The following is a 57,671-nucleotide window of genomic DNA, read 5'->3' as shown; positions in this document are numbered from 1 at the left end:
TTCTTAAGGGTATTCAAGACGCTGCGACTTTCGCACCTCTTCATAACCCAGCTCACCTTATCGGTATCGAAGCGGCTCAACAGAACTTCCCTGGTCTACAAAACGTTGCTGTATTTGACACTGCGTTCCACCAAACAATGCCTTCTGAGTCTTACCTATACGCTCTACCGTACAACCTGTACAAAGAGCACGGCATCCGTCGTTACGGCATGCACGGTACTTCTCACCTGTTCATTACTCGTGAAGTTGCTGGTCTATTAAACAAGCCAGTTGAAGAAGTTAACATCATCAACTGTCACCTAGGCAACGGCGCATCGGTATGTGCAATCAAGAACGGTCAATCTGTAGATACTTCTATGGGTCTTACTCCTCTTGAAGGTCTAGTAATGGGTACTCGTTGTGGTGACCTTGATCCTGCGATCATCTTCCACCTGCACGACGCTCTTGGTTACTCTGTTGAAGAAATCAACAACATGCTAACTAAAGAGTCTGGCCTAGCTGGTCTAACTGAAGTGACTTCTGACTGTCGTTTCGTTGAAGACAACTACGGTGAGAAAGAAGAAGCAACTCGTGCAATGGACGTGTTCTGTCACCGTCTAGCTAAGTACGTTGCTGGTTACACTGCAACTCTAGAAGGCCGTCTAGACGCAATCACTTTCACTGGCGGCATCGGCGAGAACTCTGGCCCAATCCGTGAAATGGTTCTTAACCGCCTAGGCATCTTCGGCATCGAAGTTGACAGCGAAGCTAACCTTAAAGCACGTTTCGGCGGCGAAGGTACTATCACTACAGCTAACAGCCGTATCCCTGCAATGGTTATCTCTACTAATGAAGAGCTAGTAATTGCTGAAGACACTGCGAAACTAGCAGGTCTTTAATTGATTTTCCTGACTAGCTTCACTCGAAGCTAGTCAGTTTTTCATATCAAGAAAATGGGGCTCAACTTCTATTCCTACCCCAATTTAAATATCGGTGGGAATAGCAGTTGAGCTTTTTTTATTTCCAATAGTCAAAGGTGTTCGTCAATGTCCCGTACTATTATGCTTATCCCTACAAGCGCTGGTGTTGGTCTTACTAGTGTTAGCATGGGTGTTCTTCGCGCTATGGAGCGTAAGGGCGTAAGTGTTTCTTTCTACAAGCCAATCGCTCAACCTCGCAGCGGTGGTAACCAACCTGATTTAACGTCTACTATCATCAGTGCAAACAGCGACATTAAGATTGGTGAGCCAATCGCAATGACTAAAGCTGAAGCTTTGATCGGTAGCGAAAAAATGGACGAGCTTCTAGAGTCTGTTGTTGAGCAATACAACAAGATCAACAAAGATGCAGAAGTAACGCTTATCGAAGGTCTAGTACCTACTCGTAAGCACCCATTTGCTAACCAAGTGAACGCGGAAATCGCTAAAACACTAGGCGCAGAGATCGTATTCGTTGCGACTCCAGGTACGTACAACCCTATTCAGCTTAAAGAGCACATCGAAGTAGCATGTTCTAACTTCGGCGGCACTAAAAACAAGAACATCTCAGGCGTTATTATTAACAAACTGAATGCACCTGTTGATGAAGCTGGCCGTACTCGCCCTGACCTTTCTGAAATCTTCGATGATGCAGATAGCGCTCAACAAGCGAACCTTGAAGTAATGCAAATCTTCAATTCTAGCCCTATCCGTGTTCTTGGCTGTGTGCCATGGAGCATCGACCTAATCGCAACTCGCGCGGTTGATATGGCTAAGCACCTTAACGCTGAAATCGTTAACGAAGGTGAAATCTCAACTCGTCGTATTAAGAGCATCACTTTCTGTGCACGTTCTCTACCGCACATGATTGAGCACTTCAAACCAGGTTCACTGCTAGTAACTTCTGCAGACCGTCCTGACGTTATCGTTGCTGCGGCTCTTGCTGCGAAAAACGGTGTTGAGATTGGCGCAATCCTACTGACTGGCGGTTACGACATTCCAGAAAGCATTGCTAACCTTTGTGCGCCAGCATTCGCTTCAGGTCTACCGATCTTCAAGGCTCAAGGTAACACTTGGCAGACGTCTCTAAACCTACAGAGCTTCAACCTAGAAGTTCCTGCAGACGATAAAGAGCGTATCGAGTTCGTTAACGATCACGTTGCAAGCCACATTGATGGCCCTTGGATTGATTCTCTATCTGAAGGTACTCAAGGCATTCGTCGTCTAAGCCCACCAGCATTCCGTTACCAGTTAACTGAATTTGCTCGTAAAGCGGCTAAGCGTATCGTTCTTCCTGAAGGCGATGAGCCACGTACTGTTAAAGCAGCTTCTATCTGTGCTGAACGCGGTATCGCAACTTGTGTGCTTCTTGGTAACCCAGACGAAATCCGTCGCGTTGCTGCACAACAAGGTGTTGAGCTAGGCGCTGGCGTTGAGATCATCGATTCTGCATCAGTTCGCGAAAACTACGTAGCTCGTCTAGTAGAACTTCGTGGCGCTAAAGGTATGACTGAAGTTGTCGCTCGTGAGAAGCTAGACGATTCAGTATTCCTAGGTACTATGATGCTTGAAGCGGGTGAAGTTGACGGCCTAGTTTCTGGTGCTGTTCACACAACGGCGAACACAATCGTTCCTCCGTTCCAGATCATCAAGACAGCACCTGATGCTTCTATCGTATCTTCAATCTTCTTCATGCTTCTGCCTGATCAAGTTCTTGTATACGGTGACTGTGCGATCAACCCAGATCCAACAGCTGAACAGCTTGCTGAAATCGCTATCCAATCTGCAGATTCTGCTGCGGCATTTGGTATCGACCCACGCGTTGCTATGATCTCTTACTCTACTGGTGAATCTGGTAAAGGTGCAGACGTAGATAAAGTACGCGAAGCAACCAAACTTGCTCAAGCGAAACGTCCTGATCTTGTGATCGACGGTCCTCTTCAGTACGACGCAGCAATCATGGAAAACGTAGCCGCTTCTAAAGCGCCTAACTCTCCAGTTGCAGGTAAAGCGACAGTATTCGTATTCCCAGACCTAAACACGGGTAACACGACTTACAAAGCTGTACAGCGTTCAGCAGACCTAGTGTCTATCGGTCCAATGCTTCAAGGTATGCGCAAGCCAGTAAATGACTTGTCTCGTGGCGCTCTAGTAGACGATATCGTTTACACAGTAGCTCTAACGGCTATCCAAGCAGACCAAGCAGCTCAAGCTGAAGAAAAAGTAATTAACTAATTTTTCTTTTGTAGAAGCAAAAAACCCTAGATTCTTATCTAGGGTTTTTTTATGTCTACCGTTTAAGGTTATTTGATGCTCTTAAGATGAATCTAGCCTCGCCCATGGGTTGATTCTAAATCTAGCGCAGGTCCTTTCGGCACAACTTGGGTTGGGTTGATACCTGTGTGGCTGTAATAGTAGTGACGTTTGATGTGATAGAAATCGGTCGTCTCTTTAATGCCTTCGATCTGGTACAGCTCTTTTAAGTAGCCCTGAATATGGACGTAGTCTGAAATTCGCTGCTTGTTACACTTAAAGTGGCCTACATACACCGCATCGAATCTAACCAAAGTGGTAAACAATCTCCAATCTGCTTCTGTGATGTCATTACCCGCTAGATAACGATGTTCACTAAGATGTGCATCTACTTTGTCTAACGCCTCAAATAACGCGTCATACGCTTCTTCATAAGCTTCTTGAGTGGTTGCAAAGCCAGTGCGATAAACACCGTTATTGATGCTTGGATAGATGTAGTCATTCCACTCATCAATCTTCTTCGACAATTCCCACGGATAGTAGTCATCCGTATTGCCTGTTAACTCATTAAATTCTGAGTTGAACATGCGGATAATTTCAGAGGACTCGTTACTCACGATGGTGTTGGTTTTCTTATCCCAAAGCACTGGAACTGTTACTCGGCCTGAGTAGTCAGGTTTGGCTTGAGTATAGATTTGGTGCATACGAGTATGACCAAACAGAGGTTCAGGTAAACCCATTTGCCAACCTTCGCTCATCATATCGGGGCAAACCACTGTCACGTCAATATGATCGGTTAAATCTTTCAGCTCTCGGAAGATAAGAGTTCGGTGCGCCCAAGGACAAGCTAACGATACGTATAGATGGTAACGACCACTTTCTGGTTCAAACTGCGCGCCGGCTTTGTTTTCGATCCAACTACGAAAGCCCGCATCTTCACGAACGAACTTACCACCGCTTTCTTTGGTGTCGTACCACACATCGTGCCAAATACCTTCAACTAACTTGCCCATATCCAAACCTCTATCATCTAAACTTTTCTCTAGTATAAGAAAAACCTAATTTTTCAAAACTAGAAGAAGTTGGCTTAGTTGTTCGAATTATTTGAAGAAGGTTATTCATGAGAAATTTGGGGCACAAAAAAAGCGCAACTCATAAAAAAGTTGCGCTTAAGCCTGTCACAGGCTGAACCGTATCAAACGGGTTCTAGACTTGTACGTGCAAGCAAGATACTGCGTGTACGTCATCGCCTTGAATAGTTGGCTTGGTTTGCGCGCAGGCCTCGGTTGCTTCAGGGCAACGAGTACGGAACACACAACCTGATGGTGGATTAATTGGTGATGGGAGATCACCCTCCAGCATCTGAATGGTTTTACTGCGCTCTAAGCGTGGGTCTGGAATCGGAACTGCAGACATCAATGCTTTGGTATATGGGTGTTTAGGATCTGAGAACAAGGCATCTGATTCACCTAGCTCAACAGCATTACCTAAGTACATCACCAATACACGGTCAGAAATGTGTTTCACAACCGACAAATCGTGCGCGATGAATACCAAAGACAAACCTAACTCTTTCTGTAGTTCCATAAGAAGGTTTACTACTTGAGCTTGGATAGATACATCCAGAGCAGAAACCGGCTCATCACAGATGATCATCTTAGGCTTCAAGATAAGTGCACGTGCGATACCGATACGTTGACACTGGCCACCAGAAAATTCATGTGGGTAACGGTTGATTACGTTGGGTAGTAGACCAACCTTTGCCATCATCTCTTTAACTCTGTCCTTCACTTCCTGTTTAGAAAGCTCTGGATAGAAAGTTTGTAGAGGCTCAGCAATGATGTCTCCAACTGACATACGCGGGTTAAGCGATGCTAGCGGGTCTTGGAAGATCATCTGAATCTCTTTACGAGTCTCACGACGCTTCACTTCCTGCATTTTAGTCAGGTCTTGACCTAACCACATAACTTCGCCTTCAGTTGCCTCAACTAAGCCAATAATTGCGCGTGCAAATGTTGACTTACCACAGCCAGACTCACCTACTACACCCAGAGTCTCACCTTCGTAAAGGTGAACATCCACACCATCAACCGCTTTAAGGTTTGATGGTTTCGCCCAAGGCCAAGCAGACTTAGCCGCAATGCTAAAGTGAACCTTAAGGTTTTTAATATCTAATAGTAATTCTTTACTCATTTTGTCCAAGTCTCCCAATCAGAAAAACAAGCACGCTGGCGATCTTTCGCAAATGGTTGCAAAATTGGTGCTTCTTGCTTACAACGGTCCATTACACGGTGACAACGGTCTTGGTAAGGACAACCGGTTGGTAGGCGAAGTAAGTTAGGTGGGTTACCTGGAATCGTCGGCAGAATTTCACCTTCGGTATCCAAACGAGGAATTGCTTTAAGCAGGCCTTCCGCATAAGGGTGGCTAGGCTCATAGAAGATTTCATCTACGGTGCCGTATTCCATGGTACGGCCAGCGTACATCACTAGAACTTTGTCACAAGAACCGGCAACTACACCCAAATCATGGGTGATCATGATGATTGCTGTATTGAACTCATCTTTAAGCTCGTTCAGCAATTCCATGATTTGCGCTTGAATGGTTACATCCAAAGCCGTTGTTGGTTCATCAGCAATCAGTAGTTTTGGACGACATAGCAAAGCCATTGCAATCATCACACGTTGACGCATACCGCCAGAAAACTCGTGTGGATACATGGTAATACGTTTACGTGCCTCAGGGATTTTCACCGCTTCCAGCATACGTACTGATTCTTCGAACGCTTCCGCTTTGCCCATGCCTTTATGCAGCATAAGCACTTCCATCAGCTGATCACATACTTTCATGTAAGGATTCAGTGATGTCATTGGATCTTGGAAGATCATCGCGATCTGTTCAGCGCGGACTTTGTTCAGTGCTTTCTCAGGCAGGTTAAGAATTTCATTGCCTTCAAACTTTGCACTACCTGAGATGATACCGTTCTTAGCCAGCAGTCCCATCAGTGCAAATACCGTTTGAGATTTACCCGAACCCGACTCACCAACAATACCCAGCGTTTCGCCTTGGTTGAGTGAGAAGTTCAGGTCGTTTACTGCGGTTACCGTACCATCTTGCGTGGTAAATTCGACGCGCAGATCTTTGACATCTAATAAGCTCATTATTGCTTCCTTAATCTTTTATAGCTTTTAATTGCTATTTCTTTATCTGTCTTTTGGATCAAGCGCGTCGCGCAGACCATCACCTACGTAGTTAAAGCAGAACAGTGTAACTACCATGAATGCCGCTGGGAATGCCAGTTGCCAAATAGCAACTTCCATTGTTTGCGAGCCTTCTTGTAACAGCGCGCCCCAACTTGTCATAGGCTCTTGAACACCAAGACCAAGGAAAGATAAGAATGATTCAGTAAGGATCATGCTTGGAATAAGTAGCGTTGAGTAAACCGCAACAATACCCAATACGTTCGGTACGATATGACGTGTAATGATCTTCCATTTACTGACACCACATACGTGAGCAGCCTCAATGAACTCTTTACTACGTAAACTCAACGTTTGGCCACGTACAATACGCGCCATATCGAGCCAAGCAATCGCACCGATAGCAACGAAGATAAGTACGATATTACGACCAAAGAATGTCACCAGTACGATCACGAGGAACATGAAAGGAACCGCGTATAAGATCTCAAGGATACGCATCATCACTCGGTCAGTACGACCGCCAATGAAACCTGAAGCCGCACCGTAAAGCGTACCTATCAGTACGGCTACGAATGCGCCCATCACACCAACCATAAGAGAAATACGGCCACCAATCATCGTACGAACATATAGGTCACGACCTAAACTGTCGGTACCAAACCAGTGATCAGCACTTGGGCCTACGTGCATTGCGTACCAGTCAGTATCATCGTAAGCATGCTGTGCCAACATAGGTAAGAAGATTACCGATAGCACCATAACAATTAGAATGAACAGACTGATCATTGCGGCTTTGTTGCGCATAAAACGAATACGCGCATCCTGCCACAAGCTACGACCTTCAATTTCCAAACTCTCAGAGAATTTTTCGATCGCTTCTAAGTTTTCTTTTTTCTTCAACATAACCATGCGTCCCTGCTAGTAGCGAATTTTCGGGTCAATAAGCGCTAGTAAAATATCAACGATTGCGTTGAACAAGATGAATAGGAAACCAATCAAAATGGTTACACCCATTACTAACGAATAATCACGGTTAAACGCGGCATTAACAAACAGCTTACCAATACCCGGTAGGCCGAAGATGGTTTCAACAACAACTGAACCTGTAATGATACCTACAAACGCAGGCCCCATGTATGAAACAACAGGTAGCATTGCTGGCTTAAGCGCATGTTTAAGAACGATATAACGGTAACTTAGACCTTTAGCTCGAGCTGTACGGATAAAGTTACTGTTTAGGGTTTCAATCATGCTACCGCGAGTGATACGAGCAAAGGTTGCTACGTATAAAAGAGACATCGCGATAACGGGTAGGACGATGTACATGTACGTACCACCGTGCCAACCACCTGCTGGAAATATATGCCAGTGTAGAGAGAATAGGTAGATAAGCGCTGGAGCCAACACGAAGGATGGCATCACCACCCCGAGCATGGCGGTCGACATTATGGTGTAGTCGATCCAGGTGTTGTGCTTCAAGGCGGCAATGGTTCCGACCGTTACCCCCATCAATAATGTGAAGATAAAGGCAACAAAACCTACCTTCGCAGATACTGGAAGCGCAACAGCAATCAGCTCATTTACTGTATAATCTTGGTATTTAAAAGATGGACCAAAGTCACCCTGAAGGATGTTGGTCAAGTACGTGGTGTACTGTTCAAATACAGGTTTATCTAAGCCGTATTTAGCTTCGATGTTAGCCATAACTTCTGGCGGTAATGGACGTTCGCTTGAAAACGGGTTACCCGGAGCGAAACGCATGAGAAAGAAAGATATAGTGATCAACACCAACATGGTTGGAATCGCTTCAAATATCCTTTTCATAATGAATTTAAGCATAAACTCACTCTTTCAGTCTGTGACAATTAAAATTAGAAAGACGCTACATGCGCGCTCTGCGCATGTAGTGTCTGTATCGTTATAGTTATATTAACTTTTTAGAATCGAAGCTTATTATTGAGCTTTGATGTATAAGTCTTTCGAGAAGATCTTATCTTCCGCGTTGTTGATAGGGAAACCACCAACGTGCGGATTTAGTAGACGTGATTTCACGTATTGGTAGATAGGTGCGATAGGCATGTCTTTAGCCATTAACGCCTCAGCTTCTAGGTAAAGTGCTTCACGCTCTTCTGCTGATGTAGAGTTAAGTGCTTTATCAATGATTTGGTCGTACTCAGCACTATCGTAGTGAACACCACCGGTAGTGTTGTTACTCTTCATTAGCGTTAGGAATGACGACGCTTCGTTGTAGTCACCACACCAACCAGCACGTGCTACTTCGAAGTCACCAGAATCTTTAGAAGATAGGTAAGTTTTCCACTCTTGGTTTTCAAGCGTTACTTTAAGACCCAGTGTTTTCTTCCACATAGAACCCAGCGCTACAGCAATCTTCTTATGGTTTTCAGACGTGTTGTAAAGTAGGTTGAAGTTTAGTGGGTTGTCTTTGCCGTAACCCGCTTCTTCAAGAAGGCGTGCAGCTTCTTCATTACGTTCTTTTTGAGACATCTTGCCGTAAGCAGGAAGTTCAGGGTTAAAGCCAGCTGTGATTTCAGGCGTTAGGAAGTAAGCTGGTTTTTGACCTTGTGCTAGGATTGCGTCACTTACGATATTACGGTCAATTGCGTAAGAGATAGCCTTACGTACACGAACATCATCAAATGGTGCTTTCTTAGTGTTAAAGATGTAGTAGTAAGTACATAGGTTACCCGCTACAGATACATCTTCCGCATACTCTTTCTTAAGGCGCTTGAAGTGCTCAGTTGGAAGTTCGTTTGTAAAGTCGATTTCACCAGATAAGAAACGGTTCATTTCCGCAACTTGGTTTTCGATTGGTAGGAACGTTACTTTATTAAGAACCGTCTTATCGTTATTCCAGTATTGGTCGTTACGCTTTAGAACTAAACGCTCGTTCACAACCCATTTATCAACAGAGAATGCACCGTTACCAACGAAGTGGTCAGGCTTAGTCCATTGGTCACCGAATTTTTCAACAGTCGCCTGATGTACTGGCTTCATTGTTGTGTGGCCCATCATCATTACGAAATATGGTACCGCTGTATCTAGTTCAACAACAAGCGTGTTTGCATCTACAGCTTTAACACCTAGCTCACTCTTGTCTTTCTTACCCGCTACGATGTCTTTCGCATTCACCATCTTGGTATATTCCATGTACCAAGCATATGGAGAAGCAGTGGCAGGATCGACTGCACGTTGCCAGCTGTAAACGAAATCTTCAGCTGTTACAGGATCGCCGTTAGACCATTTTGCATCTTTACGTAGGTGGAAAGTGAATGTTTTGTTGTCCGTCGTTTCCCAGCTTTCGGCTACACCTGGGATTGTATTACCTTCGCCATCTTGGTTCACTAGACCTTCTAGAAGATCACGAATTACGTGAGATTCTGGTACACCTTGAGATTTGTGTGGGTCGATAGTCGCAACTTCAGTACCATTACCGCGAACAAGTTCCTGAACTTTTGCTAGTTCTGTGCCTGCTGGAACTTCAGCAGCGATAGAAAGAGTAGAAGTGGCAGCCACTGCCAAACCAGCACCTAGAAGAAGGGCCTGAGTGATTTTATTCTTGTACATTTAATAAACTCCAAGTTTTACGTATTGCATCCATGACTTCTTTGCTAAGTTCACTGAACGGCAGTGATTTAGATTTATTTAGCTCAAAGTTTAAGCATAAAAATCTAAAACCTTACAAAGATTGAGGCACACACTATCAACCATTGAAGTAATTTGCCATAAACAAGTCGCAAAAAATCGGATAATTCTCCGAATTACTCAAGGTCACAGTGTAAATCTCTAATAAAAACCTAATGAATAGTGAATTACACATAGGGATTTATTAAAAAACAGCCTTTAGTGTTGATGTATCTGAATTGATACTTTTATTTAGCATCTTATGCTAGAACACTGTCGGCAAATTAACATTAATGCCACATGAAATCTAATTGCACATCACATATCCCCTAAATAGACTGCACTATTTGTGAGGATTATCACTTTATACAAAACAGCATAAAGCACTGCACCAAAACAGATTTGGAAATGCACCAAGACAGACTAAATCACGCGTTGAATTCATATGCAACTTGACTGCTTAACCATTTATTAAAGAACCTTTTATTTATAAATCACTTTGTAGCACGCACAAAAAAACCGACGTCAAACGTCGGCTTTCTTACTATCTACGTCCCAATCTGAAATACGCTTTCACGTTAAGACCGAAACACGCTATGGAATGGATTACTTCTTCCAACGCTCCGCTGCTTTCGCGTCGGAGTCTCGAGAGTCAACCCAACGAGTCGCCTCAGTAGTACGTTCTTTTTTCCAAAACGGCGCTTTGGTTTTCAGAAAGTCCATAACAAACTCACACGCTTCGAAGGCAGCGCCACGATGTGCACTGGATACACCAACGTAAACAATCTGGTCTCCGATATCTAGGTCACCAACACGGTGAATCACTCGCATCTTCTGAATAGGCCAGCGCGCTTCAGCTTGATCACAGATCTCGCTCAACGACTTCTCTGTCATACCCGGATAATGCTCCAGAGACAAACCAATAACGTTGTCGCCAAGGTTCATGTCGCGAACTTTACCAACAAACGTCACAACCGCTCCCGCAGCCGTACCTTGAGCTAGATAATCGTATTCGCCACCCACAGAAAAGTCTTCAGCAGTAACCAATACTCTTGGATCAATAACTCGAGAGTCATTCATGGTTAACCTCCAGTAACTGGTGGGAAGAAAGCCACTTCGTCGCCGTCTTTCACTTCAGTCGTCAAAGGTACAATTGATTGGTTGAGTGCTGCCAGCAGCTTGCCCTCTTCCAATGCTATATCCCATTTGCCTTCATTTGTTACTAGGTGGCTGCGAATCGCTTCAATAGTATTGTATTGCGCATCGATCTCTAGGCTATCAACACCAACAAGTTCACGAGTTTGTGCAAAGAAAAGTACCGTAATCATGATTCCACCTTAAAGTGACCTGATTTACCACCCGTCTTCTCTAACAGGCGTACGTTCTCGATAACAATGTCTTTCTGAACAGCTTTACACATATCGTAAATTGTTAGCGCGGCAACAGAAGCGGCCGTTAGCGCTTCCATTTCTACGCCTGTCTTACCTGCAAGCTTACATACCGATTCGATACGAACCTTGTTTTCGGACTCAATGGCTTCAAGTTGTACTTCTACTTTAGTCAGTAGCAAAGGGTGACACAGTGGAATCAAGTCCCACGTCTTCTTCGCTGCTTGGATACCAGCAATACGTGCCGTTGCGAAAACATCACCTTTATGGTGGCTGCCAGAAACAATCAGCTCTAGCGTTTCTGCTGACATTTGAACGAAAGCTTCTGCTCTCGCCTCACGTACTGTCTCTGCTTTAGCCGATACATCGACCATGTTTGCTTCGCCAGACGCGTTAATGTGTGTAAATTGGCTCATGCTCAAACCACCTTATACAGAAAGGTGTGGCATGAAGTTACAAGGGCGGTGACTCGCATCCATCTGTTGCTTGATGATCTTAGTCCAACCGGTGCGACAAGCACCTGTAGAACCTGGCATCGCAAAGATAACCGTGTGGTTAGCAAAACCCGCAATCGCACGAGATTGAATCGTCGATGTACCAATCTCTTCGTAAGACACTTGGCGGAAAAGCTCACCAAAGCCTTCAACTTCTTTGTCGAAGAGTGGCTTAAGTGCTTCAGGTGTACTGTCACGAGATGTAAAGCCTGTACCGCCAGTGATCATGATCGCTTGTACGCTGTCATCAGCAATCCACTGAGATACGATAGCGCGGATCTTGTACATGTCATCGATAACGATTTGCTTATCAACCACGTTGTGGCCTGCTTCTTTAGCATGCTCAGCTAGGTAACCACCTGACGTGTCATTTTCTTCTGTACGAGTATCTGAAACGGTTAGTACTGCGATGTTTGCTGCTTGAAATTTGCTTTCTGCGTGACCCATTTGTTCACCTATATAAATTTTTCAATGATTAGACTTATTCGCCCAGCTTAAAGAAGCTGAGCGATAAAATGCTTTAGAGTATATAGCGGGTTAACCGCCGATTGACGCCAAGTTTGGAGTCATGCCGCTGTTGCCATCATGCAAGAAGTGGCTAACGGACTTGGTTTGAAGCTGAGCCTGAATTCGATCAATGAGCTCTTGCTCTTGCTGATCTTCTTGAATCAGATCTCTCAGTTCAACACCGTGGTCGCCAAACAGACATAGGTGAAGTTTACCGGTCGCAGAAACACGCAGTCGGTTACAACTCTCACAGAAGTCTTTCTCGTAAGGCATGATCAAACCAATTTCACCCTTGTAGTCTGGGTGGACAAACACTTGTGCTGGGCCATCGTTAACAGCTTTGACTTTTAACAGCCAACCGTTAGCAATAAGCTGATTGCGAATCGCAACGCCAGATACATGATGTTTATCGAACAACTCGTCCATCTCGCCGGTTTTCATCAGCTCGATAAAACGTAATTGAATAGGTTTGTCTTTGATCCAATTAAGGAAGGCTGGTAATTCCTGACTGTTGAGGTCTTTCATCAATACGACGTTGACTTTGACTTGTTCAAAGCCAACCTCAAACGCTTTATCAATGCCTCGCATAACCTCTGTAAACTTATTCTCACCAGTGATCTGATGGAACATGCGCGAATCTAAGCTATCCACGCTCACGTTTATATGGGTTAAACCAGCATCGCGCCATTGCCCTACTTGTTTTTCCATGCGGTAGCCATTCGTTGTCGTGGCTACTTTTTCGATGCCTGGAGTAGAAGCAACAGTATGTATGATTTCAGGAAAGTCTTTACGCAGGCTCGGCTCTCCGCCAGTAATGCGGATCTTAGAGGTACCACAATCTGCAAACGCTTTAACAATACGTTTGATCTCGGGAACACTTAAAAAAGACGAGTTTTTTTGCCCTGACGGTTTATAACCATCTGGCAAGCAGTAAGTACATTTAAAGTTACAGACGTCTGTAACCGACAAGCGCAAGTAATAAAACTTGCGATGGAATCTATCTTCGAATTGTTGCGCCACGGAACACCTTTCCAAACACGGGAGGCATAATCATTTCCAATTAAGCCCTTGTGACAACATGTCACTGGCTCTTGATGCGTATCGGTACAGCAAATACCACTGTGCGACTTAGCATGCGAGAGCTCGGAGTTATGGCAACTGCACATTATATTCACACGCGCAGTAGCTGAGTAATAAAATACTTAATATTTGTACGTGAATCTAGCTCTGATGACAAAAAACGGGTCACATCGGCAAAAAAAACGTATCAAACCCTCAAAATAACTCTTGTTGAGTATCTGACGAGAAGCATTTAACCTAAATTATAGTTGGTAATAATCTAACAAGAACAAAAAATGAATATTTACTCTTCAAAGAAAGTCGTAGCAATCGGTGGGGGCCATGGCTTAGGTCGCATGCTAGCTGCATTAAAAGACTTTGGTAACAACGCAACTGGCATTGTTGCAACGACAGATAATGGTGGTTCCACCGGAAGAATTCGAGACTGCCAAGGTGGTATTGCTTGGGGAGATACTCGTAACTGTATCAACCAATTAATCACAGAACCTTCGATCAGTTCGATGATGTTTGAATATCGCTTTCGCGGTCAAGGTGAACTCGATGGTCACAACTTAGGTAACCTAATGCTAACGGCGTTAGACAACCTTTCCGTTCGCCCATTGGAAGCAATTAACCTAATTCGAAATATGCTCAAGGTCGATGTCAATATCGTCCCAATGACCGAGCACCCTTCTGATCTAACGGCTCTATCAATGGACGGTCGTTGGGTAACTGGCGAAACTAACGTTGATGACATGACAGAAAAGCTGCGCATGATGGACTTATCTCCAGAAGTACCGGCAACCAAAGAAGCTGTTGCTGCCGTTGAGCAAGCAGACTGCATTGTCCTTGGACCAGGAAGCTTTTTAACCAGTGTGATGCCCCCGCTGCTACTGCCAGAAATTGGCAAAGCAATCGCGGAAAATACCAAGGCAAAAGTTATCTTTGTTGAAAACCTTTCGCCAGAACACGGCCCTGCAGGAAAAATGACGCTTCAAGAACAATTGGAGTGGTGTGAACGTACCTGTAAGGCAAGAAAGATAGACATTGTACTAGGCAATGAACCACACCCTGAATTAGAAGGGCAATGGAATTGTGTGACCACTGATCTTGCATCTCCAAATCGAGATTGGCGACACGACCGTTTAAAACTCCAACAAGCGATTAGAGATCAGTTGGTTTAATTTGGCTGCCTGAATCTAATTTCCAGCCTCCAAACAATACAAAACAAAACAAAACAAAAAAGGAGCATCATGCTCCTTTTTTAGTCTCTTTAATAACTAGCCGCTTTAGAGATCCGTCATCAACTGCTGATATTCAGTGTACGTTGATAACAGAAGCTCTTGCATATCTTGGAAATCAATCTCGGTTACAGGCAATGCTTGCTTCACTTTTGCGTCTAAGCTAATCGCAAAACTACACAAAGAATCTGCGCCAAAACTCGCAGCGCTACTCTTAAGTGCATGGCTTATATCAGCCAAGTACTTAGATGTATCCGATGCTTTATTTATCTCTAGATGTTCGTAATAGCCTTTCAACTCACCTAAGAAGATTTCCAGCAAAACTGGTACATTCTCTTGCCCTATTTCACCGGCAAGTTCATCAACTTTTTGCTGATTTAATACTTTCATCATTATGATTTTCTTATTGTTTGGTGATTACTGCTTCGCATTCCACGTTTGCAACTTACGGTATATCGTCGATGGACTGACATCTAAGAAACCGGCCGCGCGGGGAATGTTGCCGTCACACGCTTTTATGGCCTGTTCGATAGCCGTCTTCTCAGTGATCCACAATGGGAAAATATCTTTTACCGTGATGTCTTCGTTCTGCTTCTCTTTCAAGCGCAGGCTGTTTTCAATCGGTTGGTTCAATGGTGGTGGAAGCATGTTGAGAGTAATCTCTTTGCCGTTATTCAATACCACCACGTTCCGTAATACGTTTTGTAACTGACGAACGTTACCCGGCCACTCATATTGATTAAAGCGATCAAGCACTTCCTGAGCAAAACGCACAAACGCCTTACCTTCCTCAACCGACATGTAGCCTAGTAACGAGTACGCAATCTCGATGACATCTTCACCGCGCTCGCGCAATGGCGGCAGGTGCAATGGAATCACGTATAAACGATAGTATAAATCTTCTCTAAAGCGACCTTCTTGTACTTCTTTCCAAGGGTCACGGTTGGTTGCACATACGAAACGAACATCGACACTCTTCATCTTCGAAGAGCCGACTTTTTGAAAAGTACCGGTTTGGATAAAGCGCAGCAGCTTAGTTTGCAGCTCTAAGTCCATTTCGCACAGCTCATCAAGGAACAGTGTTCCACCATCAGCAAGCTCAGCAGCACCTTGGCGATCGGTCGCAGCACCGGTAAAGGCACCTTTAACGTGACCAAACAGCTCACTTTCAATCAGATCTTTAGGGATAGCCGCACAGTTAATTGCGATGAAAGGCTTGTCACCACGCTTGCTCGCCGCATGAATAGCTTCTGCACATACCTCTTTACCCGTACCACTCTCACCCGTGATGAAAATACTGGCTTTACTCGATGCGGCAGAGTCGATAGTTCGGTAAACCTGCTGCATGGTTTGGCTGCTACCAATGAAACCTTGATAGTTTTGGTTTCCCGGGTGTTCCGAGCTGTTTTTAAGTTTGGTGGCTTTGCGGATCGCGTTGTTCACCGTAATACGGAGTCGGTCGGCTTCACACGGTTTGATAAGGAAATCTTGAGAACCATGACGCATAGCTTCTACGGCGGTATCGATAGAGCCGTGAGCCGTCATGAAGATAACCGGAACTTCAGGGTACTTTTGTTTTACAGCAAATAGCACGTCCATACCCGTCATGTCAGGCAGACGTAGATCTAATAAAATAAGGTCTGGGATTCGATGATTCAAACTCTCGATTGCATCGCGGCCAGTGCCGACAATGTTGATATCAATTTCGAGCGGTGTAAGATACGAGCGATATAAAGCTGCTACCGAAGCGGTATCCTCAACCATCAACAAATACTTCGATTTGTTATCTAGCGTTTTTGATTGCATATCCTAGCCATTTATAATTTGCATTTCTTATTATAGTCGCATTCCGCTTTGCATTATGCAAATTAGCCACAATATTTGTAGTGTGTTTTTTTACTTACTTCAAATAATCAATGTTTTATCTACCTGGCACGAACGATGCAAAGGTGTAAATGACCTTCGGGTCACCTAGCCAACTGACGTTGTTAGTGGACCGAGTGTTCACAAACGTAAGCCAGTAGAATATTTACTACTGGCTGTTTTTTTGCCTGAAGCACTCTCAATTTTTGTCTTGAGGGGATCAACTTCTCGAGTGAAAAGTGAGATTAGCTGTTGGTAATAAACTGCTTTCTTAGCTGCTCAATTTCATCACGCTTCTGTGCTGCCAATTCAAATTCTAGGTTCTGAGCATGCTGATACATCGCAGCTTCAAGCTTGCTGATCTCTTTATCAAGCTGTTGCGGTGTAAGTACAGCATAACTTTCAGAAGGCTCTGCAACCTTAGATAGAGGAACTTGCTTCGATTGGCGCTGCTGCTTCGACTTGGTTAGATCACCTAGCTCCATAATGTCTTTGATATTACGTTTCAACGCTTGCGGCGTGATGCCTTGCTCTTCATTGTAGGCTTGCTGCTTCTCACGACGACGATCGGTTTCATCAATCGCTTTTCTCATCGACTTAGTAATTGAATCACCATAAAGGATCGCTCGACCTTCCAAGTTACGCGCTGCACGACCAATGGTTTGGATCAGAGAACGCTCAGAACGCAAGAAGCCCTCTTTATCTGCATCAAGAATCGCCACCAGCGATACTTCAGGCATATCCAAACCTTCTCGAAGTAAGTTAATACCCACTAACACGTCAAACTCGCCCAGTCGAAGATCTCGAATGATCTCTACACGCTCAACCGTATCGATATCTGAGTGCAAGTAACGAACCTTAACACCATGCTCACTAAGGTATTCGGTTAAGTCTTCTGCCATTCGTTTAGTCAACGTAGTGACCAATACGCGCTCTTCTTTCACTGAACGGATTCTGATTTCAGATAACAAGTCATCCACCTGAGTCGCGACAGGTCTTACTTCGATGATTGGGTCTAACAGACCGGTAGGACGCACCACTTGATCAGCAATCTCACCATCTGATTTATCAATCTCATAATTACCCGGCGTGGCCGACACAAAAATGGTTTGTGGCGCGATCGATTCGAACTCTTCAAATTTCATCGGACGGTTATCCAATGCAGAAGGCAACCTAAAGCCAAACTCAACCAAAGTCTCTTTACGAGAGCGGTCACCTTTATACATGGCGCCAATTTGCGGCACAGTTACGTGTGACTCATCGATGATCAGCAAACCATCATCAGGCAGGTAATCAAATAACGTTGGAGGCGCTTCCCCTTCCGCACGGCCGCTCAAGTATCGTGAATAGTTTTCGATACCGGAACAGAAACCCAACTCCGTCATCATCTCGATATCAAACTGAGTTCTTTGAGAAATACGCTGTTCTTCTAACAGTTTGTTGTTGTCTTTTAGGTATTGAGCCCTATCGCGCAACTCATCCTTAATTTTCTCAATCGCCTCAAGGATCTTCTCTCTTGGGGTTACATAGTGAGTTTTTGGATAAACGGTAAAACGCGGTAAGTCTCTTTGTTTCACCGCACCAGTCAGAGGATCAAAAATACTAATGCAGTCCACTTCGTCATCGAACATTTCAATTCGAACCGCATCTTGGTCAGATTCAGCGGGAAAGATATCAATAACTTCACCACGAACACGGAACTGCCCACGCTCAAACGCGACATCGTTTCTTGAATATTGCAGCTCAGCCAAGCGGCGTAGGATGTCTCGCTGATCCATCACCTCACCACGACTCAAATGAAGCATCATCTTCAAATAAGACTTAGGATCACCAAGACCGTAGATAGCCGATACAGATGCAACAATAATGGCATCTTTTCTTTCTAACAAAGCTTTGGTAGCTGAAAGTCTCATTTGCTCAATATGAGCATTTATCGACGCATCTTTCTCGATAAAGGTATCCGTGGTTGGAACGTAGGCTTCCGGTTGGTAATAATCGTAGTAAGAAACAAAGTACTCAACGGAGTTATTCGGAAAGAAAGATTTCATCTCGCCATAAAGTTGAGCTGCCAACGTTTTGTTAGGGGCTAACAAAATTGCAGGTCTTTGAGATTGAGAAATGACGTTGGCTAACGTAAAGGTTTTACCAGAGCCCGTAACCCCTAATAGAGTTTGATGTGCCAAACCGGAATCTAATCCATCTAATAATTTGGTTATCGCAGTCGGCTGATCTCCGGATGGGCTATAGTCCGATACCAAGTCAAAGAGTTTACTCATAGGTCGCCATTTCCATACTGTTTTTATAATCAGGTCATTGTCACTCTAGGAGGAGTGTAGTTGCAACTATTATCTAGAGAAATGCATCTTAAGATTAGATATCAGTGATAGCTTTTACTTTTAGAACTTGGTATTATCCGTGCCCTTGCAAGATCTCTTCAGCTAAATCACTCAACTTTTCATCCACTACTTTTCCCCAAAAAATCTAAAAATAGCACTTGTTTTACTGTATATTTTATAATCGTCAAAAGTTATACAATCGTGATATTTTGATACAAATCTTTTAAATACATTACCTTACCTCAGATTTTTATATTCTCAGATTTATCCCAATTATTGTTGTTAAAGTTTCACACACACACTTATCCACAATTTTGGTGGATAACTAAAGAAAGGCTAAATCCGGTAAGGCGTCCAAGAAAGTAAAGTTATTTATATTATTTTTTTCTGCTATTTTTTATTGACAGAAATTCGGACTATTATTAGAATTCGCGTCGCTAACAAGCAATTCCCCTTTAGTTCAGTTGGTAGAACGGCGGACTGTTAATCCGTATGTCGCAAGTTCAAGTCTTGCAAGGGGAGCCAAATTCAGAAAAAAGCTCAATCGAAAGATTGGGCTTTTTTCGTATATAACTGCGACTAACTTGTTCCAAGTTAATGTCACAAACCTAGCCGCCCGCGTTCAAGTCTCGACAAGGGGGCCAAATTTAAAGAAGCCGCATCACTTGATGCGGCTTTTTGCGTTTTAGCGGTTTGGGAACGTATTCGACTCGCAGCTTTCCTTCTCTTTTTGATAGTTCTGAGCACAAAAAGCCACAAATATGACCCTATTTGTAGGAAGTAAATCGAGTTCAATTCAAGAATGATCTTATGAAAGATCCAGTTTGACTACTCCTATAAACTGTCTCACGAAGTAAAAATTGGCCGTCTATACTTACGGTAACTTTAATAATCAATCGATTACCTGATGTTTTTTTCACCAAGTGTCTAAATCCCTAGTGATCCTTGGTTGTTATTAGGTAAGCAAAGCAGGATAATATCGGGATCGGAATCTCAAGAATTAATCCATTATGACCGAATACCTTTTGTTGTTGGTTGGCACAGTGCTGGTCAATAACTTTGTGCTAGTGAAGTTTTTAGGGCTATGTCCTTTCATGGGAGTCTCCAAGAAACTGGAGACTGCGATTGGCATGGGCCTCGCGACGACTTTCGTTCTGACGTTAGCGTCGGTATCTGCATACCTAGTAGAAACCTACATCCTTACCCCTCTGGGTATTGAATACCTGCGTACCATGAGCTTCATCTTGGTTATCGCGGTGGTTGTTCAATTTACGGAAATGGTCGTTCACAAAACCAGCCCTACCCTTTATCGTTTATTGGGTATCTTCCTGCCTCTTATCACCACCAACTGCGCTGTATTAGGTGTGGCACTTCTGAACATCAATGAAAACCACAACTTCATTCAGTCAATCATCTATGGTTTCGGCGCTGCGGTTGGTTTCTCGCTTGTATTGATCCTATTTGCTGCAATGCGTGAGCGTATTGCGGTTGCTGATGTTCCAATGCCATTCAAAGGCGCATCGATTGCGATGATCACAGCAGGCCTAATGTCTCTGGCATTTATGGGCTTTACTGGGTTGGTGAAATAAACATGAGCACCATCTTAATTGCAATCATTGCACTCGCCGTTTTAGCCGCCGTTTTTGGCGCTATCTTAGGCTTTGCTTCTATTCGCTTTAAAGTAGAAGCCGATCCGATCGTTGATCAAATCGACACAATTTTACCGCAAACTCAATGTGGCCAGTGTGGCTACCCCGGTTGTCGCCCATATGCAGAGGCGATCGCTAACGGAGATAAGATCAACAAATGTCCTCCCGGCGGCCAAGCTACGATTGAAAAGCTTGCAGATTTAATGGGCGTAGAAGTTGAAGACTCCGCTCATGACTTAGACAACAAAGTAAAAACCGTTGCCTTCATTCATGAAGATATGTGTATTGGCTGTACCAAATGTATTCAAGCCTGCCCTGTCGACGCCATTGTTGGTGGCACCAAGGCACTTCACACAGTAATCAAAGATGAATGTACAGGTTGTGATCTATGTGTCGCACCGTGCCCTACTGACTGTATCGAAATGATTCCAGTGGCAACAACGACTGAAAATTGGAAATGGCAGATGAACATCATTCCTGTTACTGATATCACTAACCAAGCGACTGATGCGACCGCGTCAGAGCCTAAGGCATAGGGTTAGTATGATCTCTTTAATTGAACAAATTCGCACGGGCTCAATTTGGAACTTCCCGGGCGGTGTGCACCCTGCTGAAAACAAGAAACAGTCGAATACTACTGATATCGTGCATGCAAGGCTCCCAGAAGAAATCGTTCTTCCAGTGAAACAGCACATCGGTAAGCCTGGTAACTTGTTGGTTGCTGTCGGTGATGCCGTACTCAAAGGTCAACAACTGACGGCCTTAGAGACTGGTTTTACTTTGCCAGTACATGCACCAACATCGGGTGTGATTACCGCTATCGAACCACGAACCACCGCTCACCCTTCAGGCTTGAGCGACGTGTGCGTGGTTATTAAACCTGATGGCCTCGACGCTTGGGTTGCAAAACACCCGGTTGAAGATTTTTCTACAAAGACATCCGATGAACTGCTTGATGTAATTCGCCAAGCTGGTATCTCAGGCATGGGTGGCGCAGGCTTCCCCACCGCTAAAAAGCTTCAATCAGGCTTAGGTCGTACCGACATTTTAATCGTCAACGCTGCTGAGTGTGAACCTTACATCACCTCAGATGACAAGTTGCTGCAAGAGCATGCCGAAGAAGTATTAAAAGGCATCGAAGTGGTTGAACACATTCTTCAACCAAAGCTGACGGTTATCGGCATTGAAGACAACAAACCAGATGCGATAAAAGCTCTTGAGATTGCTGCGAAAGACAAAGATATCGTCATTCGTGTTATCCCAACTAAATACCCTTCTGGTGGTGAGAAGCAACTTATCAAGATCCTCACCAACAAAGAGGTTCCAGCTGGCGGCATTCCTGCAGATATTGGTGTTTTGGTTCAGAACGTCGGCTCTCTTTATTCTATTAAGCGAGCGGTAATCGACGGTGAACCTGTGGTTAACCGCGTTGTGACATTAACCGGTAAAACCTTTAAGCAACCTCGTAACGTTTGGGCGCTACTAGGTACGCCAGTACATGAGTTACTTGAAGAGTTTGGCTACAAAGCCGATAAAAAGCTGCCGCGTTTGATTTTGGGCGGCCCGATGATGGGCTTCACCTTGCCACACGCCAATGTGCCGATCACTAAAACATCGAACTGTATTTTAGCACCAACGCGCCGTGAGATTTCACCAAGCACTTACGAAATGGAATGTATTCGTTGCAGCGCGTGTGCTGAAGCTTGCCCTGCGTCACTGCTTCCTCAACAACTGCAATGGCATGCAAAAGCCAACGAGTTGGATAAGTGTGAAGAGCTGAATATTAAAGACTGTATTGAATGCGGTGCTTGTGCATTTGTCTGCCCAAGTGAAATCCCTCTTGTTCAGTACTATCGCCAAGCAAAAGCTGAAATCAAAACTCGAAAAGATGAAGCCGCTGCTGCAGAGCGCGCCAAGATTCGTTTTGAAGAGAAGAACGCTCGTATGGAGCGTGATAAAGCCGAACGTGAAAACCGCTTTAAAAAAGCCGCAGATAACCGCCGTAAAGATATGAAAACACCTGGCGGTGATGATGCTATTGCTGCTGCGATTGCTCGTGTTAAAGCACAAAAAGCTGCTACGGATCAGGCTCCGAATGAAGAGCCAGCAGTGAAACCTGCGGTTGCTGCCGCTATTGCGAAGGCAAAAGCGAAACAAGCTGCAGCTCAAAAAGCGGAAGGCGCTGAACCAGACAATTCTGAAATGTCTAAACTGCGTGAAGAGCGCAAGCGTCAAGCTCGAGAGCGCAAGGCACAACAAGCAGCAGCTGATACTCCTGCAGAAAGCTCAGATGATGGCAAGAAAGATGCTGTTGCTGCAGCTATCGCTCGTGCTAAAGCAAAGAAAGCTCAACAAGCGGAATCAGCTTCTGAAGCTCCAGGTGAAAGTACTGGCGATGCTAAGAAAGACGCTGTCGCTGCAGCCATCGCTCGCGCTAAAGCCAAGAAAGCTCAACAAGCGGAATCAGCTGCTCAAACCGAAAGTGAAGCGCCGGTTAAAAGTTCTGGCGACGCTAAGAAAGACGCAGTCGCTGCAGCAATTGCTCGCGCTAAAGCGAAGAAAGCACAACAAGCAGAATCAGCTGCTCAAACCGAAAGTGAAGCTCCAGCTAAAAGCTCTGGCGATGCCAAGAAAGACGCAGTCGCTGCGGCCATTGCTCGTGCTAAAGCCAAGAAAGCTCAACAAGCGGAATCAGCTGCTCAAACCGAAAGTGAAGCTCCAGCTAAAAGCTCTGGCGATGCTAAGAAAGATGCCGTCGCTGCGGCCATTGCTCGCGCTAAAGCCAAAAAAGCACAACAAGCTGAATCAGCTACTCAAACCGAAAGTGAAGCTCCGGTTAAAAGTTCTGGCGATGCTAAGAAAGATGCTGTCGCTGCGGCCATTGCTCGTGCTAAAGCCAAGAAAGCACAGCAAGCTAAGCAAGACCAAACAGCAGAAACTCCTGAGCCAGTGATTGAAGTTGAAGCTGAAATTCAATCAGAGCCCGTCGATCCTAAAAAAGCTGCCGTGGCCGCTGCAATAGCTCGTGCTAAAGCAAGAAAGGCGCAGCAAGAGCAAGACAAAAAGAATAATGAGGAGAAAGAGTAGTGGCCTTCTTTATCGCCAGCTCACCGCACGCACACAATCGTAGAAGCACCCCTGATCTCATGAAATGGGTGGCTATTTGTGCATTACCAGGTCTACTAGCTCAAACCTACTTCTTTGGATGGGGTACGCTCATCCAGTTAGTATTTGCTATTGCACTTGCTGTTACCTTTGAAGCCGCTGTAATGCTGCTAAGAAAACGTCCGCCAGTGATGGCATTACGTGATTACAGTGCGGTTGTGACCGCTTGGCTACTCAGTGTCGCGATTCCCCCACACTCTCCGTGGTGGATTCTAGTAATAGGTATGTTCTTCGCTATTGTCATCGCTAAGCACCTATATGGCGGCCTTGGACAAAATCCATTTAATCCAGCGATGGTTGCTTACGTTGTTTTGCTGATCTCATTTCCAGTTCAGATGACCAGCTGGAATGCACCGGCCAGCTTAACGGCTGAAGCAACAAGCTTTGTTGACTCTTTCTTGATGATCTTTACTGGTTTCAATAATGAAGGGTTGTCTCTGCAGCAAGCTCGTTTAGGTATTGATGGCACCACAATGGCGACGCCACTCGATGCCTTCAAAACCGCATTAACAGCAGGCAACACCGCTTCTGAAGCTCTATCTCAACCTCAATTTAGCTGGTTAGCTGGCGTGGGTTGGGAATGGGTAAACCTTGCTTACCTTGTTGGTGGCCTAGTGTTGATTAAGCAACGTGTGATTCAATGGCATATTCCGGTAGCTTTCATCGGTAGCTTGACCCTATTTAGCCTAGTGTTCTTGGTGTTGACGCCAGGTGAAACCGCTTCGCCAACCATTCACCTATTGTCTGGCGCAACCATGCTTGGTGCATTCTTCATTGCAACCGATCCGGTTTCAGCCTCGACGACAGTTAAAGGTCGCTTGGTATTTGGTGCCCTGATTGGCGGGTTAGTCTTTATTATCCGCAGTTGGGGTGGCTTCCCTGATGGCGTGGCGTTTGCTGTATTGTTAGCCAACATGTGTGTTCCACTGATTGACTACTACACCAAACCTCGTACATACGGCCACTAAGGAAGCAGATACTATGCTAAATGCAATTAAGAAAAACGGTCTTGTACTTGCGATTTTTGCCTGCGCTTCGACAGGTTTGGTGGCCGTTACTCACTACCTGACCAAAGATCAGATCAAACAACAAGAACAGGCTCAGTTACTGTCTGTGCTTAACCAAGTGATCCCGCACGATCTTCATGACAACGAGCTGTTTTCAGCTTGTACTTTGGTGGAAGCTGAGGAGCTTGGAACAGAACAAGCAATGCCGGCTTATATTGCTACACTCAACGGTGAACCTAGCGCGATTGCGATCGAAGCCATTGCACCTGATGGCTACAATGGTGCAATAAAAGTAATTGTTGGGATGAAAATTGACGGTACCATTTTGGGTACACGTGTGCTTTCCCACAGGGAAACTCCGGGGTTAGGCGATAAGATAGACCTTCGAGTGAGTGATTGGATACTCTCTTTTGCAGGTAAACAAGTAACCGAGTCGAATCTTGGTCGCTGGAAAGTTCGCAAAGATGGTGGTGACTTTGACCAGTTTACTGGCGCGACCATCACACCAAGAGCTGTCGTTAAGTCCGTCAAACAGGCGGTGCAGTACGTTAACCAAAACAACCAAGCTTTGCTTGCTCAACCTCTAAATTGTGGTGGTGAATAATGAGTGACCATAAAACACTAATTAAAAATGGCATGTGGGCCAACAACCCTGCCCTAGTGCAACTTCTTGGGTTGTGTCCGCTGTTGGCTGTCTCTTCGACAGTGACGAACGCACTTGGCTTAGGTATTGCTACCTTGCTTGTATTGGTCGGTTCGAACGTTTCTGTCTCTTTGGTTCGAAACCATGTGCCAAAAGAAGTTCGTATTCCAGTATTCGTGATGATCATCGCATCACTAGTAACCTGTGTTCAACTACTGATGAATGCCTACGCATACGGGCTTTACCTATCTTTGGGTATTTTCATCCCACTGATCGTAACCAACTGTATCATCATTGGCCGAGCGGAAGCCTTCGCTTCTAAAAACGAAGTTTTACCTGCTGCTCAAGATGGTTTCTGGATGGGCCTTGGCATGACATCGGTACTGGTTGTATTGGGTGCGATGCGCGAGGTTATTGGTAACGGAACCCTATTTGATGGCGCAGACCTGCTCCTTGGTGATTGGGCTTCGGTATTGCGAATCCAGATATTTGAATTTGATAACAGCTTCTTGTTAGCTCTGCTTCCACCAGGTGCCTTTATTGGTGTTGGTTTCTTGATTGCTTTGAAAAACATCATCGACAACCAAGCTAAAGCTAGGCAGCCCAAACAAGAAAAACCAGCCATTGAACGCGCTCGCGTTACCAATGCCTGATAAGTTACAGTAGCTTGAACCCTGCTGAGTAGCTCAACCGCCCAGCAGGTAAATAGATTGACCAAGTACACATAATAATGACGCTCATAAGAGCGCGTAACCGATGATAAAGCCTGAACCATTGCGGAACTTGTTATTTTGAAACTAGTAGTTTGAAAGAACTTCGCCGGAACTCAAGCCCTAACTATTTGAAAGTAATGTCGCTATGAACAATGTAAAACGAGTAGAAATACTTGAGCGTTTAAGAGAAAACAATCCAAAGCCAGAAACTGAGCTTAACTGGAACAGCCCTTTCGAGTTGCTGATCGCCGTGCTCTTATCTGCGCAGGCAACCGATGTCAGCGTCAACAAAGCCACTGATAAGCTTTACCCCATTGCTAATACGCCACAGGCTATTTTCGACCTAGGTGTCGATGGCCTAAAAGAGTACATCAAGACCATAGGCCTGTTTAATTCGAAAGCAGAAAACACCATCAAAACGTGTCGTATGCTGCTTGACCTACACAATGGTGAAGTACCGGAAGATCGCGCTGCATTAGAAGCCCTTCCTGGCGTTGGCCGTAAGACTGCCAACGTAGTATTGAATACCGCTTTCGGTTGGCCAACCATTGCCGTTGACACTCACATCTACCGTGTATCAAACCGCACCAAGTTAGCGATGGGTAAAACGGTCGATGATGTTGAAGCTAAGCTGCTCAAAGTCATTCCAAAAGAATTCAAACTGGATGTCCACCATTGGCTCATTCTTCATGGTCGTTACACCTGTGTCGCGCGTAAACCACGCTGTGGCAGCTGTATCATTGAAGACCTATGTGAGTTCAAAGAGAAGACAGACGTCTAGGCTCATAAGCTGTTAGCCCTAAGCGAAAGAGGCTAACAAGCCTATTGGCCAAAAAGCGCCGCGTTTATCTAGCGGCATAAAACAGAATTACAAAAACGTATACATAATTAAAGCTAGGAGCAAATCATGTCAAACGGTCGTATTTTACACACCATGCTACGCGTGGGTGATCTAGACAAGTCTATCGAGTTCTACACCAATGTAATGGGCATGCAGCTATTACGTAAGAACGAAAACAAAGAGTACGAATACACGCTGGCTTTCGTTGGCTTTGGTGATGAATCTCAAGGAGCTGTGATTGAGCTGACTCACAACTGGGGCACGACTGAATACGACCTTGGCTCAGCTTTTGGTCACGTTGCTATCGGTGTTGATGACATCTACACAACGTGTGATGCAATTAAAGCAGCAGGCGGTAACGTAACGCGTGAAGCTGGTCCGGTTAAAGGCGGCTCTACACACATCGCATTCGTTAAAGATCCTGATGGCTACATGATTGAACTTATTCAGAACAAACAAGCAAGTGCTGGTCTAGAAGGTTAATTCCTAACAAACCGCTATGAAGTTTGGCTTTGAAAATAAAAGCCTAAACCAATACAAAAAGAAGCGAGCGTAGTGCTCGCTTCTTTTTTATGTTTCCATGCATGAACAATACCCTTCACCAATTATTATTAACAATCTAACTAATGGAACTTTACATGATAATGATTATCATTTAAATTAACCACCTATTGATTAGTGAGGTAATACAATGATTAGCGAATGGGAAAAACACACGTTACTTGCCGATACTGCATTGCAGCTCGACGATCCTGTACGAAGTATTCTTCACTATCAGCAAGCATTGAACTTGAGCGAAGAAATCACTGAGCGTACCGATATTCAGGCTGACGAACGCCTACTGATCTCAGTGATCTCTTGCCACAATCTCGCGCAATTCTGGCGATGGGCTGGTGATACCGAATACGAGCTCAAGTATCTTCAATTGGCTTCAGAAAAAGTGCTGACACTGATCCCGCAGTGCCCTAACACTCAATGTTCCAGCTTTATCGATTCTATTGGTTGCTGTAAGAAAGCACTGATCGATTTTATGAAACGCCATCCCAACCCTAAAATTGCTTCTATGGTAGAAAAGATCGATACCGCGACCAACTGTGAAATGATCGCTCGTTTCCGCTTGAACTAAACGAGTTACTTTTAGACAATGGCTCCAAATTTTAAAGACAAAAAAGCCCGTCATTACGACGGGCTATCTGATTTCAAAACAAGCAATTATTCTGCTCAAACCTGCGTACGACCTAAAGAGATAACAACGCGTCGGTTCTTGTCTTTACCAATTGGCGAATTGTTGTCTGCAATCGGGCGACGTTTACCATAGCCCTGAACTTGGATACGATCTTCTGGCAAGCCTAAAGATTTGAAGTACTCTCTTAACGATTCCGCTCTGCGCTCTGAAAGGTTTTGGCTAATTCCTTTGCTGTCGACAGAATCGGTGTACGTTGCCACCAGCACAAGATCGATGTCTTGGTTATAGCGAACGTAATCGGCGATCTGGCTCAGCCTTTTGCGCGACGACTTGTTCAGCTGATCACTGTTACGGTCATAGTGCAAAATAGTGAAAGAGATATCTTCAAAGCTGTAAGGCAGCAGGTTAGCAACACAGTCACTGAACACATTGTATTTTTCTTGGAATAACACCGACGACAGCGACACTTCGATTCGCTGGTCGCGGCTCTGCCACTCTTGGTAACTGAATGTCGGGTAGCGCCCTTTCTCCAACTCACTCAAGATTCCCCACGCCGTTTGACCGCCAACGTAGCCATCAAATTGTTGGAAGAACTTAATGGTTGTCATGCGATCAGCACTTTCACCCGGACGCCAAGGTGGCGGCATCGAAATCAAGCTGACATTACGCGTAGCACCCATCGGGCGACGCATTTTAAGCTCAAAGTCCAAAATGATTTTTTTACTCGCGCGAGATGTAAACTCAGCATCACCAAAATTTGGGATAGGGTGAACCAAGCGGCATTCGAGTGGCGTGTTGGCCACCATCTCCCACGTCGACTGTTGAGGAGATGCTCCGTAACGCTTTTCTTGTGCCATTACTGGTGACGACATAAGTAGCGAAAATAGCATTGAACCTGTTATGAGTTGTTTCTTCATAAAGTGGAGTATCTCTTAAGCAATTCGTTTAACAATGCAGCCAATTGCCGCATTTTTCTCTCACGTTTAAATATGCAATTATCAAGCCGCAATGGATTAGGTAATTTATGATTTATTGCCCTTCCCTAGTTTTTATCACTGCTATTATCTGCAATAATGCAGCCTTAATCACACTTATTTGGGCTAACATGACTGTAGAAAACGAAGCTCTGACCCTAAAAAAACGCTTTCGTGGCTATTTTCCAGTGGTCATCGACGTGGAAACCGCAGGGTTTAACGCTGAAACCGATGCATTATTAGAAATCTGTGCCATTACGTTAAAAATGGATGAGAACGGAGATCTGCACCCTGCATCAACGCTTCATTTTCACATTGAGCCTTTTGAAGGCGCAAATATAGAGCAGGCAGCATTAGACTTTAACGGAATTAAAGACCCATTTAGCCCATTACGTGGTGCTGTGTCGGAACAAGAAGCCCTTAAAGAAATCTACAAGCTAGTGAGAAAAGAACAAAAAGCTTCAGATTGCAGTCGCGCAATCATGGTTGCTCACAACGCTACATTCGATTTGAACTTCGTTAATGCAGCAAGTGAGCGCTGTAAGCTTAAACGCGTCCCTTTCCATCCATTTGCTACTTTTGACACTGCAGCTCTTAGTGGTCTCGCCTACGGTCAAACCGTTTTGGCTAAAGCTTGCCGCACTGCAGGGATGGAATTTGACAACAAAGAAGCACACTCTGCTTTGTATGATACGCAAAAAACCACAGAGTTATTTTGCGGCATTGTAAACAAATGGAAAGCCCTTGGTGGTTGGCCTCTTGTTGACGAAGAATAAAAAATAGAGTCGGTAAACGTTCACTCGTATTGCCTTCATAAAAAACACAACATCCCGAGAATAATATGAATCCTGTTGTAATTTCAGTTTGCATCATGCTGGTTTTAGCTTTGATGCGCGTAAACGTAGTCGTTGCTCTCACGTTCAGCGCAATTATCGGTGGCGTAGCCTCAGGTATGGGCTTGAACGACGCAGTCGCGGCTTTCGAAAGCGGATTAGGTGGCGGTGCAACTATCGCACTTAGCTACGCTATGCTTGGTACATTCGCTGTTGCTATCTCACGTTCTGGTATCACAGATCTGCTTGCTCAAAGCGTCATTAAGCGTATTCACGGTAAAGAGAACAGTGCAGCGTCTAATGGTCTAAAATATGGCATCCTAGCGTCTTTGATCCTAGTGACCATGTCTTCGCAAAACGTAATCCCTGTACATATCGCCTTTATCCCAATCTTAATCCCACCTCTATTAGGCGTATTCGCAAAAATGAACCTAGACCGTCGTCTGGTTGCGTGTGTACTTACTTTTGGTCTAATTACTCCGTATATGGTTCTACCGATCGGTTTTGGTGGCATCTTCCTAAACAACATCCTGCTAAAAAACCTTCACGACAACGGTCTTGAAAACGTAGTAGCAAGCCAAGTACCAATGGCAATGTTGTTACCAGCTGCAGGCATGATCTTTGGCCTTCTTACGGCTGTATTCTTTACTTACCGTAAGCCTCGTCAATATAAAGAAACGTCTCATACTGTTGTTTCAACCGAAGTGAAAGAGATCAACAAGAAGCACATTCTAGTGGCTGCTGCTGGTATTGTTGCTGCGCTAACGGTTCAGCTATCGACGGGCTCTATGATCATCGGTGCTTTGGCTGGTTTCATGGTATTCACCTTCGGTGGCGTAATCGCTTGGAAAGAGACACACGATGTCTTCACTAAGGGTGTTCACATGATGGCAATGATCGGTTTCATCATGATTGCAGCGGCAGGTTTTGCGGCGGTTATGAAGCAAACGGGTGGCGTTGAGTCTCTGGTTGAAGCACTTTCAACAAGCATTGGTGACAACAAACCTCTAGCGGCACTGCTTATGCTAGTCGTTGGCCTGTTGGTAACAATGGGTATCGGCTCTTCGTTCTCTACGATTCCAATCCTTGCGACTATCTACGTTCCACTAGCGGCTGCATTTGGTTTCTCACCAATGGCAACGATCGCTTTAGTAGGTACAGCTGCAGCGCTAGGTGATGCGGGCTCTCCGGCTTCTGACTCAACATTAGGTCCAACGTCTGGTCTAAATGCTGATGGTCAACACGAGCACGTTTGGGAAACCGTTGTACCGACATTCTTACACTACAACATCCCACTGATCGTATTCGGTTGGGTTGCGGCTATGGTTCTGTAATTAGGTTCTTTAGCTAAGAATCGATACGCAATAAACCGTAAGTAGTAAGCTATAAGCTAAAGAAAGACATTATAAAGACCGCCTCGTGCGGTCTTTTTTGTTCCTGGGATTCATTCCACTCTTCCTTCCTCTCAATGAACCGGCGACGCCAAACAAAAAAGGCTTACTCTGATGAGTAAGCCTTGGAAATAATTTGCATTAATACAGACAACTCTCGCAGAATTATGCAGCGGGAGCGTTGTTCACAAGCACTTCACGAATCGACTTAAGCGTCGCTTCAGTCGATTGGTAATCTAACTCAACTTCACTAAAGATACCGTTCACTTCAAGCATTAACGTCGGGTAAGAATGTACGCCCATCGCTTCTTTAAAGCCTAACTGGTCATCTAATTCACTTTCCAATAACTTACTAGAAAGATCATTTTCAAACTGTTGCACATTCATCCCTAGCTCTTCAGCTAACTGCAAATGCGTTTCTTGGCTGTGTGGCAACATCGCACGAAGATAGTAAGCGTGTTGAATTGCTTCAAGCATCGCTTCGTAATGGTCTTGAAAACCAGCAGCGATCACGGCACGACAAGCAGGGTAAGTGCTGCGAACTGGTTGGCATTCAGTCCAAAATTCGTGGTTGAACTCAGTACCCAACTTAGCTTCAATCTGCTTCCAGATAGCTTGCAGCTTACCTTTCATCTCTTCTGACATTGGATCTTCAGAATCAGGGGCCAAACCACCGACTACGTAGTTAAACTCAATACTCGCAGGTAGCTGCTGTTTTAAGAGTTCTAATGTTGGCTTATAACCCCAGCACCAACTGCACATTGGGTCATGCACATAATGAAGTTTTACGTCCATTGTTCATTCCTTATCGAGTCTTTCAAACCATTCAAACAAAAAAGGAGCCTCATTAAGGGCCCCTTCCATTCAATATTTAAGCACAAAGGCTTAAAGCTTACTCTGCGTCGTCGCCAGCTACTTTAGCAGCCGCTTCTTTAACGATTGGCTGAAGTTCGCCTTTTTGGAACATCTCAAGAATGATGTCACAACCACCGATCAGCTCACCGTCAACCCAAAGTTGTGGGAACGTTGGCCATTGTGCGTAAGCTGGAAGCTCTGCACGGATGTCAGGGTTTTGTAGGATATCTACGTAAGCAAATTTTTCACCACATGCCATTAGAGCTTGAGATGCTTGAGAAGAAAAACCACAGCTTGGCAGCTTAGGAGAACCTTTCATGTAAAGTAGAATGGTGTTTTCTTCAATTTGCTGTTTGATTTTATCGATAGTTTCCATTGCTTCCTCGTTAATGGATTACGGCTTTTATTGCCTTTATTCTACCCCAAACCAAAAGAATAAAAACCATATAAAAAAAGCGGTTTACGAGCTAAGCTAACAATTCACACAAAAGTGATGAATTAAGCTTTTAATAAAGTAAAAACTTGCTAAACTATATCGCAAGTCAGCAAATTGACCATGGTTGGCTGTAAAGCGAACCATGAATAATAATATCACTGGAAGCAATCGAAAGAGTTAACTCTTTCATATCAATGGAGAATTGAGCAATGGCATTTGAACTACCGGCTCTTCCTTACGCGAAAGACGCGCTAGAACCACACATCTCAGCAGAAACGCTAGATTTCCACCACGGTAAGCACCACAACACTTACGTTGTTAAGCTAAACGGTCTTATCCCAGGTACTGAGTTTGAAGGCAAAACACTAGAAGAGATCGTTAAGACTTCTACTGGTGGTGTTTTCAATAACGCTGCTCAAATCTGGAACCACACGTTCTACTGGCACTGTCTTGCTCCTAAAGCAGGCGGCGAACCAACTGGCGCTGTTGCAGAAGCTATCAACGCTGCATTCGGTTCTTTCGAAGAATTCAAAGCGAAATTCACTGATTCAGCAATCAACAACTTCGGTTCTTCTTGGACTTGGTTAGTTAAGAAAGCTGACGGTTCTCTAGACATCGTTAACACTTCTAACGCTGCTACTCCTCTAACAGAAGAAGGTGTTACTCCACTTCTAACTGTTGACCTATGGGAACACGCTTACTACATCGATTTCCGCAATGTTCGCCCTGACTACATGGCTGCATTCTGGAACCTAGTAAACTGGTCTTTCGTAGAAGAGAACCTAGCTAAGTAATTATTACTTACGCTGCGCTATTTATAGCGAGTTATCTATTGAAAGCTCATGCCTCGGCGTGAGCTTTTTTGTATCTGTCGTATTCCACAAAATCTAGACCTTTCTTAGCCTAATAACCTATTAGCCTATTAGCCTATTAGCCAGTTAGCCAGTTAGCCAGTTAGCCAAGAGAGCTTACTTCTCGACCAACTCCTATCACTCTTCCCCACCCTGCATAAATTCTCTATTTGCCTGTAATTAAACACTAAAGTTTGCCGACTCCATGCCGTTAAAGGTGTATCCAATGAGAGGCAGCATGCAAATACATACTTTAGACAAAGCAGGAATCATCAACGAACTGAAGTTCGGCATCGGGATCAGCCAAGCGGTTGAGCAAGGTCGCCGTGCAGATTTCGCGTTGCTGTTATCTATGTTTTCTAATGACGTTCGTGATTGCACGCCGATTGATACCATTGAAGTCACAGAGACAACTGAAGATCGCCTGCGTAAACACTTCGGCGTTGCAGAGCCGCAACAGCTGCGTTCGAACCAATCCTCGTATGAGATTTCAGCTCAGCAATCTAATCATTTTCATCAAGCTAGCCTTGCCAGCGCAAAACTCAGCCATTACTTGAAACCGGAAGCCCTTGCCTTCATGCCTGAAGATACGGCCGACTTACCCGAAGAGGTTTACCAAAACCTTTCTGGTCATGACCGACGTAAATTGGCAAACAAACAGGTACCTGATTTGCCACTTGCTACGCTCTACAATGAACTATCAACTGCACAACGTCAGTACCAAATTCAAGCTCAAGTATAGCTGCCAACTACCTTTCCTCTTTTCGCTCTCTATCCACTGCTATTCTTGATTAGTTCGCCGCATTTCAAATTATTCACATGAATGATATGAACCACCAGCCTTGGGTGAGCGTGAAATACAAGTTGTCGATTACTACTTGAAGTTACTGCGAAATGTGAGCTGCCACTAAGTTCATAAAAACTTATCAATTGGCACGCCTTAGTTTGAACCTCTTCACACCCATTGTATGAAATTTAACCCATCCTTATCCGACATGGACGATTTATTTAGGTGCTGGGATGGAAATAAAAAGCTCAATTATATTGGTGACATCTGCAGGCTCGCGACTCGGAGGGACGATTGCGAACCACTTTGTTAACCTTGGAGCCACAGTCATCCTTTGTGATAAAGACACGGAAGCACTTCAAGCGACCTATTTACAATGTGCTCGTTTTTCTGACTCGGTTTACCACTACACGCTCAAAAGTAATGATAACCAAGCAATTCTCAGTGTGTTTGATTTTATTCAAACCACCTTCAACACTACGCCCGATGTACTGGTCAATAATTGGATAAGCTCTCCGATGCCAAGCCTAATTGGCGATCAGCCTGTCAGTAGCTTTATCAATGATCTTTCTTCTATGGCTACGACTCTTTTCGCATTTGGGCAAATCAGTGCCGAGAGATTACGAGAGGAGGATAAAGAAGGCGTTATTGTGAATGTGATCTCTCACGATGATTTCCATGACGTGTCCGGCTTAGAGAGTGCGAACTCAATGATCACTGGCTTTACCCATAGCTGGGCCAAAGAACTGACTCCATTTGGTATTCGAGTCGGCGGTGTTGTCCCTGCAGTCCATAACTCCGATGGCAAACTCAACCGATGCCACTGGGCTCAGCTGCAAGATGAACTGACCAGAACAACGGAATACATCGTCTCTAATGATTACTTTAGTGGGCGAGTGGTCGCTGCTGAGGTTTAGTTCTTCCTCGATGCCAAGCACATTTGAGCCATTCATTTCTAATCGAGTGACGTTACTCTAGCCTTTCAAGCCTCGTAGAGCAGGCAGTAAACATAAAAAAAGCCCCAGTCTCTCGACTAGGGCTTTGATCTTTTCCCGATAGATAAGGTTCGTGCTAGCGAAAACTTATCTCAAAACTAATACTTACTTATTATGCGTTAGCTTTTTCTTTTTTAGCTTTTGCCGCTTTCGCGTCAGCTGGCTTTTGGTCAGCTTTCTTAAGAATCACTGTAGTGCCTTCGAAAGTTTCACCTTCAACGTAAGGAGTACCGAAGTAAGACGTTGTTAGTACTTCTTTTAGCTCAGTGATTAGTGGGTAACGTGGGTTAGCACCTGTACACTGGTCATCGAACGCTTCAACAGCTAGCTCGTCTAGTTTAGCGATGAAGTCAGACTCGTTAACACCCGCAGCTTGGATTGATAGTGGGATGTCTAGGTCGTTCTTAAGCTCTTCTAACCAAGTTAGTAGACGTTCAATCTTCTGAGCAGTACGGTCACCAGCTTGGCTTAGGCCTAGGTGGTCAGCAACTTCAGCGTAACGACGACGTGCTTGTGGGCGGTCGTACTGAGAGAATGCAGTTTGCTTAGTTGGGTTATCGTTCGCGTTGTAACGTACAACGTTTGAGATAAGTAGTGCGTTAGCAAGACCGTGTGGTAGGTGGAACTCAGCACCAATTTTGTGAGCCATTGAGTGACACACACCTAGGAATGCGTTCGCAAAGGCAATACCAGCAATCGTTGCAGCGTTGTGTACTTTCTCACGAGCGATTGGGTCTGCTGAACCGTTTTTGTAGCTTGATGGTAGGTATTCTTTAAGCATCTTAAGAGCTTGTAGAGCTTGACCATCTGAGTATTCGTTCGCAAGAACTGATACGTAAGCTTCAAGAGCGTGAGTTACGGCATCGTAACCACCGAACGCTGTTAGAGACTTAGGCATGTTCATTACTAGGTTAGCATCAACAACAGCCATGTTTGGCGTGATTTCGTAATCCGCTAGTGGGTATTTAGCACCAGTCTTGTCGTCAGTAACAACGGCGAAAGGCGTAACTTCTGAACCCGTACCTGAAGTTGTAGTGATACATACAAGCTCAGCTTTTTTACCCATTTTAGGGAACTTGTAGATACGTTTACGGATATCCATAAAGCGCATTGCAAGTTCTTCGAAGTGAGTTTCTGGGTGCTCGTACATAACCCACATGATCTTAGCAGCATCCATTGGAGAACCGCCACCTAGAGCAAGGATTACGTCAGGTTGGAAGCTCTTCATTGCTTCAGCGCCTTTCTCAACAACAGACAATGTTGGATCCGCTTCTACATCGAAGAATACTTGAACTTCAATACCCTGTGCTTTCAGGATTTGTACTACGTCGTCTGCGTAACCGTTGTTGAACAAGAAACGGTCAGTTACTAGGAATGCGCGTTTCTTACCTTCTAGGTCGCTCATTGCGATTGGAAGGCTGCCACGACGGAAGTAGATAGACTTAGGTAGTTTGTGCCACAACATATTTTCAGCTCGCTTCGCTACAGTTTTCTTGTTGATAAGGTGCTTAGGACCTACGTTCTCAGAGATAGAGTTACCACCCCATGAACCACAACCAAGAGTTAGAGAAGGTGCAACGTTGAAGTTGTACAGGTCACCGATACCACCGTGAGTAGTAGGGATGTTGATTAGGATACGAGCCGTCTTCATCTTGTCACCGAAGTAACGAATACGATCTGCGTTTACGTCTTGGTTAGTGTAAAGACCAGACGTGTGACCGATACCACCGATTTCAACCATCGTTACCGCTTGAGCAACAGCGTCTTCGAAATCGTCTGCGCGGAATAGACCTAGAGTTGGAGACAGTTTCTCGTGAGCGAATTCGTCATCGTAAGAAACTTTACCAAGACCTTCACCTACAAGAACTTTAGTATCAGCAGGAACTTTAACACCCGCCATTTCAGCGATTGCTGGAGCAGGTTGACCTACGATCTTAGCGTTTAGGTTACCGTCGATAAGAAGAACTTTACGTACTTTATCTGCGTCAGTTTTAGATAGAACGTGAGCTTTGTGAGAAGCAAAACGCTCTTTAACTTCGTCATATACTTCGCTAACTACGATTGCAGCTTGCTCAGAAGCACATACTACGCCGTTATCGAATGTTTTAGACATAAGAATAGATGCTACAGCACGTTTGATGTCAGCTGTTTCATCGATAACAACAGGAACGTTACCAGCGCCAACACCGATAGCAGGCTTACCAGAAGAGTATGCTGCTTTAACCATGCCTGGACCACCAGTAGCTAGGATAAGCGCGATACCGTCGTGCTTCATAAGCGCGTTAGAAAGCTCTACAGATGGTTGGTCGATCCAACCGATGATGTCTTTTGGTGCGCCCGCTTTAACAGCCGCATCTAAAACAAGTTTAGCAGCGTCGTTAGTAGAGTTCTTTGCACGTGGGTGTGGCGAGAAGATGATGCCGTTACGTGTCTTAAGAGAGATTAGAGATTTGAAGATTGCTGTAGAAGTTGGGTTCGTTGTTGGAACGATACCACAGATGATACCTACAGGCTCAGCGATAGTCATTGTGCCTAGGCTGTCATCTTCTTCTAAGATGCCACATGTTTTTTCGTCTTTGTATTTGTTGTAGATAAATTCAGATGCAAAGTGGTTTTTGATAACCTTATCTTCAACAATACCCATTCCAGATTCAGCAACTGCTTGTTGTGCAAGTGGGATACGAGCGTGGTTAGCAGCAAGAGAAGCTGCACGGAAGATTGCGTCTACTTTCTCTTGAGAGAATGTTGCAAACTCTTCTTGTGCTGCTTTAACGCGAGCTACTAGAGCATCAAGTTCCGCTAAGTTAGTTACAGGCATGGTGGATCTCCTAAAATAATAAATATTAAAAACTTTTTATTAAATTCGCTGCTTGCCTTTAACCTTAAACATCAGCGTTCTTAGTAAATTGCTTTCAGGACTGAGTATATTATTTCACTGTGTGAAAAAAATTGACCCAGATCAGTTACCCAAAAAGAATTAACCAGAAAGTAGTAAGGCAATCGCAAAAATTAACTTAAGAGCATGATTTACATAGATTAATATCACACTTTCCGTTAGCGCAAAAAACAAGCAAACAGACAACTTTTTTCTACATAGCGTCATAAACTGTAAAAAAGTTTCATTTTTAGTCCGTTAAATTACATGTATACAGCTATATTCGTGCTACTGAGAGTATATCCATACCGTTGCAGCGGCTAGATTCTGACATAATTTTTATTAAATTCGTGCGATGGTTAACAGTTACTCAATAACAAGTTACAAAATGAAACACTAACAACTAGCTTTCAACAAGGCGAATACAAAAGTGAGATTCAATTAGTTTTTCTAAAAAAAATCCCCTATTTCAGGTTAGTTTTTTTCATTCGTGCAAATTGAGTTTGTCCCTTACATTACGCGCTCTGACTATTCACAGATCAACACTTCAACTTTAAGTACGCTAACTGGAGACCGCTCTCATGCAAGGCTTAGAACTCGCAATTTTTATGCAATTCTTCCTTGGGCTTGTTGCTGCCGTAAACCCTATCGGCATCATGCCTGTTTTTGTTTCTCTTACTGCTCATATGCCGCCAGAAGAGAGGAACAGGACAGCCTTACAAGCAAACATAGCAGTTGCCGTTATCCTGATTGTGTCGCTTGTTGCGGGGCAAATGCTGCTTGATATGTTTAGCATCTCGCTAGATTCATTTCGTGTTGCAGGTGGTTTGCTATTGCTGAGCATCGCATTTTCGATGATGAGCGGTAAGCTCGGTGAAGATAAACAGAACAAACAAGAGAAATCTGAATACATCAGCAAAGAACAAATCGGTGTTGTTCCACTGGCTATGCCGCTAATGGCAGGCCCGGGTGCAATCAGCTCGACCATTGTTTATGGTTCTCGCTATCCTGCAGCCATTGATACCGTAGGAATTGGCATTAGTATCATCGCGTTTGCAACGTGCTCTTGGCTTCTGTTCCGTTCAGCGCCGGTTATCGTTCGCTTTTTAGGTCAAACCGGTATCAACGTTATCACTCGTATCATGGGCTTGATTCTCGGTGCATTGGGCATCGAGTTCATCGCTAATGGTCTACGTAACCTGTTCCCAGGTTTGGCATAACATTTAACGGTATTTCAGTTGCTCTAAAAAGGGCAACCACTACTGAACGATAGATGAGGCGAGTAAAGCAATTGGGCTTTCACTCGCCTCGTTATTATGAAGCTTGTATAATGATTGTTAATGCATTTAACAGAAGATGAATCTTTCCTTATGTCACGCAAGCCACTCAAGCATCATTTGTACGTCATTATCTTTGGTACTCACACGCCAGCCGGACGTGCATTTGATATCTCTCTGATCGTTGCAATCTTGGCTTCGCTGTTGGTTCTGATCTTAGAGTCCATCCCTAATGTGATGACCGAATGGTCACAGCAGCTGCGTTATATCGAATACACCTTTACAGCCCTCTTTACTCTCGAGTATTTGTTGAGACTTTATTGCTCTCCAAAACCCAAATCCTACGCCACCAGCTTTTATGGTGTCGTTGACCTATTAGCGATTCTTCCGACCTATCTAGCGATCATCTTCCCAGGCGCTTCATTTATGGGTGTGGTGAGACTGCTGCGTGTGATGCGTATCTTCCGAATCCTAAAACTGGTTCGTTACCTGCAAGATTCCAATATCTTGTTGCGCTCACTGTTGATGGCACGACGAAAGATACTGATCTTCTTCAGTACAGTGGGTATCTTGGTCGTTATCTTCGGCGCTCTGATCTTTGTTATTGAAGGACCAGAAAATGGCTTCACCAGTATTCCCCACAGTATTTATTGGGCAATCGTAACCATCACCACGGTTGGCTACGGTGACATGATCCCCCAAACCGCGTTAGGTAAAGCGATCGCTTCACTTACCATGCTATTGGGTTACTCTATCCTAGCCGTCCCAACGGGTATCATTACCGCAGAACTCAGTAATGAAATGAACTCACACAAAGAGTTGGTTAAGTGCCCGAACTGCAACCGCGCTGGCCATGATTCGGATGCCATGTATTGCAAACACTGTGCGAGTGAATTGGCAGACCCAGACAAGCGTGTCGTCACCGACGAGAAATAAAAGCAGACACGAGATTCGAGTAGCGAGATGCGAGATGCGAGATGCGAAGAGATTTAAGGACAGTTTCGAGGGCCGAATAACGAGATATCAATAAACTAAAAAGGGTTGACGTTTATCGTCAACCCTTTCGGTTTATCAGCTAATAGAATTTAAGCAATCTTGCCTATTACGCTTTCTCAGCAAGGATAATGCGCAAAGTACGACGTAGTGGTTCTGCAGCACCCCAAAGTAATTGGTCACCGACAGTGAACGCGTTCAGGAAGTCGTTACCCATAGACATCTTACGCAGACGACCTACTGGTACAGACATAGTACCTGTTACTTTCGCTGGTGTTAGCTCCTGTGCCGTGATGTCACGGTCATTAGGAACCACTTTAACCCAATCATTGTGCGTCGCGATGATCTCTTCGATCTCGTCCATTGGCACGTCTTGCTTAAGCTTGATTGTTAGTGCTTGAGCATGACAACGCATTGCACCTATTCGTACACAAGTACCATCAATCGGGATTGGCTGACCATCTAGGCCAAGAATCTTGTTCGCTTCAACACCTGCTTTCCATTCTTCTTTGCTTTGACCATTTTCACGCTTCACATCGATCCAAGGGATTAGTGAGCCCGCAAGCGGAGCACCAAATTGGTCTGTTGGGAATGAAGATGAACGAATGGTATCAGCGACTTTTTTATCAATATCAAGGATGGAACTTGAAGGGTTTGCTAGCTCTGAACTTACGCTATCGTTGATCACACCCATTTGTGAGATCAGTTCACGCATGTTCTTAGCACCGGCACCAGAAGCCGCTTGGTAAGTCATGGCACTCATCCACTCGACCATACCTTTCTCGTAAAGGCCACCCAAAGCCATAAGCATTAAGCTCACAGTACAGTTACCACCAACGAAAGTGTTAGTACCGCCGTGAATGCCTTGCTGGATTTGAGCCAAGTTAACAGGATCAAGAGTGATGATTGAATCAGCGTCCATACGTAAGGTAGAAGCCGCATCAATCCAGTAACCTTTCCAACCTGCTTGACGCAATGCTGGGTATACTTTTGATGTGTAATCGCCGCCTTGACAGGTAATCACAGCATCAAGCTGTTTTAGGCTATCAATATCAAAAGCGTCTTGAAGTAGACCCGCATCTTTACCACCTAGAACAGGGGCAGGAATACCAATCTGAGATGTGCTGTAATAAACAGGCTCAATCAAGTCGAAGTCTTTCTCTTCAACCATACGTTGCATTAGTACAGAACCAACCATACCGCGCCAACCAACTAGACCTACTCTCATCGCTCACTCTCCATGTATAAATTAAAAATTGCTCTCCCCCATCTATAAGTTTTTCAGAAACAGAACTCAAGCGCTTTTTGTCAAAAAGTGTAACTTTTTCGTTTCTTTTAAGTGAACGTAATGAATCGTGCAGTTATCTCTGTATCGACATTCAATGTCTACACCATTGTTAAAGCACCCATTATCGTCAAATTCAAACATTTACATCGCCAAAACCGCTTGAATCGACACCTATCACAAACAGTAAATCCCTCTTTTAAACCAAGGTTAATCAGAATTATATTTTACAAAACGAAAACAACGTGCGACAAACTCCAACATGTAACAATCATGAATTTAACAAAATTTCAGATTATGAAACCACAATTGATTGAGTTAACAGTCAAATATCACAACTTGGGCGTATTTTTTCGATATAATAAACTAATTACTGTAGTGTCCGTTTTGCACCACACACTATAACGAAGCACTATAAATGCTCGAATTAACAAGAGGCTTTTATGAAGCAGAGTAAAACTCGCCTACCGAACCTATTACAGGTATTCATCGCGTTAGGACTATTTCTATCCCTTGCTTTTTCCTTTACAGCAAAGCTTGACCTTCCAATTCAACTTGCCTTGTATATTGGTTGGTTCATTATCATGGTTCTTGGTATTCGTCTTGGCCACGAATACAAAGACTTAGAAAAAGCAGCACTCAAAGGAATATCCAATGGCTTAGGCGCGGTTTTAATACTTTTAGCCGTTGGCGCTCTTGTTGGTACTTGGATCTCAGGCGGGATCGTACCTACTATCATTTACTATGGTCTGAAAGCTATCCACCCTTCTATCTTCCTTTTAGCGACCATGATCATCTGTTCTCTAACCGCATTGGCGACCGGTACGTCTTGGGGTGCCGCGGGTACTGCAGGCATCGCGATGATGGGTATTGGCCAAGGCTTAGGTGTTCCAGCACCAATTACAGCGGGTGCGGTACTATCAGGTTGTTACTTCGGTGACAAGATGTCTCCACTTTCTGATTCAGTGATTCTGGCTTCTTCAATGTCTGGTGTCGAAGTGGTTGAACACATCAAAGGCATGCTGCCTGTTGCGCTAATCAGCTACATTATTACTGGTATCATGTTTACTGCGTTTGGTTTCCACTACGCAGGTAATGTTGACATGAGCCAAGTAGATTCTGTCATCAAAGCAATGGAAGTTCAGTTCTACATCACGCCTTACTCATTCGTTCCAGTACTGATCGTGCTTGGCCTGTTGGCTTTCCGTATGCCTTCATTCCCAGTAATCAGCTTTGGTTCTCTGCTTGGTATTATCTGGGCAGTCATGATCCAAGAGATCGATTTCCTAACGGCATTCAACACTGCTTGGGCACCGTTCTCTATCTCATCTGGCGTAGAGTTTATTGATTCGATTCTTAACCGTGGCGGCATGTCTTCAATGCTTGGTTCGGTTGCGGTTATCGTATTTGGTCTAGGTTTTGGTGGCTTACTGGATAAAGTGGGCGTACTAGAGACAATTGCTAAAGTGTTCGAGCGCCGTGTAAACAGCGCAGGTTCTCTAGCTACGAGCACAATTGGTACGGCTTTCATGGGTAACGTGTTCGGTTCTGCGATGTACGTATCGTTAATCCTTACGCCAAAAATCTGTGCGAAGAACTACGACCGCTTGGGCTACAAACGTAAGAACCTATCTCGTAATGCTGAGTTTGGTGGCACGTTAACGTCAGGTATGGTTCCTTGGAGTGATAACGGTATCTACATGGCGAGTATTCTAGGCGTTGCAACGCTATCTTACGCACCGTTCATGTGGCTAAGCTTCATCTGTATCATCGTGACTATCGTTACCTCTTACATGGGTTGGTTCGTTGATAAGTGTGAACCAACAGCACCAGCCGTTGAAACTGAAGAAGCGGCAGAGCTTACTAAGCAGCAAGCATAAGTTAATGCCTCAGAGCTTTAGAAAGTAAGCACAAAAACGTTAATGATATAAATGCAAAAAGAGCGCCCTAGAGCGCTCTTTTTTAATCTACTGGTTCATCTATTTATGGTTCGCTTACCCAGCCAGTAACCGATGCCTAACGGTGCAAAAAACACCACTAAGATAAACAGGATGAAGTAGATAATCACACCTTTGATTAACTCCATCAGTTTATCAATAGCAAGTACCACCACCTCTTGAGATACGCGGTCAAGGTCTTGCGTAAACAACTCCCTCTCTGAAGTCACGATACCTGCAATCTCAATGCGCTCTTTCGCAATCATCTCTACCAGAGCTTCTCTTTCACGTGTCACCATTTTTTCTAACGCCACACGCTCTTCAGTGAGCATCGCTAATTTCTGGTCTGTCTTGTCGCTAAGATCGTTGAGTAGAGGCTGCATTTCTGTCGACATAATAGAAGCCAGTGTTTGCATGTACTCAGGGTTGTTCTCGATGAAGTCTTGCATGCTTGCTGACGTTTGACGAAGACTTTCTAATGTCATAGACAGGTCTTCACCCGTTAGCGAGCTGTTTAACGCAACCAGCTCCGCTTTCCAAGACATTAGTTTAGGCGTCTGGTCAGCCATCAAACTTAAACGATCGGATGCGTCACTCATTGCTTCTGGCATGGTGCCTAAGCTCTGGACAATTTGTGACTCGTCTTTACCTAGATAGTTCAGCCATTCACGGTAAGCGGGGGTGATTCTGAATGTGAGGTCTTTAAATGGGTGGCTAGCAGCAAACTGCGCAACGAACACTTTGCTGTTCTTGAAATCACTCGAGCTCAATACACCCTTTGCCAGTTTTTCTGCTTCTTGATCAAGAAAACGAGCAGTCTCTACCGCATGATCCGTCGCGAACAGATCCGCACCATCGCCTTGGCGATAAAACTGATTCATTTGGGCAGTGAACACCCACGAGTCGATTAAGGCAGACATCGGTGAAGTTTGATAAGCCGCTTGCTGTAAGCCCTGCTCCGCATGGATCTTCCAAAGCAAGACATAAGATTGATGTAAGGTGTCATCAGCAGGGTAAGATTGAGCAATGAGATCGGCAGAGTCTTCTACTCGCATAAAAAACATCTTGCCGTATTCACGCGTCATGATTCGAGCATTCAGCTCTTGTTGAGTGAGAGGCGTCGTCTGAGTATCTAACTTAACTTCTAATAGAGAACAACCACTTAGCGCAATACTAAGCACCAACACCATCCAACGTCGACTCGAAAATCGTAACATGTAAACCTCTGACAAAGACTAAGGGCGCGGATTGTATGAGCACTTCGTCAGAGTATTGTCAAAATTCCTACAAAAGTTAACGCTGCTTATCTAAATATTCAAACGCAGCATCTATAGAGGCTTTTATTGCCGCCTCTAGTTCTTCTAAATCGTGTTCACTGATCGCTCTCGACTGTTTCATTGTCATTTCAATAGTTGCTGCAATGATCGCTAATCGAGACGCTTTGATACTGCCTGCCACACCTTTTAAGCTATGTACAATACGAGCAGCAGAGGTTTCATCTTTAGTGAGAAGAGATTTGAACTTCGTGTAATCATCAGCGTGATCTTGTACAAAGACGCCAAGTAGCAATTCGACAGACTCAGCATCACCATCAAGCGTTTCTAGCATGTCTTCAATATCAATCGCAGGCTTTGAATCAGTGACACTTGCAATGTGTTTCTCTGCCACTGGAGCTTCCTCTGTGTTCTGCTGAACAATTTCCTGGCTTGCTACGTTAATGCCCTCTTGAGCTTGAAGGTCGGAATGTTTGCTCGTTGGCGTAATCTTCAATACGGAAGGGTCATTAGTTGGTTGTCTCACCGCAGAGAGAGCATTTTCCTTACTTGAATCGGCTAATGGTTCAGGACTCAGTTCTTTGTCTGTTTGTTGAATCAATTTTCTCGATCTAACGCCCCACAACACTAGTGTGATCATCGTTACCAAGCTTAAACCTAGCATCACTAGCAATAGGTTAAACTGACGGTCATGGAACTCAGCTTCAAGTTTAATGATCTGTTCGTTCACCGAGTTTTTCTTGATTTTATCGACTAAATAATTGAGCTGAGCGTAATCACTCAACAACGCTGAGGCATCAGCCAATAACTGTTGCAGTGCGTCTTGCTCTTCAGTTTTTAATGAATATGATTTTTCTAGAATGGAATCAAACGCACGATAAGTCGCTGACGAGCTTTGATTGTCAGAATACATCGCTTCAAAGACAACAACGCCGAATTCATTGAGTAGCGGTTTTAGTTTAAGGGAAAGCTCTTTATCAGCGCGCAGTATCTTAATATTGTCAACGATGTCTTGAACCTGGCTTTCTATCGGGATGAACTCATCAAACTTTTCTAGGAACTGATCGGCTACGTAAAGCAGTTGATTCGCATCAGGACGAAACAAGGCGTGTTGAAAATCAGATTCAATCTGCAGTCGGATCGAATAAACCAACTGAGCATCAAGTGCTAACTCATTGATACGAGAGACTCGCAGCGGCTCAGAGAAATAAAGCGATTGCCTCAATTCATTGACGCGAATACCGAGTTCTTCAATTTGAGCAAGAGAATTGGTGTAGGAACGGCTTAGATTAAGGAGAGCCAATGAAGGAAGTAGCCACAGAGCCAAGAGCACAACCAAGAAAGTGGCCGGTTTTTTAAAGCGTTTGGGCTTTGCTACTGATTGTTCCATCTATATTCCTTGTGCGTGTTAACTTGAAGCCATGACACTTGCTAAAAGACTAAGCACAAAACAAGCGACAACATCTTGCTGCCGCTTTTACTCATTAACTTCGGACTATGACTTATTGCGAGTCAGTTGGTCACGTAAGTTCGGTGGAGTGCCTTTAATCGTTAGCGTGTCTGCCTCCGGATCGTAAAAGATACGTTCGCCTAGAAGCAGACTATCAAAACTAACATTCAAACCGCCACCAGCACCAACAAATTTTGTTAGTTTACGCATAGTTGCGCGATCAGCGGGGAAACTGTCTTCTAACTCGTAGCCTTGCTCACTAGTATAGTCAAAGAAGCTTGTACCATCAGTGCTTGCTGGCAGTTCTCCAGAAAGTTCACGAACTTGAACTTCATCGCCCGCTTTTAGCTGTTCGTTACAGTAATCCGCAACCTGCTTTTTATAGCTGATCGCTTCTTCTTTTTCTAACTTAGAGTCTGAAACGAAATCTTCTACCGCTTGCATCAGTACTTGGTTTTGCTGTTTCGCATCCAAACCGACTTCAGCTTGTAAGAAATCTAAGAAGAAATCCGCGACTTTACGGCCAACACGTCCTTTAATGTAAGTTAAGTAACGGTTTGACTCTTTGTCTGTGTCGTATGTTGAAAGGTCAAGGCGCGCCACAATATCCATCTTTGAGATATCAAGGTAATCAGTCGCACTGATGTCTAACCCTTCAGTCACTTTCAAACTTTGGTTCGAAGGCAGTAAACCGATGAAAAGGTAGTCTGTCGCCAGTGATTGGTATTCAGCGAGTACCAAAGTGCCTTCGTCAGCAAATGGGTATTTCGATAACTCATCTTTTAGACGTAGCGCACTTTTTTGAGAGAAATCATAGAAACTTTGCTCTCCCGCTCGAAATTCATGCAACGACTGCTGGAATTCGCTGTCGGATTTGAAAGAACCAAACCCTTTACCTGCTTTTGAATTAAAAACACGGTGAAGTTCAGCAACTAGGCTTTCAGATGAAGCATCGTTCTCTAGAGATTCAGCACGATAGTTAACAATCAGTTCATCCTGATCGTTCTTGCTCAGCTGGTGTAAAATTACGTTGGAAAGGTGAAGGCTCATAGTGAAAATATTACCGTTCAGGTTTCAGTTGTCGTGCATAGTAGGTTATCATAAGCCGCTTTTACTATCATTATTAGAGTCCTTATGCCGATTATATCTAAATACACAGATGATCAAGTTGAAAAAATCCTAGCTGAAGTAGGTGCTGTACTCACTAAGCACAAAGCTTCACCAGAACTTTCACTGATGATCGCTGGAAATATCGCAACCAATGTCTTAAATCAGAATGTTGCTGCTTCACAACGCAAAGGAATTGCTGAAAAATTTGCCGAAGCTTTAATCTCTTCTCTTGAAGATAAAAAGTCTCACTAAATTTGATTGACGGATAAAAGAATTATAAATGGTAGACAGCGCAAACTCATATAGCGATCGCGTATCTCGACTTGTTGGTTGGGGTCACTGGTTTGCATTTTTCAACATCATTGCTGCGATGTTGATTGGTACTCGTTATATTACTCAATCTGCTTGGCCAGAAACCCTATTGGGTCAATTTTATTTGGCTGCATCTTGGGTTGGTCATTTCGGATTTTTAGTATTCGCGCTTTATCTATTAGTGCTGTTTCCGCTCACTTTTATTCTTCCGTCGAGGAAGTTATTACGTTTGGTTGCCGTTTGCTTTGCAACCATAGGTTTAACTGTCCTACTGATTGATACCCAAACGTATCAAAATATAAACCTCCACCTGACACCTGTCGTGTGGGAGGTTTTATTCAGTGGAGAGGAGTCTGCATTCACATCTGATTTGCAACACCTCTTCATTGTTATGCCACTTATCTTCTTATTACAGCTAGGTCTGTCTGAGTGGGTTTGGCGTAAGCAACGTAAACTGTCTCATAAACACATTGGCCGTCCGATTACTGCCGTCTTCTTCTTGTGTTTCATCAGCAGCCACTTGACTTACATGTGGGCTGATGCGTATTTCTACAACCCAATTACTAGCCAGAAAGCGAACTTCCCACTGTCATACCCAATGACAGCGAAAAGCTTTATGGAAAAACATGGCCTATTAGACCGTGAAGAATATTTACAGCGTTTAGAAGCCAACAAAGAGAACGTAAACTTAGTTAGCTACCCGCTCGAAAAAATTCAATACAACCGCCGCAGTGATGATCTTAATATCCTGATGGTGAGTGTAAACAACCTTCGCTCTGATGCACTTAATGCCACAGCGATGCCAAACAGCTATGCCTACGCACAACAATCGATCAACTTCACCAATCACTACAGTTCAAGTAACGACATGTTTGGTATCTTCGGTTTGTTCTATGGCCTTCCAAGCAGCTACGCAAGCAGCATCGAAGCTCAGGGTTCAAGTGCAGTACTGTTGGACGTTTTAGATAATCACAATTATAAGTTTGCGGCTTTCAGTGGCGACAACTTTGACGATGCACTTTACTCGGAAATCATCTTCCGAGGCCGTGATGTTATGCCAGAGCAAGCAACTTATGATGACAAAAGCGCGATACAAGCTTGGTCTAACTGGATTCAATCACCACAAGCTAAACGTCCTTGGTTTAACTTCATTGAGCTGACCACGCTGGATAACTTCTCTAGCTACGATTCAAGTTCAGAGTCAGACTCAACGTTAACGACAGCAGAACGTTTTGCTGCAGACTATCAAAAATCTGCTCAAGCAGCCGATGCTCAGCTAGCAACAATCTATGCTGAACTGGAACGCTTAGAGCTAACCGACAACACGGTGGTTATCATTACCTCTAATCACGGTAGCGAGTTTAACGAAACTAAGACCAACAGCTGGGGCGCAAACTCCAACTACAGTCGTTATCAATTACAAGTGCCACTGTTTATCAGCTGGCCTGGTAAGTCTGCTTCTGAATACACTCACCGTTCTAGTCATTTAGACGTGTCCGTAACGTTGATGCAAGAGCTATTGGGCGTATCTTCAAACCCAACAGATTTCAGTAGCGGTCGCAGCCTGTTTAATGAGCGTAAAAGAAAGTGGATTCTCGCGGGTGACTCACGTGAACTTGCCCTTGTTACCGACCAGCAAACCACTGTGTTAGATAAATTTGGTAACTACAAGTTGTATGACCAAAACTACAAACGCCTAAAAGATGTAAGCCCTCGCTTACCAGTATTAATGCAAGGCTTAACAGAGCTGCAGCGTTTCTACACAAAAAATGATTAACTAGTCACCATATAAAAAAGGGAAGCATGCTGCTTCCCTTTTTTATTGCCGCTAATGACTAGAAAACAAGCAACCAAACAAGATTATGATAATTAAGGGTTTACAAGGCAGTCTCCCCCTTATATTATTCACGCCAATGGAGGGATGGCTGAGTGGTCGAAAGCACCGGTCTTGAAAACCGGCAACCGTTAATAGCGGTTCTAGGGTTCAAATCCCTATCCCTCCACCACATTAAAAAAAGCCGCTGAGAAATCAGCGGCTTTTTTGCATCTAAGGTTTATGTATCTAAGTTGAAGCTTATACACTCAACTTATCAAGCCAGTGCATCACGCAACTTTTCTGCTAACTTCAAAGCGTCCGATTAATTGATCCAATCGGCTTAACGCATTCCCCATTAAAGACACTCTACGTGCTAATTGTTTAGTAGAGAGTTGCAAGTCAGATATAGACCGTTGCGCCTTATCGGCAGTTTGCCCATTCTGCTGACTATTTTCATCTAGGTTAGACATCGTGGTAAAGAGCTCAGAAACCGCCGCTTGAATTTGTTCACTGCGAGCGTTTGAGTCTACTGTTAAGTTTCCTTTACTCACATTCTCAACACCTTGCTCCATAGACTCAACAGCACTACGAGACTTACTATGTAGCTCTTTCATCAGGTCACTAATATGATTAGCGGCTTGGGATGTCCGGTCAGCCAGAGTTCTGACTTCAGATGCGACGACAGAGAATCCTCTCCCGTGTTCACCCGCTCTTGCCGACTCGATGGCCGCATTCAAGGCTAAAAGATTAGTCTGCGCGGTAATGTCAGTAATGATGTCTATAATGTCAGACACTTTGGACATTTCATCATTCACCTCATTCACACTGTTCGCTGAGCTTTCTACGATATTCCGAACAATCTCCATACCTTCGACGGACTGATTGTATTCCTCTTCCGCATTAAGAACTGCTTGCTTCATTACCACATCCATTTGCGTTGCCGATACAGTCGCATGGGTAATTTCACTCTGTTGATACTGACTCAATTGCAGCATATTACTTAACGCCTGTGATGCCTCGTCGCTAGTTTGGCTCATTACCACACTGCGGCGGAACATAGACTCTGAAACTTCTCTGACTTCATGACTAGCATGAACCAACTCACTAACCGTATTATCCAAATTATCGATAAAACTGTTGGTCCAACGCCCCAAATTACCAAGTTCATTATGACTGAATGTAGTTGGGTCGAGTCTCCGACTTAAATTGCCATCGCCTTCCGCTAAGGTTTGCATAACCCCTGTCATCTCATGAACTTTATTCGCTAACGGTTTGGCGCTGATCCATCTGAATAGGCCTAAGCTCACTATTGCGCAAGCGAACATAAGGCCACTTTGTAAGTAAGGCGAAAGTGAATAAAGGTTGGAGAGCAATAACGGAATAAAGATGGGTAACGACATACATCCGATAAAATGCTTAGATAGGGTATAACTCAAGCTTCGGTCTCTATAGACTTCTTCCAAATCGGATTCACACATCATCCCAAAGGTGTCTGGAGATCCGTCCAGCTGAAAGGTAAGTCCTTTTCCAATAACCGGTATATGACGGTAGTCTGAATAACCGGGGTATCCCACTAACAGGTTGCTGCCATTTTTAATGGTTTCCCTGACCCCCGGATGAAGTTGATTAGTGGCCGGATCGGTAAAGCGAATTTCGAACTCAGTGTGTTGTTGAATCTTGACCGTTCCCCAGTCAGTACTGATTCCTTGCTTTAAATTCTCACCATGAGAAAAAGTGTTATCTTCAAAACGAGAACGAGATAGAGCAACACCTGGTTGAATATGTGGATCATGAATCGAGTCCACCATAAAGATATAGTTATCACCCGACTCACTGTAGATATGCCCAGCTTCTCGTTGAATGATATCGCTAATCACATCATTGGGCACTCTGCCACACAAGAACTGCTGTGTGTTATCGTCTCGAGAGAACGGCACATAAAACATCAATGTGACTTGGTCATGAAACAAAGAGCTCGATGCTCCTACATTCAAAGTGCGCGAGTCCATATACGGCCCGTGTAGATAGCGCTGCTTCGTATTTGATATTGCTTTTTTATCTCCGATAGCAACACCCACATGCTCTTGAAAACTCGAAGCTTGTGCGATGCCTTTGCCATCAATGATCGCTAACTCAGAAAAATCCGAACTGCGTTTGAGCAGGCTCGCTAACGTATCCTCAGCTTGCTCTTCATTTCGACTCGCTAAATAAACAGCAGAGTCCTCTAGGAAGTCCCATTGATTCTTGACCCAATTGTGAAGCAGTTTAACGCGAGTGTGAGCGATGCTTTCAAATGCTTGCTCAAGCTCTCTTGTTTTACTTCGATTTAGAAAACAGGCTCTTCGCATTACCAGTTTACCTGTCACACCAAGCCAATTAAGCCAACTGCGTTCCTTGTCCGTCAGGTTCATTTACATCCCTTGTATTTTTTGTAGACACAGAGGATAAGCAATTTATAGACCATAAATAGTCGCAAAAATGAGTAACTATCTAATAAGAAAGTACTTTATTTAAGCCATATTGGTGCAATTCCATGTCTTTTTTGGTGCGGGTGCGAACCATTATGGTGCGAGGGGTTTTTAGATAGCCGGTTTCTTTAATAGGTTTTTTGGGGGGACGTTTAACCATAAATTTCATAAGCTGCTTTCAATAACTGCATATGAATCGGCACCAGATCTTGATGTTGAGTGCGGTACCCGCCACCAACCACACACGCCATTGGAATAGACTCAAATTGTGCTAATCCAATCATAAAACAGTCTCGTTCAAATATCCCTTGCGTAGAAACATTCAAGTAACCCAGTTCATCGTCTTTATGAATGTCGATCCCCGCATCATAAATAATGAGATCAGGTTGATGGTGAGCAATCGCCAGTTTGGTGACTTGTTCAAAACAACGTAAAAACTCTTCATCTTCTGTTTCACGGCTTAATGGCACATCTAAATCGGATGACGGTTTGCGTGCAGGGAAGTTCTTATCGCAGTGAAACGACAAAGTAATGATGTCGTCATTCTCTTGGCAAAGAGTTGCTGTACCATCACCATGGTGAACATCGCTGTCGACGATAAGCACTTTATCGATATGTTCAAAGGTCAGCGCATGTTTTGCCGCTAACACCAGATCGTTCAACAAACAAAAGCCGCTACCAAAATCATGGTGTGCGTGATGATAACCACCACTCAAATGAATCGCTAAACCACTCTCTATTGCCATTTCAGCGGCCAAGCAGGTTCCACCACTTGAGTAGAGTGTTCTCTCAATAAGTTGTTTACTCCACGGGAACCCGATGCGTCTCATTTTCGCCGTGGGCAAATTACCAGAAACAAGCAAATCCACATACTCACTATCGTGAACCTGTTTTACCTGTTCAACCGAAACCGGCGTTGGTTGGAAGATTTCAAACTGGCTCTTCCATAGAGGATCGCTATCCATTAACGCTTCAACAGCACTGTGTAACAACTGATATTTGTTGATTGGGTAACGATGACCTTCTGGTAAAGGTAACTGCGAATAGATTGGGTGGTAAATTAAAGGAATCATAATCAGGTTAATTGCGTATCTTTCTCAAAATCATAACAGTCTCAGCCTAGGCGACAACCTTAATTAATGATAATAGTTATCATTAACTTGACTTTCAAAAAGAGACACCAATGAAAAACCTAATACTCATCTTTGGGGTGATCTGCGGATCAATGGCAGCAGTAATGATTTTTATAGGAATGCTAATGGCCAGTTGGTGGAGCGTTGATTTTCTCGTGTTAAGCCATCAAACTTAACTAATTGAACTAACAAGGAATCACCATGAGCGTAATTTTTATTACTGGAGCGAACCGCGGCATTGGCTTAAGCCTGACTCAGCAGTACTTAAAAGGTAACCACAAGGTGTACGCGACTTATCGTGAAGCCACCTCCGCAGAAGCACTTCTGTCATTGGCGAAAAACAACAGCAACCTGACCTGCATTCAATTAGAGATAACCGATTACCAAGCAGTAGGCCAACTCCCTTCGCAAATGGAACCGATTGATATCTTGATCAACAACGCTGGCTACTATGGTCCTAAAGGTTATGGGCTGGGTAATACCGATGTCGAAGAGTGGCGCCGTGTATTCGAAGTCAACACTATTGCCCCACTGAAGCTTGTCGAAGCGCTATTACCTCTACTAGAAGACAGCGATATCAAAAAGGTCGCTTGCCTGTCCTCTAGAGTCGGTAGCATGACCGAGAACACCTCGGGAGGCGGCTACATCTATCGCTCCTCCAAAGCCGCTCTAAACTCCGTTGTGAAGAGCCTAAGTAACGACTTAACCGATAGTGGCGTTACCGTGTTAGCTCTGCATCCAGGTTGGGTACAGACCGAAATGGGTGGGCCTAATGCTCTTATTGATACAGAGACTTCGGCTAAAGGCCTTGTGACTGTAATAGAGTCATCGAATACTGAAGTGAGTGGTCACTTCTTTAATTTCGATGGTAACGAAATAGACTGGTAGCGGTCACATGGGTCGTCGCGTTAACTCAAGCATACTCGTACGTTCAACACTGTTGTGTCTAACAATGGTGCTAACTGGCTGTTTCAGTGATGGCCCCGGAGACTTATTCGACGACTACCAAACCAAGATAGCCAGAGTACAAGATGTTGACGAGATAAAAGAGGAATGGGAATTTGAAAACCTACCGAGAAAAAGAGAACTGTTGATTGACGTGCCATCGCTTTCTATCGGTCTCATCGACAGTTACCAGCTTCGTCAGTGTGGATTGTTCAATCTGATTGCAGAAAGAAATTCGGTTCTTGGGAAAGTCGCGGATGAGTTTCGTAATTACGATTATCAAGTCGCCCTACTTGCGGGTGTTGGGAAATGTTTATCCGGTAGCGAATTAGACTCTGAGGTCGTAGAGCTACTGAAAGAAATCGAGCAGCAGAAACTCACACAGTTTCCGCTGCACCAGTGGAATCTCATCTATGCCAGCGATGCCATGCAGTCGCAAATGCGTGGCAGTCAGTGGTTACGTGCTGATATCGGCGATCAGGTACGACAAACCAGTGGCGCCTTAGAACATCTCAACCAAGCGTTAAACGCGCCGCTCGTTTCCGGCAAGACTATTGAGGTTCAAGAAATATTAGAGAAGAGCTCTACGCTCGGGGATTTATACTACTCGCTGGCTCGTGCTTCGGTTGAGCTTGATACCATCACCCAGCAGCTGACTACTTTTGACGCCAACATCATCTGTGGGAAGCAACGAGACACAACTAAGTTTCGCTATCTCAACAATGTGTTCGAACAACAGTATATTGACAAAGTTCAGCCTTACATGGCGCAATTGGATGGCTACTATCAGCAGCTAGCCCCGCAACTTGCTATGTTTGACGCACAGCCTGAGCTACACAGTTATTACTTTCCCATCAAAGATGCGCATCAAGCCTTTCGATCATCCACTCGCCGCCACGTTGATTATTGGCAGCAGCTGTTTAAGCGCTGCGGGCGCAAAGTCGGTCGTTAATCCCGGCTTCAAATATCAAATAATGGACAGTTGTTGATCTCAGTCCCTAACAATTAATTCTTAGCTTTTAGTACCTTTCTTAGCGTAAGTCTTCTTCCTTGTCCCACCAGCTTTACGGCGCTTGAATGCTGGTCTTTCAACTTTAGGAAGATGACGTAGGGATTCAGGGACTTCTCCCGTTTTCACTTTACCCATCAAACCATCAATCTTACTTTCTAACGCTTGCATGAAAGGTTGATACGCTTGGTTTCGTTCAGCCATGCCTTGCAACTGATGCTCCCAGTGAGCCGTCATGTCGGGAAAGGTCGAGTCCTCAGGTAAAGCATTAATCAAGCCTCTTCCCGCCGGGCTACTATGGATGCTTTTACCTTGTCGCGTTAACAGTTGTCTCTTGAACAAAGTATCTAGAATACCCGCACGGGTTGCTTCTGTGCCAAGACCATCGGTCTCTTTCAAAATGGCTTTAAGGTCTTTGTTTGCGACAAAGCGCGCGATACCAGTCATCGCTTGTAGCAAGGTCGCTTCCGTGAAGTGCTTTGGTGGCTCGGTTTTCTTATCACCAATAATGCCTTCACGGCAAGTGAGTACCGTTCCTTTATCTAATGGAGGCACCGTATCCGTACCATCACCTTTCTCTTCAGTATCCGTTTTGCCCATCAACACTTTCCAACCTGGATTGATAAGCTGACGTCCTTTGGCAATGAATACGCCACCAGCGATATCAAAAACTAACTTGGCATCGGCAAAAATGGCAGGCGGGTAGAATTGCATTAGATACTGACGAGCAATTTGCTGATAGATTTTCATCTCATTGGCAGACAGGCCATTCACCGATGATTTCTTCGGTGTTGGGATTATCGCGTGGTGAGCATCAACCTTGCTGTCGTTCCATGCTTTTGATTTAAGAGAAAGGTCCGCACCTTGAGCACCACTTTGCAGATCTTTCGCATTGTTAGCGATAGCATCCACGACCGACTCTCTTTGTGAGTAGTGATCTTTAGGTAGATAGCGGCTGTCAGAACGTGGGTAAGTGATGAGTTTGTGCTTCTCGTACAACGACTGACAAGTGTCGAGTACCTGTTGAGCACTCATACCAAAACGCTTAGACGCATCAATTTGCAAGGCTGACAACGAATAAGGCAATGGCGCAGCTTGTTTACTTTGCTTTTGCTCTGATTCCGTCACCGTCGCGGGTTGATTCGTAATTCGGTTAGCCACGTTCTCAACCAGCTTTCGATTGAGCACGCGGCCTTCTTCATCTTGCCAAGGTTTACATGCTTCGCTTGGTTTCCAACGCGCACGAATATCAAAGCTCTGACCGTTGTTTTGATAAGGGATCAGCGCATGCAGAGTAAAATAATCTTTCGGAATGAAGTTCTCGATCTCTTCATCACGTCTCACCACCAAACCAAGTACCGGGGTTTGTACTCGCCCTACCGACAACACGCCTTGATAGCCCGCCTTTTGCCCAAGCAAAGTGTAAGCTCGAGTCATGTTCATGCCATACAGCCAATCGGCTCTAGAGCGCGCCAATGCAGAAATAGAAAGTGGAATAAAATCGCGGTTACTGCGCATTTGAGAGAGCGCACGCTTCACGGCTGGCAAGTTCAAGTCACTGATAAGTAGCCTGTCCATCGACTCTTTCTTAGCCTTAGAGACCTTGAAGTAATCAATCACTTCATCAACCAGCAGCTGCCCTTCTCTATCCGGGTCACCCGCATGAACAATTTGGGTCGCGTCCTTTAATAGCTTTCGGATCACCGTAAGCTGCTTGCTTGAAGTCTTACGCGGTCTCAGTTGCCATTGCTCTGGCACTATAGGGAGATCGGCTAAGTTCCACTTCTTATAACGGTCGTCATAAGCGTCTGGCTCAACCTGCTCCAATAAGTGTCCAATACACCAAGTCACCACATCCCCATTGCCACATTTGATAAACCCTTGGTCTTTCTTCTGTGGATTCGGTAGTGCAGCGGCGATCGCGCGGCCTAGGCTTGGTTTTTCAGCAATAATAAGACGAGACATGTTTTTCCAGATGCTACAAACAATTAGGGCCACATTATCTAATGTGGCCCTAATAAATCAAGAAAAACTGGTTGTTTATACAGTTAGCATTCCACTATTCAAGCTTTAGCTTTCTTTACAAGAACTCGACGAACTTTGAGAAGTCACGTTCTGGCGCTTTCATTGGCGTACAGCCCGGCGTGCCTAAATACAGGAAGCCAACAATTTCATCGTCGCCTTCTAGGCCAAATGCTTGGTGTACTTCTGGGTGGAACATCCACTTACCTGAGCGCCAAAAGCCTTGGAAACCTTGAGCGACGGCTGCCATTTGCATTGCTTGTGCAGCGCAACCCGCAGACAAATGTTGCTCGAATGCAGGCACTTTGTCGTGCTCAGTTACCTTGGCGATGATAGTGATCACCATTGGAGCTCGAAACGGCGCTTTTTTAACTTTCTCGATAACCGCTTCTTCGCTTTCATCAGCTTGTGCGGCGCGCACCAAGATGTCTGAAAGCTTTTGTAGACCAGAACCTTGCGCGATAACAAAGCGCCATGGTGTTAGAGCGCCGTGATCT

At 44.5% G+C, this 57,671-nt stretch carries 49 protein-coding genes, 2 tRNA genes, 2 pseudogenes and 1 riboswitch (2 of these 54 running past the window's edge); of the genes and pseudogenes, 26 read left to right on the top strand and 27 right to left on the bottom strand.

What is annotated here, in order from left to right; translation table 11 throughout:
• Together AC3CHU_RS05045 and pta are read left to right on the top strand one after the other, a co-directional pair.
• A protein-coding gene (locus AC3CHU_RS05045; protein WP_004734016.1) for an acetate kinase crosses the window boundary here: on the top strand, window positions 1-878 show its 3' portion. 319 nt of this gene lie to the left of the window's left edge; 878 of the gene's 1,197 nt are visible here — the last part of the coding sequence; its start codon lies beyond the left edge, outside the window; the stop codon is at window positions 876-878.
• A 147-nt stretch (window positions 879-1,025) separates the two neighbouring features.
• The gene (gene pta / locus AC3CHU_RS05040) at window positions 1,026-3,191 is read left to right on the top strand and encodes a phosphate acetyltransferase (RefSeq protein WP_004734017.1); all 2,166 of its coding nucleotides are present in this window, start codon (window positions 1,026-1,028) and stop codon (window positions 3,189-3,191) included.
• Window positions 3,192-3,283: 92 nt separating this feature from the next.
• Here pta and AC3CHU_RS05035 read toward each other — a convergent pair whose 3' ends face one another.
• From AC3CHU_RS05035 to moaA, 11 genes are all read right to left on the bottom strand, one after another.
• The gene (locus AC3CHU_RS05035; RefSeq protein ID WP_488525176.1) at window positions 3,284-4,222 is read right to left on the bottom strand and encodes a glutathione S-transferase family protein; all 939 of its coding nucleotides are present in this window, start codon (window positions 4,220-4,222) and stop codon (window positions 3,284-3,286) included.
• Between the two features lie 193 nt (window positions 4,223-4,415).
• A complete protein-coding gene (gene oppF / locus AC3CHU_RS05030; RefSeq protein ID WP_004734019.1) occupies window positions 4,416-5,402 on the bottom strand; it encodes a murein tripeptide/oligopeptide ABC transporter ATP binding protein OppF in 987 nt (328 codons plus the stop codon).
• Window positions 5,399-6,370 carry an ABC transporter ATP-binding protein gene (oppD, locus tag AC3CHU_RS05025; protein WP_017107310.1) on the bottom strand — a complete coding sequence of 324 codons (972 nt, stop codon included), beginning with the start codon at window positions 6,368-6,370 and terminating at the stop codon, window positions 5,399-5,401. The genes oppF and oppD overlap by 4 nt, the downstream gene beginning before the upstream one ends.
• 42 nt (window positions 6,371-6,412) lie before the next feature.
• Window positions 6,413-7,315, bottom strand: a complete 903-nt coding sequence (oppC, locus tag AC3CHU_RS05020) for an oligopeptide ABC transporter permease OppC (RefSeq protein ID WP_054547243.1) — start codon at window positions 7,313-7,315, stop codon at window positions 6,413-6,415.
• 15 nt (window positions 7,316-7,330) lie between these two features.
• On the bottom strand, window positions 7,331-8,251 hold the full coding sequence (gene oppB, locus AC3CHU_RS05015) for an oligopeptide ABC transporter permease OppB (RefSeq protein ID WP_004734022.1): 921 nt from the start codon (window positions 8,249-8,251) through the stop codon (window positions 7,331-7,333).
• A gap of 114 nt (window positions 8,252-8,365) precedes the next feature.
• Window positions 8,366-9,997, bottom strand: coding sequence for an ABC transporter substrate-binding protein (locus AC3CHU_RS05010; RefSeq protein ID WP_065204943.1), 1,632 nt, complete (start codon window positions 9,995-9,997; stop codon window positions 8,366-8,368).
• Between the two features lie 663 nt (window positions 9,998-10,660).
• Window positions 10,661-11,134 (bottom strand): molybdopterin synthase catalytic subunit MoaE, encoded by a 474-nt coding sequence (gene moaE, locus AC3CHU_RS05005; RefSeq protein ID WP_004734024.1) that lies wholly within the window; start codon window positions 11,132-11,134, stop codon window positions 10,661-10,663.
• A gap of 2 nt (window positions 11,135-11,136) precedes the next feature.
• Window positions 11,137-11,382: a molybdopterin synthase sulfur carrier subunit gene (gene moaD / locus AC3CHU_RS05000; protein WP_061021879.1), complete on the bottom strand. Its 246-nt coding sequence runs from the start codon at window positions 11,380-11,382 to the stop codon at window positions 11,137-11,139.
• Entirely contained in the window at window positions 11,379-11,858 is a 480-nt protein-coding gene (moaC, locus tag AC3CHU_RS04995; protein WP_004734026.1) for a cyclic pyranopterin monophosphate synthase MoaC, read from the bottom strand. The genes moaD and moaC overlap by 4 nt, the downstream gene beginning before the upstream one ends.
• Window positions 11,859-11,870: 12 nt before the next feature.
• Complete coding sequence (gene moaB / locus AC3CHU_RS04990) at window positions 11,871-12,383, bottom strand: molybdenum cofactor biosynthesis protein B (RefSeq protein WP_010437177.1); 513 nt, start codon at window positions 12,381-12,383, stop codon at window positions 11,871-11,873.
• A gap of 90 nt (window positions 12,384-12,473) precedes the next feature.
• Window positions 12,474-13,463, bottom strand: coding sequence for a GTP 3',8-cyclase MoaA (moaA, locus tag AC3CHU_RS04985; RefSeq protein ID WP_026012219.1), 990 nt, complete (start codon window positions 13,461-13,463; stop codon window positions 12,474-12,476).
• Window positions 13,452-13,604, bottom strand: a riboswitch (molybdenum cofactor riboswitch). Its footprint overlaps the gene before it by 12 nt.
• A gap of 194 nt (window positions 13,605-13,798) precedes the next feature.
• On the opposite strand from moaA, the gene AC3CHU_RS04980 reads away from it, so the two are divergent.
• Complete coding sequence (locus AC3CHU_RS04980; RefSeq protein WP_054547238.1) at window positions 13,799-14,686, top strand: YvcK family protein; 888 nt, start codon at window positions 13,799-13,801, stop codon at window positions 14,684-14,686.
• 105 nt (window positions 14,687-14,791) lie between these two features.
• Here the strand turns inward: AC3CHU_RS04980 and luxU are convergent, their stop codons facing one another.
• From luxU to uvrB, 3 genes are all read right to left on the bottom strand, one after another.
• Window positions 14,792-15,136, bottom strand: a complete 345-nt coding sequence (gene luxU / locus AC3CHU_RS04975) for a quorum-sensing phosphorelay protein LuxU (RefSeq protein ID WP_054547237.1) — start codon at window positions 15,134-15,136, stop codon at window positions 14,792-14,794.
• A 24-nt stretch (window positions 15,137-15,160) separates the two neighbouring features.
• Entirely contained in the window at window positions 15,161-16,549 is a 1,389-nt protein-coding gene (gene luxO, locus AC3CHU_RS04970; protein ID WP_004734031.1) for a quorum-sensing sigma-54 dependent transcriptional regulator LuxO, read from the bottom strand.
• Between the two features lie 302 nt (window positions 16,550-16,851).
• Window positions 16,852-18,882, bottom strand: a complete 2,031-nt coding sequence (uvrB, locus tag AC3CHU_RS04965; RefSeq protein WP_054547236.1) for an excinuclease ABC subunit UvrB — start codon at window positions 18,880-18,882, stop codon at window positions 16,852-16,854.
• Window positions 18,883-19,391: 509 nt separating this feature from the next.
• On the opposite strand from uvrB, the gene AC3CHU_RS04960 reads away from it, so the two are divergent.
• From AC3CHU_RS04960 to AC3CHU_RS04915, 10 genes are all read left to right on the top strand, one after another.
• Window positions 19,392-19,467, top strand: a tRNA-Asn gene (locus AC3CHU_RS04960).
• Between the two features lie 485 nt (window positions 19,468-19,952).
• Window positions 19,953-20,531 (top strand): electron transport complex subunit RsxA, encoded by a 579-nt coding sequence (gene rsxA / locus AC3CHU_RS04955; protein ID WP_004734039.1) that lies wholly within the window; start codon window positions 19,953-19,955, stop codon window positions 20,529-20,531.
• Between the two features lie 2 nt (window positions 20,532-20,533).
• Entirely contained in the window at window positions 20,534-21,127 is a 594-nt protein-coding gene (gene rsxB / locus AC3CHU_RS04950; RefSeq protein ID WP_004734040.1) for an electron transport complex subunit RsxB, read from the top strand.
• A gap of 7 nt (window positions 21,128-21,134) precedes the next feature.
• Entirely contained in the window at window positions 21,135-23,678 is a 2,544-nt protein-coding gene (rsxC, locus tag AC3CHU_RS04945) for an electron transport complex subunit RsxC (protein WP_488525175.1), read from the top strand.
• On the top strand, window positions 23,678-24,724 hold the full coding sequence (rsxD, locus tag AC3CHU_RS04940) for an electron transport complex subunit RsxD (RefSeq protein WP_019822352.1): 1,047 nt from the start codon (window positions 23,678-23,680) through the stop codon (window positions 24,722-24,724). Before rsxC ends, rsxD begins: the two co-directional genes overlap by 1 nt.
• A gap of 13 nt (window positions 24,725-24,737) precedes the next feature.
• Window positions 24,738-25,367: an electron transport complex subunit RsxG gene (gene rsxG, locus AC3CHU_RS04935; protein WP_488525174.1), complete on the top strand. Its 630-nt coding sequence runs from the start codon at window positions 24,738-24,740 to the stop codon at window positions 25,365-25,367.
• A complete protein-coding gene (locus AC3CHU_RS04930) occupies window positions 25,367-26,059 on the top strand; it encodes an electron transport complex subunit E (protein WP_017079307.1) in 693 nt (230 codons plus the stop codon). The genes rsxG and AC3CHU_RS04930 overlap by 1 nt, the downstream gene beginning before the upstream one ends.
• A gap of 205 nt (window positions 26,060-26,264) precedes the next feature.
• Window positions 26,265-26,900, top strand: a complete 636-nt coding sequence (gene nth / locus AC3CHU_RS04925; RefSeq protein WP_102455702.1) for an endonuclease III — start codon at window positions 26,265-26,267, stop codon at window positions 26,898-26,900.
• Between the two features lie 126 nt (window positions 26,901-27,026).
• Window positions 27,027-27,443, top strand: coding sequence for a lactoylglutathione lyase (gene gloA / locus AC3CHU_RS04920; RefSeq protein ID WP_054547234.1), 417 nt, complete (start codon window positions 27,027-27,029; stop codon window positions 27,441-27,443).
• 208 nt (window positions 27,444-27,651) lie between these two features.
• On the top strand, window positions 27,652-28,086 hold the full coding sequence (locus tag AC3CHU_RS04915; RefSeq protein ID WP_004734047.1) for a DUF2753 domain-containing protein: 435 nt from the start codon (window positions 27,652-27,654) through the stop codon (window positions 28,084-28,086).
• 95 nt (window positions 28,087-28,181) lie between these two features.
• Here AC3CHU_RS04915 and motY read toward each other — a convergent pair whose 3' ends face one another.
• On the bottom strand, window positions 28,182-29,063 hold the full coding sequence (motY, locus tag AC3CHU_RS04910; RefSeq protein ID WP_146455994.1) for a flagellar protein MotY: 882 nt from the start codon (window positions 29,061-29,063) through the stop codon (window positions 28,182-28,184).
• Between the two features lie 188 nt (window positions 29,064-29,251).
• Here motY and rnt point away from each other — a divergent pair, with 188 nt between their 5' ends.
• Together rnt and AC3CHU_RS04900 are read left to right on the top strand one after the other, a co-directional pair.
• Window positions 29,252-29,896, top strand: coding sequence for a ribonuclease T (rnt, locus tag AC3CHU_RS04905; protein WP_017061178.1), 645 nt, complete (start codon window positions 29,252-29,254; stop codon window positions 29,894-29,896).
• A 65-nt stretch (window positions 29,897-29,961) separates the two neighbouring features.
• Window positions 29,962-31,287 carry a Na+/H+ antiporter family protein gene (locus tag AC3CHU_RS04900; RefSeq protein ID WP_054547232.1) on the top strand — a complete coding sequence of 442 codons (1,326 nt, stop codon included), beginning with the start codon at window positions 29,962-29,964 and terminating at the stop codon, window positions 31,285-31,287.
• A gap of 222 nt (window positions 31,288-31,509) precedes the next feature.
• Here AC3CHU_RS04900 and AC3CHU_RS04895 read toward each other — a convergent pair whose 3' ends face one another.
• Complete coding sequence (locus AC3CHU_RS04895) at window positions 31,510-32,139, bottom strand: DsbA family protein (RefSeq protein WP_054547231.1); 630 nt, start codon at window positions 32,137-32,139, stop codon at window positions 31,510-31,512.
• Window positions 32,140-32,236: 97 nt separating this feature from the next.
• On the bottom strand, window positions 32,237-32,575 hold the full coding sequence (locus AC3CHU_RS04890; RefSeq protein WP_017076187.1) for a Grx4 family monothiol glutaredoxin: 339 nt from the start codon (window positions 32,573-32,575) through the stop codon (window positions 32,237-32,239).
• Between the two features lie 269 nt (window positions 32,576-32,844).
• Between AC3CHU_RS04890 and sodB the strand changes: the two genes are divergently transcribed.
• The 3 genes from sodB (at window position 32,845) to AC3CHU_RS04875 (ending at window position 35,190) form a co-directional block, all read left to right on the top strand.
• A complete protein-coding gene (gene sodB, locus AC3CHU_RS04885; protein ID WP_004734050.1) occupies window positions 32,845-33,429 on the top strand; it encodes a superoxide dismutase [Fe] in 585 nt (194 codons plus the stop codon).
• A gap of 295 nt (window positions 33,430-33,724) precedes the next feature.
• Window positions 33,725-34,228 (top strand): VC2046/SO_2500 family protein, encoded by a 504-nt coding sequence (locus tag AC3CHU_RS04880; protein ID WP_004734051.1) that lies wholly within the window; start codon window positions 33,725-33,727, stop codon window positions 34,226-34,228.
• Between the two features lie 278 nt (window positions 34,229-34,506).
• Complete coding sequence (locus AC3CHU_RS04875; protein WP_054547229.1) at window positions 34,507-35,190, top strand: SDR family oxidoreductase; 684 nt, start codon at window positions 34,507-34,509, stop codon at window positions 35,188-35,190.
• A gap of 190 nt (window positions 35,191-35,380) precedes the next feature.
• Here the strand turns inward: AC3CHU_RS04875 and adhE are convergent, their stop codons facing one another.
• On the bottom strand, window positions 35,381-38,086 hold the full coding sequence (gene adhE / locus AC3CHU_RS04870) for a bifunctional acetaldehyde-CoA/alcohol dehydrogenase (RefSeq protein WP_054547228.1): 2,706 nt from the start codon (window positions 38,084-38,086) through the stop codon (window positions 35,381-35,383).
• Window positions 38,087-38,724: 638 nt separating this feature from the next.
• On the opposite strand from adhE, the gene AC3CHU_RS04865 reads away from it, so the two are divergent.
• Together AC3CHU_RS04865 and AC3CHU_RS04860 are read left to right on the top strand one after the other, a co-directional pair.
• Window positions 38,725-39,363, top strand: coding sequence for a YchE family NAAT transporter (locus tag AC3CHU_RS04865; protein ID WP_004734056.1), 639 nt, complete (start codon window positions 38,725-38,727; stop codon window positions 39,361-39,363).
• A 150-nt stretch (window positions 39,364-39,513) separates the two neighbouring features.
• Window positions 39,514-40,356: an ion transporter gene (locus AC3CHU_RS04860; protein WP_026012221.1), complete on the top strand. Its 843-nt coding sequence runs from the start codon at window positions 39,514-39,516 to the stop codon at window positions 40,354-40,356.
• 166 nt (window positions 40,357-40,522) lie between these two features.
• Here the strand turns inward: AC3CHU_RS04860 and asd are convergent, their stop codons facing one another.
• Window positions 40,523-41,641, bottom strand: a complete 1,119-nt coding sequence (asd, locus tag AC3CHU_RS04855) for an aspartate-semialdehyde dehydrogenase (RefSeq protein ID WP_017079532.1) — start codon at window positions 41,639-41,641, stop codon at window positions 40,523-40,525.
• Between the two features lie 500 nt (window positions 41,642-42,141).
• Here asd and nhaC point away from each other — a divergent pair, with 500 nt between their 5' ends.
• The gene (gene nhaC, locus AC3CHU_RS04850) at window positions 42,142-43,578 is read left to right on the top strand and encodes a Na+/H+ antiporter NhaC (protein ID WP_017079531.1); all 1,437 of its coding nucleotides are present in this window, start codon (window positions 42,142-42,144) and stop codon (window positions 43,576-43,578) included.
• 95 nt (window positions 43,579-43,673) lie between these two features.
• On the opposite strand, the gene AC3CHU_RS04845 is transcribed toward nhaC, so the two are convergent.
• From AC3CHU_RS04845 to yejK, 4 genes and pseudogenes are all read right to left on the bottom strand, one after another.
• A complete protein-coding gene (locus AC3CHU_RS04845; RefSeq protein WP_114633826.1) occupies window positions 43,674-44,852 on the bottom strand; it encodes a chemotaxis protein in 1,179 nt (392 codons plus the stop codon).
• 76 nt (window positions 44,853-44,928) lie between these two features.
• Window positions 44,929-45,324 (bottom strand): annotated as a pseudogene (locus AC3CHU_RS04840) (Hpt domain-containing protein); the annotation flags it as partial.
• Window positions 45,325-45,509: 185 nt separating this feature from the next.
• Window positions 45,510-46,299: pseudogene (locus tag AC3CHU_RS04835) on the bottom strand (Hpt domain-containing protein); the annotation flags it as partial.
• Window positions 46,300-46,404: 105 nt separating this feature from the next.
• Complete coding sequence (gene yejK / locus AC3CHU_RS04830; protein ID WP_488525173.1) at window positions 46,405-47,409, bottom strand: nucleoid-associated protein YejK; 1,005 nt, start codon at window positions 47,407-47,409, stop codon at window positions 46,405-46,407.
• Window positions 47,410-47,493: 84 nt separating this feature from the next.
• Between yejK and AC3CHU_RS04825 the strand changes: the two genes are divergently transcribed.
• From AC3CHU_RS04825 to AC3CHU_RS04815, 3 genes are all read left to right on the top strand, one after another.
• The gene (locus tag AC3CHU_RS04825) at window positions 47,494-47,721 is read left to right on the top strand and encodes a YejL family protein (RefSeq protein WP_004734063.1); all 228 of its coding nucleotides are present in this window, start codon (window positions 47,494-47,496) and stop codon (window positions 47,719-47,721) included.
• Between the two features lie 28 nt (window positions 47,722-47,749).
• Window positions 47,750-49,558: a DUF3413 domain-containing protein gene (locus AC3CHU_RS04820; protein ID WP_114633828.1), complete on the top strand. Its 1,809-nt coding sequence runs from the start codon at window positions 47,750-47,752 to the stop codon at window positions 49,556-49,558.
• A 138-nt stretch (window positions 49,559-49,696) separates the two neighbouring features.
• Window positions 49,697-49,787 (top strand) — tRNA-Ser (locus AC3CHU_RS04815).
• Between the two features lie 97 nt (window positions 49,788-49,884).
• Here AC3CHU_RS04815 and AC3CHU_RS04810 read toward each other — a convergent pair.
• Together AC3CHU_RS04810 and AC3CHU_RS04805 are read right to left on the bottom strand one after the other, a co-directional pair.
• A complete protein-coding gene (locus tag AC3CHU_RS04810) occupies window positions 49,885-52,008 on the bottom strand; it encodes a methyl-accepting chemotaxis protein (RefSeq protein ID WP_428785452.1) in 2,124 nt (707 codons plus the stop codon).
• 209 nt (window positions 52,009-52,217) lie between these two features.
• Window positions 52,218-53,138 (bottom strand): histone deacetylase family protein, encoded by a 921-nt coding sequence (locus AC3CHU_RS04805; RefSeq protein ID WP_488525172.1) that lies wholly within the window; start codon window positions 53,136-53,138, stop codon window positions 52,218-52,220.
• Between the two features lie 261 nt (window positions 53,139-53,399).
• Here AC3CHU_RS04805 and AC3CHU_RS04800 point away from each other — a divergent pair, with 261 nt between their 5' ends.
• Both AC3CHU_RS04800 and AC3CHU_RS04795 read left to right on the top strand, forming a co-directional pair.
• The gene (locus tag AC3CHU_RS04800) at window positions 53,400-54,086 is read left to right on the top strand and encodes an SDR family oxidoreductase (RefSeq protein WP_488525171.1); all 687 of its coding nucleotides are present in this window, start codon (window positions 53,400-53,402) and stop codon (window positions 54,084-54,086) included.
• 7 nt (window positions 54,087-54,093) lie between these two features.
• Complete coding sequence (locus AC3CHU_RS04795; RefSeq protein ID WP_488525170.1) at window positions 54,094-55,095, top strand: DUF3080 domain-containing protein; 1,002 nt, start codon at window positions 54,094-54,096, stop codon at window positions 55,093-55,095.
• 60 nt (window positions 55,096-55,155) lie between these two features.
• On the opposite strand, the gene AC3CHU_RS04790 is transcribed toward AC3CHU_RS04795, so the two are convergent.
• Together AC3CHU_RS04790 and AC3CHU_RS04785 are read right to left on the bottom strand one after the other, a co-directional pair.
• A complete protein-coding gene (locus AC3CHU_RS04790) occupies window positions 55,156-57,117 on the bottom strand; it encodes a DNA topoisomerase III (RefSeq protein ID WP_488525169.1) in 1,962 nt (653 codons plus the stop codon).
• Window positions 57,118-57,232: 115 nt separating this feature from the next.
• A protein-coding gene (locus tag AC3CHU_RS04785) for an NAD(P)H nitroreductase (RefSeq protein ID WP_171308437.1) crosses the window boundary here: on the bottom strand, window positions 57,233-57,671 show its 3' portion. Its footprint extends 110 nt past the window's final position; 439 of the gene's 549 nt are visible here — the last part of the coding sequence; the start codon falls outside the window, past its right edge — the gene reads right to left on this strand; the stop codon is at window positions 57,233-57,235.

The organism is Vibrio sp. QJM3NY_39, from assembly GCF_057785895.1.
Note: the sequence above shows the minus strand (reverse complement) of the source record. Positions and strands in the feature narration are given on the sequence as shown.

Bases quoted from the DNA above. Each gene is read 5' to 3' on its own strand.
- pta (WP_004734017.1), top strand. From the start codon at position 1,026: ATGTCCCGTACTATTATGCTTATCCCTACAAGCGCTGGTGTTGGTCTT.
- AC3CHU_RS05035 (WP_488525176.1), bottom strand. From the start codon at position 4,222: ATGGGCAAGTTAGTTGAAGGTATTTGGCACGATGTGTGGTACGACACC.
- oppF (WP_004734019.1), bottom strand. From the start codon at position 5,402: ATGAGTAAAGAATTACTATTAGATATTAAAAACCTTAAGGTTCACTTT.
- oppD (WP_017107310.1), bottom strand. From the start codon at position 6,370: ATGAGCTTATTAGATGTCAAAGATCTGCGCGTCGAATTTACCACGCAA.
- oppC (WP_054547243.1), bottom strand. From the start codon at position 7,315: ATGTTGAAGAAAAAAGAAAACTTAGAAGCGATCGAAAAATTCTCTGAG.
- oppB (WP_004734022.1), bottom strand. From the start codon at position 8,251: ATGCTTAAATTCATTATGAAAAGGATATTTGAAGCGATTCCAACCATG.
- AC3CHU_RS05010 (WP_065204943.1), bottom strand. From the start codon at position 9,997: ATGTACAAGAATAAAATCACTCAGGCCCTTCTTCTAGGTGCTGGTTTG.
- moaE (WP_004734024.1), bottom strand. From the start codon at position 11,134: ATGAATGACTCTCGAGTTATTGATCCAAGAGTATTGGTTACTGCTGAA.
- moaD (WP_061021879.1), bottom strand. From the start codon at position 11,382: ATGATTACGGTACTTTTCTTTGCACAAACTCGTGAACTTGTTGGTGTT.
- moaC (WP_004734026.1), bottom strand. From the start codon at position 11,858: ATGAGCCAATTTACACACATTAACGCGTCTGGCGAAGCAAACATGGTC.
- moaB (WP_010437177.1), bottom strand. From the start codon at position 12,383: ATGGGTCACGCAGAAAGCAAATTTCAAGCAGCAAACATCGCAGTACTA.
- AC3CHU_RS04980 (WP_054547238.1), top strand. From the start codon at position 13,799: ATGAATATTTACTCTTCAAAGAAAGTCGTAGCAATCGGTGGGGGCCAT.
- luxU (WP_054547237.1), bottom strand. From the start codon at position 15,136: ATGATGAAAGTATTAAATCAGCAAAAAGTTGATGAACTTGCCGGTGAA.
- luxO (WP_004734031.1), bottom strand. From the start codon at position 16,549: ATGCAATCAAAAACGCTAGATAACAAATCGAAGTATTTGTTGATGGTT.
- uvrB (WP_054547236.1), bottom strand. From the start codon at position 18,882: ATGAGTAAACTCTTTGACTTGGTATCGGACTATAGCCCATCCGGAGAT.
- rsxA (WP_004734039.1), top strand. From the start codon at position 19,953: ATGACCGAATACCTTTTGTTGTTGGTTGGCACAGTGCTGGTCAATAAC.
- rsxB (WP_004734040.1), top strand. From the start codon at position 20,534: ATGAGCACCATCTTAATTGCAATCATTGCACTCGCCGTTTTAGCCGCC.
- rsxC (WP_488525175.1), top strand. From the start codon at position 21,135: ATGATCTCTTTAATTGAACAAATTCGCACGGGCTCAATTTGGAACTTC.
- rsxG (WP_488525174.1), top strand. From the start codon at position 24,738: ATGCTAAATGCAATTAAGAAAAACGGTCTTGTACTTGCGATTTTTGCC.
- AC3CHU_RS04930 (WP_017079307.1), top strand. From the start codon at position 25,367: ATGAGTGACCATAAAACACTAATTAAAAATGGCATGTGGGCCAACAAC.
- nth (WP_102455702.1), top strand. From the start codon at position 26,265: ATGAACAATGTAAAACGAGTAGAAATACTTGAGCGTTTAAGAGAAAAC.
- gloA (WP_054547234.1), top strand. From the start codon at position 27,027: ATGTCAAACGGTCGTATTTTACACACCATGCTACGCGTGGGTGATCTA.
- AC3CHU_RS04915 (WP_004734047.1), top strand. From the start codon at position 27,652: ATGATTAGCGAATGGGAAAAACACACGTTACTTGCCGATACTGCATTG.
- motY (WP_146455994.1), bottom strand. From the start codon at position 29,063: ATGAAGAAACAACTCATAACAGGTTCAATGCTATTTTCGCTACTTATG.
- rnt (WP_017061178.1), top strand. From the start codon at position 29,252: ATGACTGTAGAAAACGAAGCTCTGACCCTAAAAAAACGCTTTCGTGGC.
- AC3CHU_RS04900 (WP_054547232.1), top strand. From the start codon at position 29,962: ATGAATCCTGTTGTAATTTCAGTTTGCATCATGCTGGTTTTAGCTTTG.
- AC3CHU_RS04895 (WP_054547231.1), bottom strand. From the start codon at position 32,139: ATGGACGTAAAACTTCATTATGTGCATGACCCAATGTGCAGTTGGTGC.
- AC3CHU_RS04890 (WP_017076187.1), bottom strand. From the start codon at position 32,575: ATGGAAACTATCGATAAAATCAAACAGCAAATTGAAGAAAACACCATT.
- sodB (WP_004734050.1), top strand. From the start codon at position 32,845: ATGGCATTTGAACTACCGGCTCTTCCTTACGCGAAAGACGCGCTAGAA.
- AC3CHU_RS04880 (WP_004734051.1), top strand. From the start codon at position 33,725: ATGCAAATACATACTTTAGACAAAGCAGGAATCATCAACGAACTGAAG.
- AC3CHU_RS04875 (WP_054547229.1), top strand. From the start codon at position 34,507: ATGGAAATAAAAAGCTCAATTATATTGGTGACATCTGCAGGCTCGCGA.
- adhE (WP_054547228.1), bottom strand. From the start codon at position 38,086: ATGCCTGTAACTAACTTAGCGGAACTTGATGCTCTAGTAGCTCGCGTT.
- AC3CHU_RS04865 (WP_004734056.1), top strand. From the start codon at position 38,725: ATGCAAGGCTTAGAACTCGCAATTTTTATGCAATTCTTCCTTGGGCTT.
- AC3CHU_RS04860 (WP_026012221.1), top strand. From the start codon at position 39,514: ATGTCACGCAAGCCACTCAAGCATCATTTGTACGTCATTATCTTTGGT.
- asd (WP_017079532.1), bottom strand. From the start codon at position 41,641: ATGAGAGTAGGTCTAGTTGGTTGGCGCGGTATGGTTGGTTCTGTACTA.
- nhaC (WP_017079531.1), top strand. From the start codon at position 42,142: ATGAAGCAGAGTAAAACTCGCCTACCGAACCTATTACAGGTATTCATC.
- AC3CHU_RS04845 (WP_114633826.1), bottom strand. From the start codon at position 44,852: ATGTTACGATTTTCGAGTCGACGTTGGATGGTGTTGGTGCTTAGTATT.
- yejK (WP_488525173.1), bottom strand. From the start codon at position 47,409: ATGAGCCTTCACCTTTCCAACGTAATTTTACACCAGCTGAGCAAGAAC.
- AC3CHU_RS04825 (WP_004734063.1), top strand. From the start codon at position 47,494: ATGCCGATTATATCTAAATACACAGATGATCAAGTTGAAAAAATCCTA.
- AC3CHU_RS04820 (WP_114633828.1), top strand. From the start codon at position 47,750: ATGGTAGACAGCGCAAACTCATATAGCGATCGCGTATCTCGACTTGTT.
- AC3CHU_RS04810 (WP_428785452.1), bottom strand. From the start codon at position 52,008: ATGAACCTGACGGACAAGGAACGCAGTTGGCTTAATTGGCTTGGTGTG.
- AC3CHU_RS04805 (WP_488525172.1), bottom strand. From the start codon at position 53,138: ATGATTCCTTTAATTTACCACCCAATCTATTCGCAGTTACCTTTACCA.
- AC3CHU_RS04800 (WP_488525171.1), top strand. From the start codon at position 53,400: ATGAGCGTAATTTTTATTACTGGAGCGAACCGCGGCATTGGCTTAAGC.
- AC3CHU_RS04795 (WP_488525170.1), top strand. From the start codon at position 54,094: ATGGGTCGTCGCGTTAACTCAAGCATACTCGTACGTTCAACACTGTTG.
- AC3CHU_RS04790 (WP_488525169.1), bottom strand. From the start codon at position 57,117: ATGTCTCGTCTTATTATTGCTGAAAAACCAAGCCTAGGCCGCGCGATC.